The organism is Kitasatospora sp. NPDC056446 (genome assembly GCF_042796115.1).
Classification (GTDB): domain Bacteria; phylum Actinomycetota; class Actinomycetes; order Streptomycetales; family Streptomycetaceae; genus Kitasatospora.
This window is the reverse complement of record NZ_JBHTRF010000014.1, coordinates 1-57,671: the sequence shown is the minus strand read 5'-3', so window position 1 is coordinate 57,671 and position 57,671 is coordinate 1. Positions and strand designations below refer to the sequence as shown.

The following is a 57,671-nucleotide window of genomic DNA, read 5'->3' as shown; positions in this document are numbered from 1 at the left end:
CCCGGATGTCGCCGGTCAGGGCGTGCGCGCGGGCCAGGCTGACGCTTCCCATCGCGCCGGCCCAGTGCCGGTCGGGGGCGACCCGGTCGATCTCCCGGGCGTAGCCGAGCGCGGCCTCCGGGTCGCCGTCCAGCCGGGCCAGGATGCTCATGTCGCTGAGCGTGCCGACCTGGGTGGCCTGGTCCCCGGCGAGCCCGGCCCAGGTGAGGGCGCGGTCGTAGCAGGCCATCGCGGTGGCGTTGCGGCCGTCCTGCATGCGCAGGGCTCCGGCCGCGTGGGCGTGCTCGGCGGCCAGCCGGGCGAGCGGGCGGCGCTGGGCGGCGGGGGCGGCGGCGAGCCGGGCCAGCACGGCGTGCAGGGTGCGTTCGACGGCGGCGGCCAGGCCCGGCCGCCCGCCGGTCTCACCGGACCGCAGATAAGCGGCGAGCAGCCCGGTGAGGGCGTGGGCGGTGGCGGTGTCCAGCGGCGGCGCGGCGGCCGGGTCGGCGAGCGCCGAGGGGGCGCAGAACTCCGCGTGCAGGGCGGCGAGTTCGGCGGGTGGAGGAACGTCGCAGCCCGCGGCGCCGTGCAGCGGGCAGAGCAGGCCGTAATCGGGCAGCCGGGTCGGGGCGGAGGGGGTGAGGGCCGGGACGGCCGGGGCGGTGCCGGGCAGCGGCGGCCGCAGCAGTGCGGGCGAGAAGGAGTCGAGCGTGCACAGTTCGGCGCTCTCGGCGCGCAGGCAGGCGGCACTGAGCTCGCCTCCGGCGCCGAGGAGCCCGTCGATCCGGTCGGCGACCCTGGGGGTGACCCGCCGGGCCCCGTGCTCGATCTTGCTGACGGCGGTGTGGTCGTAGCCGATCCCGGCGCCGAGCTGCGCCTGGGTGAGCCCGGCCCGGCGCCGCCAGTGCCGCAGCCGGGCGCCGAACTCCCGCCACGCGCCCCGGCCCTGGCCGGTCGGCGGTGCCGGAACCGCCGCCGAAGGGGCCACACGGTTCCGCTCCACGGCTGCCTCCCGGGGTGCGCCGTCGGCCCCGGCAGGTGACGGGACCAGCCGACGATTCCAGTGGTTCCGACGACTCCGACGACGAGGACGGTACTCGATGGCCACCCACCCCGTACATGACGTGGTCTCAACCACTTGAAGAAAACCCCAGCTCGCCGCAAAGCCGGAGCGTGAGCTTGACGGAATTTGCCAACCCTATGCATCGCCCGCACCAGCCATTGACCCGAGCATGACGCCATGTGAGTGTTCGGGCACCCGAGCGCGGACGGCCCGCACGGCCGTCCCCCAGACACGGCCTGCGGTGTGCCACCAGCCACACCGTCCGCGGTCGAGGACCCCCACTCGCTAGGAGCCTCGATGCAACGCAGAGTTTCCACAGGCCGGTTGCTCACCACAGCGACCACCCTGGCCGTACTGGCCGGCCTGGTCGCCGCCACCGCGGGACCGGCCGCCGCCGCGCCCACCCCCTCCCCCGCACCGCCGAGCGCCCTGGCCGCCGCCGTCAACGCGGCCGACGCCGCGGCCGCGGCCGGTCTGGACGCCCTGGCCAAGGGCCCGGGCGAGACCTACGAGCGCCGGGCCGTCACCCCCTGGCTCGGCGGCCTCTACTCCGTCGCGTACGAGCGCAGTTACCGCGGCCTGCCGGTGGTCGGCGGTGACGCGGTGGTGCTCGCCGACGGGCAGGGCAAGGTCCGCGGCCTGCAGTCCGCCGCCCCCGGCCCGGTCGGCGGCTCGATCACCCCGCAGGTCAGCGCGGCGCACGCGGAGAAGACCGCCCGCACCCAGCTGCCCGACCTGACGAAGGTGGAGTCGAACCGGCTGGTCGTCCGGGTCAAGGACGGCAGCGGCGGCCGGCTCGCCTGGGAGACGGTGCTCACCGGCCACCGGGGCGCCGCCCCGAGCCGCCTGCACGTCTTCGTGGACGCGGCGAGCGGCGAGGTCATCGACAGCTACGACGACGTGCGCGCCGGCACCGTCAACAGCAAGTGGAACGGCCCGGCCCCGGTCACCATCAGCACCACCGGATCGGGCAGCTCGTACTCGCTGCGCGACCCGAACCGCCCCGGCCTCAACTGCTCCGACTACAGCACCGGGCAGGTCTTCTCCAAGTCCGGTGACTCCTGGGGCAACGGCAGCCCGACCAGCAAGGAGACCGGCTGCGGCGACGCGATGTTCGCGGCCCAGAAGGAATGGGACATGCTCCGCGACTGGCTCGGTCGCAACGGGCACGACGGCAACGGCGGCAGCTGGCCGGTCAAGGTGGGCCTGAACGACGTCAACGCCTACTGGGACGGCAGCACGATATCCATCGGCCACAGCCAGTCCAACGAGTGGATCGCCGCGATCGACGTGGTCGGCCACGAATTCGGCCACGGCATCGACCAGTTCACCCCGGGCGGGGCCAACAACGAGTCCGGGCTCGGCGAGTCCACCGGCGACATCATGGGCGCGCTCACCGAGGCGTACACCAACGAGCCCTCCCCGTACGACACCCCGGACTACACCGTCGGCGAGATGATCAACCTGGTCGGCCAGGGCCCGATCCGCAACATGTACAACCCCTCACTGGTGGGCAACAACCCCAACTGCTACTCCTCCTCCATCCCCAACACCGAGGAGCACGCGGCGGCCGGCCCGCTGAACCACTGGTTCTACCTGCTGGCCGAGGGCTCCAACCCGGGCGGCGGCAAGCCCACCAGCCCGACCTGCAACAACTCCTCGGTCACCGGCATCGGCATCAAGGACGCCGGCCGGGTGTTCTACGGCGGCATGCTGCTCAAGACCAGCGGCATGACCTACAAGCGCTACCGCACCGCCACCCTGACGGCGGCCAAGGGCCTGGACCCGTCCTGCAACTTCTTCAACCGGGCCAAGGCCGCCTGGGACGCGGTCAGCGTGCCCGCGCAGAGCGGTGACCCGACCTGCACGCCGTCCGGCAACAACGACTTCTCGCTGGCGCTCGGCCCGGCATCCGGATCCGTTCAGCCCGGCTCCTCGACCACGGCGACCGTGAACACCGCCGTCACCTCGGGCACCGCGCAGACCGTCGCCCTGACCGCCTCCGGCGCCCCGGCCGGGGTCACCGCGACGGTCAGCCCCTCGTCGGTGCAGGCCGGCTCCTCCGCCACGCTGACCCTGTCGGCGACCTCCGGAGCGCCTGCCGGGACGTACGTGATCACCGTGACCGGCACCGCCGGCGCGGCCACCCACACCGCCCAGTACACCCTGACCGTCGGCGGCGGGGGCAACCCCGGCGGGCCCGCGCCCGACATCGACGTCGCCAAGGTCCAGGCCCACCTGGCCCAGCTGAACAGCATCGCCAACCAGAACGGCGGCAACCGCCGGGCGGGCAGCGCCGGGCACAGCCAGTCGGTGGCCTACATCAAGGGCAAGCTCCAGGCGGCCGGCTACACCGTCAGCGAGCAGACCTGCACCTCCTGCTCCTACCAGTCCAACAACCTGATCGCCGACTGGCCGGGCGGCCCGTCCGACCAGGTCACCATGTTCGGCGCGCACCTGGACAGCGTCGGCGCCGGCCCCGGCATCAACGACAACGGCTCCGGCTCGGCCACCCTGCTGGAGAACGCGCTCGTGCTCGCCCAGCAGAACCCCTCGCTGACCCGGCACGTCCGGTTCGCCTGGTGGACCGGTGAGGAGCAGGGCCTCCAGGGCTCGCAGTACTACGTCGGCCAGCTGGGCTCCAGCCAGCGCTCCGCGATCAAGTCGTACTACAACTTCGACATGGTCGGCTCGCCCAACGCCGGCTACTTCATCAACAACATCTCCTCCTCGGCCTCCGCGCCGATGAAGGCCTACTGGGACTCGCTCAACCTCCAGCCGGAGGAGAACGTCGAGGGCCAGGGCCGCTCGGACGACTACTCCTTCCAGCAGGCCGGCATCCCGACCTCCGGCTACGCGGCCGGTGCCGACGCCGTCAAGACCTCGGGCCAGGCGGCCAAGTGGGGCGGCACGGCGGGCCGTTCGTACGACTCCTGCTACCACCAGTCCTGCGACACCACCGGCAACATCGACGCCACCGTGCTGAACCGCAGCGCCGACGGCGTGGCCTACACCATCTGGAAGACCTCGGTCGGCGGCACCACGCCCACCAACGACTTCTCCGTCTCGGTGAACCCGGCCACCGCCACCGTCAAGCCCGGTGAGACCGCCACGGCGACCGTCTCCACCTCGACCACCTCCGGCTCGGCCCAGACGGTCAACCTGACCGCCTCGGGCGCCCCGGCCGGCGTCACGGTCTCCTTCAGCCCGTCCTCGGTCCAGTCCGGCGGCTCCGCGACGGTCACCGTCGCGACCAGCGCCTCCACCGCGGCCGGCACCTACAGCATCACCCTCACCGGGACCGGCTCCGCCGCCCACAGCACCAGCTTCTCCCTGGTCGTGGGCAACGGGAACCCCAACCCCGGCGGCACCTGGAGCGCCGGCACCACGTACCAGGCCGGCGACCGGGTGACCTACAACGGGATCACCTACGTCTGCCTCCAGGGCCACACCGCCCAGGTCGGCTGGGAGCCGCCGATCGTCCCGGCCCTCTGGCAGCAGGTGTGACCGGAGCGGTCTGACACCGCACCAGAGCCGCTGCGCCGCGGACCGTCGAGGGGGACGGACCGCGGCGCAGCCGTGCGCCCGGAGCACGGGCACCGGGCAGGCACCGGGCGGTCAGCGGGCAATCAGCCGGGGTGGAAGGTGACCCGGACGTCGGAGTCCAGCGGGAGCACCACCACGTTCCCGGTGTCCCACGTCCAGTCGCGCGGGATCAGGAACATCCGGCTCCCGGACTGTGCCAGCAGCCGGAACCCGTGGTAGCGGTAGCGGAAGCGCTGCCCGTGCCCGGCGTCGGCCAGCTGGTCCTCGTGGACGGCGGGCCAGGCCAGGTAGAGGTGCTCCGTGGTGTCCACGACCATCGCCGGGCGCAGGTAGAGCTGCGTGCTCAACCGGCGGGCGTCCTCGGTGGCCTTCGCGTGGGCGTACTCGGTGGCCGCCCAGAACGAGCACAGGACGACGATCGCCACGATCACGCCGAAGGCGGCACGCTCACCGGTGAGCGGGTACGGGCTGCCGGTGCCGCGCACGAAGAGCATCCGGGCCAGGATCGCGAGCAGCAGGGAGCCGCCGATCAGCACCGGGGTGCCGGCCCGGCCGAAGTCGACCACCCGGAACCCGCCGAGGAAGCCCAGGACCAGCAGCGGGAGGACGGCCGCCGCGAGCACCAGGCAGACCGGGCGCACCCACCGGGAGACGCCCCGTCCGGTCGCGAGGTGGTAGGCGAGCACGACCAGCAGCATCCCGAACAATAGGCCGCCGATCGGGAGGTACAGCGCCGGGGAGCCGCGGAGCAGGACGTCCGACGTCGTGAAGCCGAGCGTGGCGGCGTCCAGGCCGAAGTAGTGGTAGAAGGAGTCGGCGTAGGCGTAGCCGATGAAGAACACCAGCGCCGTGACGAAGGTGGTCGGGCCGACGACGGAGGTCAGGAGGCCGATCCAGTTCACCCCGGACCCGGCCCGCGGGCCCGCGCCACCGGCCTCGCCCCCGGACGCGCCGCCGGCCTCGCCGCCGCTCTCCTCCTCCGCCTCAGGGCTCAGGGGGCACTCCCCGACGGGGTCCCGCCGCCGGACGGGGCCCCGCTGCTACCGGAAGGGCTCTGCGGACTCGGGTGCGACCACTGGGTCGTGATGGACTTCTTCTCGTAGCCGATGGTGACGGTGAAACAGATGAGCGGCGCGGACGGGTCGGCGCCCGGGATCGTGACGCTCGCCGGTTCGCTGGTCCCGCCGGCCACCGTGACCACGATGCTGCCGGACGGTAGGTCGGCCACGTGGTTCTGGCAGTCGCTGATGTCGCTGATGGTGGCCGTGAACGTCTTCGTCGACGTGCTGGACAGCGTGATCACGGCGTCGGGCGGTTGGCCGGTGGCGGACCCCGATACCTGACCCGCCTCGCTGAACCCCCCGTTGCCGTCGCTCTCCTTGGTCCGCACGTCATCGGTCTGCGGCGCGCTGCTGCTCCCGGCGGCCGAGGAGTTGCCACCCGAGCCGCCCCCGCCCTGCCCGGCCGGGCTGCCGCCGGCCGAGCCGGAGCCGCCACCGCCGCCGCAGGCCGCCAGGGCCGGTGCGAGCACGGCGGCCGCCAGCCAGCGGGCCGTTCGGCCGGTCCTGCCGCCTCCGATGTGCCGGGTCCCGGGCATGCGTTCTCCCATCCGCGCAGCGAGCAGGGCCGCTCGGCCCCGCCGCACGGTACCCGTTCGCATACGCCGCGCCGGGTCGGCGCGCGGGCCCGGCCCCGCCCGCCCCCCGTCCGGGCCAAGCCCGGCCGCCCCCGGATCTGGCATAGGCTCGAAACGGACGCACCGTCAGCCCCCAGGAAGGACAGACCCCGTGAGCACGGACACCCGCCCGGTCCCGGAGCCGGCCCCCGAGATCGTCGAGCAGTGGCGGGCCGAGGGGGTCGGACTCGTCGAGCTGCTGGCCCGGGCGCAGCGCAGCGTCGGCGGTCTCGCCGGGCTCCGGCTCGGCCCGACGCCGACCGTCCTGGTCACCGACCCGGCGGCGGTGCAGCACGTGCTGGGCCGCCACCCGGACCGCTACGTCAAGCGCTCGCACCGCGCCCGGATGCTCGTCGGCGACGGCGTGCTGTCCGCCACCGGGGACCCCTGGAAGCGCCAACGCAGGCTGCTCCAGTCGCAGTTCACCGGCACCGGGATGCGCAGGTACGAGCGGCGGATCGCCGCGGCGGCGCACCGGACGGCCGAGCGCTGGGAGGGGTACCTGCGGACCGGGGAGACCTTCGACGTCGCCGAGGAGATGCGGCGCTTCGCCCTGGACACCGTCTGGCGGGCCCTCACCGGGCTGCCGCTGGACGACCGGACGGACCACGAACTCCGGTCGGTGGAACGGGTGGTGGCCGCGATGCCGAAACTGCCGACCGACGCGGCGGACGCCCGGGACGCCGTCGCCGCGGACCTGGCCCGGATCGACGCGGTGGCCCGGGCGGCGATCGAGGCGGCGCGGGCGGCCGACCCGGCGGAGGAACCGGGCGTGCTCAGGGTGCTGATCGACGCGGGCGAGCAGTACCCCGAGTACACCGACACCCTGATCCGCGACGAGCTGGTCACCCTGCTGGTCGCCGGGCACGAGACCACGGCGACCACGCTCACCTGGCTGTTCCTGCTGCTCGACCGCCACCCCGAGGCCCGGACGGCCGATCCGCAGGCGCTGGTCAACGAGACCCTGCGGCTCTACCCCTCCGCCTGGCTGCTCCCCCGGCACGCCGTCGAGGACGACGTCATCGCCGGCCACCGCATCGCCGCCGGGACGGACGTGCTGGTCTGCCCGTACCTCACCCACCGCGACCCGGCCCTGTGGCCCGACCCCGAGCGCTTCGACCCCGGCCGCTTCGCCGCCGGCCCGGACCGCCCCGGCCGGCTGGGCGCCTACATCCCCTTCGGCCTCGGCGCCCGCGCCTGCCTGGGCACCCAGTTCGCCCTGCGGGAGACCACGGCGCTGCTGGAACTTTTGCTTCCGATGGGAGAGTTGGTGTTCCATTCCAAGCCGGAGGGTGCCGCCTACAGCATCACCGTACGGCCGGACGGGCCGACGCCCGCGATGCTGCGCCGACACCCCGAACGCCCTTGACCTCAACCGCGCTTGAGGCCCTGGCCCCGGTCGCATGATCTTCACCGAGAAGGAACGCGCCTACCCCGGCGCCCAGTTGCCGGCCCGGCTCGACGACGGGTGACGGCGGGCGGCACGGCTACGGCGTGTCCGGCCGGGGCGCGTCCGGCCGGGGTGGGAGGAAGCCGTCGGCGAGCCGCTCGCCGCTCAGCGCCGCGTCCACCCTGGCGGCGATGTGGGCCCGGGTGGTCGGGCAGTCCAGCGGGCGGTCCCGGGTGCAGTCGAGCATGTGGGTGAGCACCTCCGCCGCGTGCTCCAGCCGGCGCGCACGGGCCAGCATCTCGTCCCGCCGGGCTCGCAGCACCGCGGTGCGGTCGTCCACCCGCTCACTGGCGACCACGGCGGCGGTCCCGGCGATCGGGATCATCCCGTCCACGTGCCAGAGCTGGACGATGGCGAGGCGTTCTAGGGCGTCCCGGTCGTAGTAGCGGACCCGGCCGCGGCGGGTGGTGGAGGCGACCAGGCCGCACTCCTCGTAGTACCGCAGGGCGGGGACGGAGAGGCCGAAGGCCGACGCGACCTCGGTGATCGAGTGGAGTTCCGCCATCTGCTGCCTCCTGCGGCCGTCGGCCGGGACGTCGGGTCGCGCGGGTTCGGGGTCGCGCCGATTCGGGATCGCACGTCTTCGGGGTAGCACGCGTTCGGGATCGCACGCGTTCGGGGTTGCGCTCAAGCGCACTTGAGCGAGAACGCTTAGGCAAGCCTAACTTCTCCTCGTAGCGAAGGATCCACGCCGCCATGCCGCCGACCACCGCGACGGTCACCCCGCCGTCCGACCCGTCCCCTTCCCCCACCGGCTCCCCGGCTGCCGCGAGGCACACCGCGCCCGCCGCCGGGGCACTGCTCGTCCTCGGCTTCGTCCTGCTCAGCCTCAACTCCCGGGTAGCGTTCGGCCAGGTCGGGCCGCTCGCGCCGGTCGCCGGGTGGGGCCCGGGCACCGTCACCGTGCTCGCCCTGCTCCCCGCGCTCTGCATGGGCCTGTTCGCGCCGCTCGGCGGGCTCGCCCGGCGCCGGCTCGGCGAGGAGCGCGGCCTGTTCCACGCGAGCGTGCTCCTCGTCGTCGGCACGCTGCTGCGCCCGCTCGGCCTGCCCGGACTGTACGCGGGCACGGCGCTGGTCGCCGTCGCCGTGGCGGTGGTCAACGTGCTGATACCGGTGTGGGTCCGGGCCCGGTTCGCGCCCCGCCGGATCGGCACCATGATGGGCGTCTACGCGCTCTCCATGGGCGTCGGTTCGGCCGTCGTCGCCGCACTCGTCGCACCGGTCGCACAGGCCTGGTCCTGGCCGGCCGCGATCGCGCTGGCGATCCTCCCCGCCGTCCTCGCCGTGGCCGGAATGGCGCCGCAACTGCGGGTCGAGCGGCGGATGCCGGTCCCGACGGCGGCCACGGCAGGCCCGGCGGCCACCGCACGGCGGCCGGTCGGCCGGACCGCGCTCGCCTGGAGCCTCACCGCCTTCTTCGGCATCCAGACCCTGGTCTTCTACACCACCCTCGCCTGGCTGCCCACCCTCCTGGTCGACGCGGGCCTCAGCCGCACCGCCGCCGGCACCGACCAGGCCGTCCTCATCCTCGGCCTCGCCGTCGGCGGCTTCCTCGTCCCGGTCCTCGCCGCCGCCCGCTCCGACCAGCGGCCGCACATCCTGGCGGTCGCCGCCGTCTGCGCCCTCGGCCTGACCGGCCTCCTGCTCGCCCCCGCCGGCGGCGCACCCGTCTGGGCCGCCGTCCTCGGCATCGGCATGGGCGGCGGCCAGGCCCTCGCCGGCGTCCTCTACGCCCGTCGCGGCACCGACCAGGACCACGTCGCGGCCCTCTCCACCATGGCCCAGACCTGGGGCTACCTCCTCGCCGCCACCGGCCCCGCGCTCGCCTCCGCGCTCCACGCCGCCACCGGCTCCTGGACGGCTCCGCTGCTCGCCCTGATCGGCCTGCTGCTCGCCGGATCGGTGCTCAGCATGCGCGCGGGCCACGATGCCACGGCGCGGCGCCGCGATCCGTCGGCGCGGTGACGGCAGCGCCGGTCGCGCCCCGCCCGCGCAACCGCCGCGCCCCCGGGCCGTCCCCCATCGACCGATCGGCGCGCTCCGCATAGGCTGGTCCGCGCTCGAACCGCTCAGCGAATGTCCGTTCGAGCTCGGCGGGCCGGAATGCCGGAGGGGGCAGGTCCGCGACACACGGAGCACCCAGGGGGACGAGACCATGCGTGACGAGCACGAATACGGGCACGGGCACGGAAACGGGCACGACGACGGCACCGGGTACGCCGGGTACGCCGAACTCGACGACGAGTACGTCGAGTTCGAGGAACCGGAGGACGCGGCGGACGCCCCGAAGCGCTCGACCGCCAAGCGGGTCGTGCTGGTGGCGGCGGGCGGGGTGTTCGCCGCGCTGCTGGCGGTCGGCGGGTACGGCGTCTACAACATCGTGAACGCCGTGACCGACAAGGGCGGTTCGGGCACCGGCGGCGGCCATGCCACCCCTGCCGCGCAGGCCCCGCAGGAACCGGCGACCGCCGAGCAGGCCGAGGCGGCGGCGAAGGAGTTCCTGGCCGCCTGGGGCCGCGGGGACGTCGCGGCGGCCGCCGCTCTGACGGACCGTCCGGACGCCGCCCGCGCCGCGCTGACGGCGTTCCACGAGAACGTGCCGACGCGGGCGCTCACGCTGACGGGCGCCGGCCCCGCGCCGTCCGGCACGGCGGACGGGCCGGCCGTCGGCTTCCGGGTGAAGGCCGAGTTCGAGGGTGCGACGGACGCCTGGGAGTACGACAGCGCGCTGAGCGCCGTCCGGGCCCAGGGCGGCCGGGCCGTGGTGCACTGGGCGCCGACGGTGCTCCACCCGCACCTCACCCCGGGCCGGACGATCGCCGTGAAGGCGCTGCCCGACCCGGTGTCGAAGCCGACCGACCGCAACGGCAAGCCGCTCGAAGGGTTCCCGTCGCTCGTCGGGGTGCTGTCCAAGATCACACCCGCCGACGGCACCGCCGTCGTCACCGGGCGGGCCGTGGTGCTCTCGGGCGGCGCCGGCCAGGAGCCCGAGCAGCTGTTCGTCCTGACCCCGGCGAGCGCGCCGCAGGTCAAGCTGACCCTGGACGCCGACCTCCAGCAGGTCGCCGAGGAGGCGGTCAAGCAGCAGTCGGCGGGCGGCAAGCCGGCCTCGCTGGTGGCCGTCCAGCCGAGCACCGGCCACATCCTGGCAATGGCCTACGCCCCGACCGGCTTCAACCGCGCGGTCGCGGGCGGCCAGCCGCCCGGCTCCACCATGAAGGTGATCACCGCGGCCGCGCTGCTGGAGGCCGGGGTGACCCCGGACACGGCGGTCCCGTGCAAGGACACCACCTACTCCCCGCGCGCCTGGCACAACGACGACCGGGGCGACTTCCCCGCGTACACGCTCACCGACGACTTCACCCACTCCTGCAACACCGGCTTCATCGACAAGAGCCTGGAGAAGCTCCAGCCCGGCACGCTCGGCAAGGTGGCGCACGACCAGTTCGGCCTCGGCCTGGAGTGGCACACCGGCATCCCCAGCCGGGACGCCACCATCCCGGCCCCGGGGAACAAGGACGAGGCGGCGGCCCAGTACATCGGGCAGGGCCAGATCCAGGTCAACTCGCTGCTGATGGCCTCGGTCGCCGCCACCGTGCAGAACGGGACGTTCCGTCAGCCCGTCCTGCGGGAGGACGTCAAGCGCGCGACGGCGCCCGGGAAGCTCCCCGCCGACGTCGCCCGGGACCTGCGCGCGATGATGGCCAAGACCGCCACCCAGGGCACCGCCCGGGCCCCGATGTCCGGCCTGTCCGGCCAGATCGGCGCCAAGACCGGCACCGTCGAGGCCGGCGGCCAGGCCACCAACAGCTGGTTCATCGCCTACCGGGGCGACCTCGCCGTCGCCGCCGAGGTCGAGGGCGGCGGCCACGGCAACAGCGCGGCCGGGGTGGCGGCGGCCCAGGTCCTCAAGGCGGGCGGCAAGGGCTGACGGCGGCCCGCCGGCTGCGGCCACGCGGTCGGCGGGCCCGTCCGGGCTCCCAACTGCCGTGTCAGGAGTGCCGGTTCGGCGTCGCTTCGGTACCAGGCTCAGCGCCGCCGGCGAGGGGCCTCGTCGTCCGGGCTGTCCGGGCGGCGAAGTGGAACGGGACCGACAGCCGCTCGGCCGGCGCCCGGCCCGCGCGCTCGGCGGCCACGGCCGACGGGTGCCGGCCGCCCGTCGCGGCGTCCTCACCGAGGTAGCGCCGGGCCGCCGAGTGGGTGACGGTGGCCGGCGACCGCTCCCCCGCCGGGTCCCGCCGCTGCGGGGCTCCGCTCGGGAAAAGCACTTGCCAGGAACGGAATCGGGGTGCCAGCATCGGCGCCATGATCACGAGAATCGAGCCCTTCACCCGCCGGTGAACGCGGTGCCCGGGCGCCGGTCGCCCGACATCCGAACCGGCTTCTACGACCATGCCGTCCGCCTGCACCGGCAGGCTCCGGACAGGCCGCTCCCCCGCGAGGGGCGGCCGTACCCGGACGACGAGTCGCACGGCGGGCGCGCGAGCCCAAGCCCGAGCCCGCCCGAGGATCTGCGGCAGGCGGGCACCCCGGTCGCGCGCGTCCTGGACGAGCACTTCGCCGAGCCGTCGGCCGGGCCCCCGGCACTGGCCGACGCGCTGCGGGACGTCTACGTGCCGATCCATCCGAACGACGAGATCACGGCTGCCGCCCACCGGGCCGACCCCGAGCGGGCACGGCACACCGGGCGGTGGCTGGTCCGCCACGGCACCGACGAGTCCTCCGCCGTCACGGGGCTCGCCCTGCTCGCGGCCGTCGGCACGGCGGACGACTTCCCGCTGGTGCGGACGATCGGGCTGCTCTCCAACGACTTCGGGCCGCTCGCGGCGCACACCCTCGAACGGCTCGACGGCGGCACGGCCCAGTTGCTCTGGCTGGCCGACCGGGTGGCGGGCTGGGGCCGGGTGTACGTCGTCGAGGCGCTCTGCCGGCTCGACGACGCCTCCGCCCGCCCGTGGCTGCTGCGCAGGGCGGTCGACGGCGACTTCCTCAACGGCTACTTCGCGGGCAAGGCCGCCGTGGCCGGCCGACTGCACGAGGAACTACCGGAGTTGGGGCATGACCACGAACTGCTCGACCACACCGGGCGACTCCTGGCCATGCTGACGCACAGCTCCGGCATGGGGATGACTCTGCGTCACTATCCGCACAGCGCAGCCGTCCTGGCCGCCCACGTCCGCCACGCGGGCGGCCTTCCGCCGACCGCCGGGCGCTTCCGCCGCCTGGCCACCCTGGCGCTGCAGCTGGCCGCCGAACCGCCCGAGGAATCCGGCTGCACGGCCGAGCAGCGCGACGCGCTGCTCGCCGCCCATGTGGCGCTCCTCGACCGCGCGGACTGGTGCCGGACGGTCGGCCCGGCCCTGGCCGCGGGTGACGAGTGGCTACTGTGGTTCGCGGACTTCAGCCGGTCCCGGCTGCGCCTACGGGTGTTCGAGGACCGGCGGCCGGCCGCCGAGGGCACCGGGGAGGACGGCTGATGCCCGTCCGGATCGCCCCCGGGCACCGGCCCGTCCGTGGCCCGTCCGTGGCCCGGGGACGGTGGCACCGGGAGGGTGCCGCCGATGTCATCCGGTTCGTGCCGGAGGAGGGGAAGGTACGCGCGTGCCGCACGTACGCGTCGGCGGCGGAGATCCGCCCGTCGGCCGCCCGGGCACTGACGGAGCCGGGGCGGTGACCGCCAGAGGGGGCACCGCCGGGGCCGGAGCGCCGTCGGCCGGCGGGCACCGCACGGTGCCCGGGCTGGTCGAACCGACCGTCCGGCTGCGGGCGTCGTTCCTGGCCGCGGTGGCCGAGTTCCGCGCGGACCCGGACCGCTCCGTCCCGTGGTTCGTCACCGATGTCGACCCGCCGGCCCTGACCGGCGACCCCGCCGCCTTCGGCGCGTACGTCGCCCGGGTGCTCGCCGAGCGCACCGAGGCGGGGGCCCGCCGGGACGCGGCGGTGCCGATGACGACGCTCTGGTGGGCCGACGGCGACGAACTGCTGGGCCGGATCGCGATCCGCCACCGGCTCACGCCGGGCCTGGCCCGGGTCGGCGGGCACATCGGCTACGACGTGCGGCCGGGCGCCCGCCGCCGGGGCCACGCGACCGCGATGCTCACCGCCGCCCTGCCGGTCGCCGCCGGGCTCGGCATCACCGAGGCGCTGCTGACCTGCGACGAGTCGAACACCGCGTCCCGGCGCGTGATCGAGGCCAACGGGGGCCGCCTCGACGGCGCGGGGGGCGGCAAGCTCCGCTACCTGGTACCGACGGCCTGAGCCCTGCCCCCTTCGACCTGCCTCCCCTTCGCCCTACCCCCTTCGCCCTGCGACCTGCGACACCGCGCCGAGAGGCGGACGATCGTCGGGGCGGGCCTTCGTATGACCCGGGTTACTTATGACACGACACATATGTTGTGTAACATATTGGCTATGAGCAGTACATCGAAGAATCCGACCCTCGTCTTCATCCCCTGCTTCTCCGGCGCTCCGTGGAGCGCCGAGCAGCTGGCCCCGTACGGGGACCTGCCCCGGCGCACGCTGCGCCTGCCCGAAGGCGTGAACGACATCGAGCGTTACGCCGACTTCGTCGAGGACACGGTCGCGGACCTGGACGACTACGTCCTGGTGGGCGACTCCTTCGGCGCGAACATCGCGCTCGCGCTCGCCACCCGCCGCCCCCGGGGCCTGCGCGCCCTGGTCGTGTCCGGCGGATTCGCGGCCAACCCGGTCGACTCGAAGGCGTGGAAGGCCCTGGCGCAGGTGATGGGCAGGACCCGCGGCCCGCTCTACCGGCAGCTGACGCTGCGAGCCCACGCCCACCGCCTCGCCTCCCCGTTCGACGGCGAGGGCCAGGTGCCCTGGAGCGAGGCGCGCAGTCGCGAGCTGTTCCTCGCCAACACCCCGGCCGCCTCCTTCGGCGCGCGGGCGCAGGCCGCACTCACCGCGGACTACGTCGACGTGCTCGGCCGGATCCAGGTCCCGACCCTGATCCTGACCCCCTCGCACGACGTGCTGATCGGCGAGAACGCCTCCAAGATCATGCTCGCGGGCATCCCCGACGCCCGGGAGGTCGTACTGCCGCGCACCGGGCACATGTTCCGGTTCTCCCACCCGGCCGACTACGCCGCCGCGGTCAAGGACTTCCTCACCGACAGCGACAGCCTGCCGAGCGGTGGGCAGGCCGCCGGTGCGTAAGGCCGAACACCTGCGGTTCGCGATCCTGGCAGCCCAACGCGAAGGCAACCGGCTGCTGATCCAGGCACTCAAACCCCACGGCATCACCCCGTCGCAGGCCGAGGTGCTGCGCCTGCTCCAGCAGCACGGCACCCTGAGCCTCAACGGGCTCGGACAGCTGCTGGTCTGCGAGAGCGGCACCAACCCCAGCCGGCTGGTCGAACGCGTCGTCGCAGCGGGGCTGGTCGAGCGCCGCACCGACGCCGACGACCGCCGCTACCTCCAACTCAGCCTCACCCCCGAGGGCGAACGCCTGGCCACGGAGGTCGCCGGCATCGAGGAGTTCATCTACGCCTCGATCGACGCCGTCTCCGAGGGGCTGGACACCGACGCGGTCCTCGCGTTCCTCCACCGCTTCATCGACACCCTGCCGTCGGGCCAGGCCCTCAACAAGCGCCTCGACCTCGGCTGACCACGACCGACCACCGGCGCGCCCGACGGCGCGGGTCAGCCCGGCCCCGACGGCCGCAGCCGCCGCGCCCGTCCCTCCAGGTAGCGCTGCTCGGCGAGGCTCGCGGTGGCCCTGGCCGCCCGCCGGTAGTGGTCGTACGCCCCTGCCCGGTCACCGGTCCTCTCCAGCAGGTGCGCCCGGACCGACAGCAGCCGGTGGTGCCCGGCCAGCCGGGCGTCGGCGTCCAGGGCGGCGAGCAGGGCCAGGCCAGCCTGCGGGCCCTCGGCCTCCGCCAGGGCGATGGCCCGGTTGAGGGTGACCATCGGATTGGGCGCGATCCGCTCCAGGACCAGGTAGAGGCCGTGCACCTGCCGCCAGTCGGTGTCCTCGGCGGTGGCCGCGTCGGCGTGCGTGGCCGCGATGGCGGCCTGCACCCCGTACGGGCCGAGCCGCGGCCCGGCCAGCGCCTCCTTGACCAGCGCGGTGCCCTCGTCGATCAGCGCGCGGTCCCACGCCGCACGGTCCTGCTCGTCCAGCGGGACCAGGTCTCCGGACGGCGTCGTCCGGGCGCCCCGGCGGCTGTGGGTCAGCAGCATCAGCGCGAGCAGCCCGGCCGCCTCGCCGTCCTCGGGCAGCTGCGCGTGCACCGCGCGGGTCAGCCGGATCGCCTCCGTCGCGAGGTCGGGGCGGTCCAGCTCGCTGCCCGAGGACGCGGTGTAGCCCTCGTTGAAGATCAGGTAGAGCACCTGCAGGACGACCCGCAGCCGCTCCTCCCGCTCCGCTCCCCCGGCCGGCCCGGCGAAGGAGCTGCCGGCGGCCCGGATCCGCTGCTTGGCCCGGCTGATCCGGGCCGCCATGGTGGCCTCCGGCACCAGGAACGCGCGGGCGATCTCGGCCGTGGTCAGCCCGCCGACCGCCCGCAGTGTCAGGGCCGTCTGCGAGGCGGCGGTCAGCGCCGGGTGGCAGCACAGGAACAGCAGGAGGAGCGTGTCGTCGGTGTCCGGCACGTCCTGGGGCAGCACCTCGGCGGCGGCCGTCGCCGACTCCCGCTCGCGGCGCGCCCGGTCGCTGCGCACCTGGTCGACCAGCCGCCGGGAGGCGACCGTCACCAGCCACCCGCGCGGGTGGTCCGGCAGTCCCTCGGACGGCCACTGCACGGCGGCGGCGAGGGCCGCCTCCTGCACCGCGTCCTCACACCCCTCGAACCGGCCGTACCTGCGGACCAGCGTGCCGAGGACCTGCGGCGTGAGTGCACGCAGCAGGTCCTCGATGCGCGGTGCCGGCGGGCCGCCGGCGGGTACGGCAGGTGCGGCGGGTACGCCGGATGCTGCCGGCCGGGCGGCGGGGCCGGGTCCGTCGGGTGCTGTCATGCCTCCAAGTTTCCGTCGGAGAACATCACCTGCCGCACCTCGACACCCAGGCCCTCGATCCCGGCGTCCGGGATCCGGGCCGCCAGTTCGACCGCCCGCGCCCGGTCCTCGCAGTCGACCAGGTAGAAGCCGCCCAGGAACTCCTTCGCCTCCAGGAACGGCCCGTCCGTCACCACCGGCTGCCCGTTGCGGACGGTCACCACGGCGGCCTGCGACGGGTCGACCAGCGCCTGCGTGAGGATCAGCTCGCCGGACTCCTTCGCCTCCTCGATGAACCTGCCGTGCCCGGCGCCGAGCGCCGCCTTCTCCTCGTCGGTCAGCGCGTCCAGCACGGCCGGGTTGATGTGCAGGCTGATCAGGAACTTCATCTCGTGACTCCCTCGGTGCGCGGGCCCCGGCGGGGCCGCTCCGACCGGTAGTCGGAGCGGGCGCCGCCGTCTTGACGTCCTCCGCCGGAATTTCCGGCATGAATCCGGCACGAATCTGGCACGAATCCGGAACGGACTCCCCGATCCTCTCCGCCGCACCCGGCTCCCCACCCGGACGGGTCCGGGCCCCGGGCTCGGGCCCTACGATCGGATCCCGTGATCACGACCCGGGCCGACGGCCTCACCCTCGACACCGACCCCGCGCGCATCGACCTCGACCGTGTGCACCACTGGCTCTCCACCGACGCCTTCTGGGCCCTGGGCCGGAGCCGGGAGACCGTGGAACGCTCGATCGAGAACTCGCTCGCCTTCGGGGTCTACGCCCCGGACGCGGCCGGGCAACTCGCCTTCGCCCGGGTGGTCACGGACTACGCCACCTTCGGCTGGCTGTGCGATGTCTACGTCGCCCGCGAGGCACGCGGCCGGGGCATCGGCACCTGGCTGGCGGAGTCGGTCGTCGGGACGCTGGCGCCGCTCGGGCTGAAGCGGCTGATGCTGTCCACGCTGGACGCCCACGAGGTCTACGAGCGCGTCGGCTTCTCGGTCGTGCCCGAGCCCCGGAAGCTGATGGTGATCACGGCGCCGGGCGCTTAGGCCTCCGCCTCGGCCTGAGCCGCGGGGACGGCCGGCGGCCGTGGTCGGGCCGGTCACCGGGGCACGCTCCGGTACGGGTCGGTCCTGCGGGGTGGGCCTGCGGGGTGGGGAAGGTCGGCGGCCGGGTGCGGCCTAGTCCTCGAAGAAGTACGACCAGAAGTCGACGGTGACCCGTGCCTCGTCGGTATCGGTCCACCGGCCGGCGAACTCGTGGCCGAGGTAGTCCGCGAGGTCGTTCCCGTAGACGATCATGTCGGTCTGGTGGACGGACAGCACCGGGTGGTTCCAGGAGCCCGCGATCCCGGGCAGGTAGCGGTGGCCGTACACCGGGACGAGTTGCGGGACGGTCGCCAGCGCGGCCCGTGCGAGCCGCACGGCGGCCGGGACCTCGTCCGGCCTCGGGCCCCAGGCCGGGTGCCAGAACCCGTTGTGCCCGACGTCGAACAGCACGCCCTCGACCGGCGCGGAGAGCCCTACCCGCAGGACGTCCGCGTCACCGTACCGCCAGTTCGGCCAGCCCCGTTGCCCGAGCGGGAGCCCGGCGGACAGGAAGACCCGGTGGTCGGCGGCGAACCGGAAGCCGAACCGGGCCTCCACCGCGTCGAGTTCGCGCGCGTCGAGGCCGGGTGCGATCTCGGCGGGGAGCAGCCGTTGCAGGTCGCGGGCGGCTTCGACGGTCAGTCGCGAGGGCGCGGGCGGGGGCGAGGGGTTCGGCACCCGGGCAGCCTAACGGCCGCCCGTCGCGCGGGCCCGTGGTTTTCCCCGTCCGTCCCCGTATCCCTCCCCGTCCCCGTCCCCGTGTCCCGCTCCCCCGTCCGTGGTGGCGCTCCCTCAGTAGTCGGGCAGGTCGAAGACGGTGGCGGCACGGAACGCCGCCTCCATCTCCGGGCCGGGCCGGCCGAATCCCGCGCCGCCGTCGCCGCCGTCCGCGCCGTCCGCGTCCGCCGGTTCCCCGTCGAGCCCGTCGAGGCTGTTGTTCAGTTCGAGGAGGGCCTGGTTGGCCGCCACGTGGTCGCGCAGCCGCCGCTCGTAGGCGGGGTAGGCGGTCCGGTGGTCGCCGTCGGCGGCGTGCAGTTCCCCGGCCAGGACGTAGGCGGCGGTCAGGGCCACGCTGGTGCCCTGGCCGGTGTACGGGGAGCAGCAGTAGCCCGCGTCGCCGAGCAGGGCCACCCGGTCCTTGGACCAGCGGTCCATCCGGATCTGGGCGACGACGTCGTAGTGGAAGGCGTCGGTCTCCCACATCGACCGGAGGAAGCCCGGCATCTCCCAGCCGAGGTGGGCGCAGCGCTCGGCGATCAGCCGGCGCTGGTCGGCGCGGTCGCGGGGCAGCATGCGGTCGAGCGGTTCGTCGCTCCGGAAGCCGACGAAGACCCGCAGTTCGGTGTTGTCGCGGGCGGTCATCGCCAGGCAGGTCCAGTCCTGGACGCCGCCGGGCTGGTGGAGGACCTCCCAGCGGTCGAGGCCGAGGTGGTTGGGGACGCTCCAGCCGGCCACGTAGGTGTCGATGGAGTGCAGGTAGTCGGCCTCGGGGCCGAAGACGAGGCGTCGGGTGTTCGAGTGCAGGCCGTCGGCGCCGACCACGAGGTCGAAGGACCGTTCGGCGCCGCTGCGGAACCGGACCTGGACGCCGTCCTGGTGCTGGACCAGGGTGTCGATCGAGTCGTCGAACCGGTACTCGATGCCGGGCCCGGCCGCTCCCGCGATCAGCTCCGCGAGTTCGTCCCGGAGGATCTCCACGTCCGGGCCGTCGACGGGGCCGCCGGTGGCCGTCCACTCGGTGGTGCGGCTCAGTTCGCGGCCGTCCCCGTCGACCAGGGACATCCCGCGCAGTCCGGTCCGGCGGGCCCGCACCTCCTCCAGCAAGCCCATCCCCTCCACGACGCGGAGGGAGTTGCCCCGGATGTCCACGGCCTGGCCGCCGCCGCGCAGCGACGGGGCGCGCTCGACGACGGTGACGCGGAAGCCGTAGCGCTCCAGCCAGTAGGCGAGGCCGGTGCCCGCGATCCCGGCGCCGGAGACCAGGACCGAGGTGGTGCGCGTGCGCTGCCGCCGGCGGCTGTCGCGCAGGACGGTGGTGCTCGACGCGTCGGTGCTCGACGCGGTGGTGCTCGACGCGGTGGTGTGGTCGTCGGACACGGTGGTCCTCCTGTGGATCGGTGTTGCTGTCGTGGACGACTCTCGCCCGGTCCGCCCACAGCACGCGGACACCTCGCTCACACCGCCGGCATCCCGCCGTCGGCCCGCTGACAGGCCGTCGGCGCCACCCGTCCCGTCGCAGGTCACGGTCCTGATCCCGGTCCTGATCCCGGCACTGCTCCCGTGCGGATGAGCGGACGGGCGGATGAAAGGATCATGTCGACGGATCCGCACGGGAGGCACCATGGACAACGGCTCGCAGCACGACCACTCCGACTGGGAGGAGGTCGTCCACGCGGCCCGCGAGCGGGCCCGCGACCGGCAGGCGCTCATGGTCGAGCGCTTCGGGCTGTCGGGCGACGTCCGGTACGACTGGTCGCTGGACGACGCCCGGATCTCCTGGTCGCGCGACGGGGAGGTGTTCCTGACCGGCCGGATCACGCTGATCGGCAGTGTGAGCCTCGCCCGGCGGACCTGGCTGTGGGCCTGGGCGAACGACTCGCTGCCCCGGGCGGTGCTGGGTGACCTGGAGCGGGTCCGGCGGTTCGGCGAGGAGAACGGCTACCCCGTCCTGCCCTGGCCGGGCTTCGACCACCACCCGGAACTCGTCGCCGAGGCCCGGCTGGTCGCGGCGTCCGTGCTCGACGCCGAGGGCCTCTGGGCGGACGAGTCGGACGGCGTGCAACTCCACTTCCTCCTCCACGACCTGGCGTTCTCCGCTCCCGCGCGGTGACGGTCGCGGGTCCCGGCCGCGGCGTGTCGGGCACCCGCCGCCGCGCCGGGTACGACCCGCCCGTCGGAACGGCCGTGGGCGGTGCGATCATCCTCGGATGCGTGCGATCGAGGAATTGACCGCGGTGGACGATCCGGCCTGGCCCGAGCTGGCGACGGCGCTCGCGGCGAGCCCTGCGGCCGCCCGGGTACTGCCCGCCGACCACGACGAGGGCCGCCGCTGCCTGTTGCAGTTGCAGGTCACCGCCCGTTCCACGCTCGGTGCCCTGGTGCTGAACACCGGTGGACTGCTGCTGGACCACGGGTGGGTACGCGTCTTCGGCGGCGGTCTGCCCGGCGGCGGCCCCACCGGCGGTCCGGCCGCCGAGGGCCGTCTGCCGAGCCTGGGGCGGGTCAACCGCTTCCCCGCCGTGTTCGACCCCGCCTGGTTCCCGGCCTCCGGCCTGGTCGTCGGCCAGGACGTGGTGGGCGGGGTCTTCGCGCTCAACGGCCACGACCCGGCCGCCGCGGGCCGCCCGGGAGCGCCCGGGCAGATGACCTACTTCGCACCCGACACGCTGGAGTGGGAGGCCCTGGACATGGGCCACACCGCCTGGGTCGCCTGGCTGCTCTCGGGCCGCCTGCGGACCTTCTACGACGGCCTCCGCTGGCCCGGCTGGCGCGCCGAGGCCGAGGCGCTCGCGCTCTCCCAGGGCATCACGGTGTACCCGTTCCTGTGGTCGCCGGAGGCGCAGGCGGACCTGTCCGCCACCTCCCGCCGGGCGGTGCCGATGCGCGAAGTCCTCGGGGTGGCCGCCGAGTTCGCCGGGCAGCTCGGGTTCCCCGACCCCGGCTTCCTGGGCGCCGGGTAGCGCGGCCCGGCATCGGATGGCGTAGTACTTCTCGCGCGGCCCTTGGGTGTTGAGAAGACTGGCCAGCGTGTCCACCACCGTGAGCGCAGTGACCTCCCGCTACGAGCAGGTCCTTGTCGGCGCGTTGCGCGCGAGGGCCCGGCGCGGCGGGCTGACCGCCGAGGCCGTGGTCCTCGGCCAGGGCCGCCTCCAGGCCCCGTCCGGCTGGCCGGCCGGCCTGCCCCGCCGCTCCAACGACGGCGCCTGCTTCCCCAACGCGTGGCGCATCGCGCTGCGATCGGACCGGCTGGCGTACGTCGAGGGGTTCGTGATCGAGGCGGACGGCACGGTCGCCCGCCACGCCTGGTGCGCCGACGAGCACGGGCGCGCCCTCGACCCGACCTGGCAGGACGGCCGGGCCCTCGCCTACGCGGGCGTCGGCATGGCCACCGGCTGGGTCGCCGCCGTCCAGTGGCGCACCTGCACCCGGACCCGCTTCCCCGGGGTACTGGACCCCGCCGTCCAGCACGCCAGGGACGCCGACCGGGTGCTGACCTACGGCGTCCCGGTGGAGGCGCTCCTCCCGCTCGGCCGCAGGCTGCCGGACAGGGTACCGCACCGGCCGCCGAAGACCGCCTCGGCCGATCTGGTGGCCTGAGCCACCTGAGCCACCTGGCGGCTACCCCGCGTCCGCCCCGGCCGGGACCTCCCCTGCCGGGGCCTCCGGTGGCCCTGCGAGCAGCATCGGCCAGTCACCGTCCGGGCCGAGGACGTCGTCGAGCGGTGTGTCCGGCGACGCGGTGAAGACGGCAGTCCCCTCGGAGAGCCGGCCGTACCGGGCGGGGTCGACGGTCGGGTCGAGGGCCGTCGTGACGCTCAGCACGAGGACTGCCCCGGGGTCGACGGCGGAACGGAGGGGGAAGTCCCCCGGGTCCACCTCCGACCCCGCCAGCACGGCGGGGTAGACGGCTATACCGACCGTCAGCCGGCCGTCCTCGACCGACTGCTCGGCCCAGCCGTCGGTCCCGACGAGGCAGAAGACCCCGTCGCCCTCGTAGCAGGTGCCGCCGAGCCGTTCCAGGGCCCGCTCCCCGGGGGTGCCGTCGGGATCGACGACCACGACGGCCACCGGGGTGTCCGGCTCGTCGGGATCGAGGCCGTAACGGACGTAGAGACGGGCCATCGGGGCACCTCCGGGGCACACTCGGCGCGGGCTCGGGCCCAGCGGTCGGGCAGAGCGGTCAGGCACAGCGGTCGGGCCGGAGCCCGGGTCCGTCGTTCGGGCCCGGGGCTCGGGTCGGAGCACCACTACACACCACGCCTCTGACAACGAGGGGCCCGTCGCCGTCCGGGCTCAGCCGGCGAGGTCCACGAGGCGCGCCGCCACCTCGTCGGGGCCCGGCATCGCGGCGATCTCCGCGCTGACCTCGCGCGCCGCACGGGCCGGCGCGGTGTCGGTGAGGAGGCGCTCCAGCAGGGCCGGGCCGATCTCCTCCGCGCCGGCGCTGAGGCCCGCGCCCCGTTCGCGCACCGCGTCGGCGTTGATGAAGCGGTCGGAGCCGTCGGGCAGGGCGAGTTGGGGGATGCCCGCGTCCAGGGCGGCGAGGGCGGTGCCGCTGCCGCCGTGGTGGACGGCGGCGGCGCAGGTGTCCAGCAGGGCGCGCCACGGGACCCAGCCGTACGCGTGGACGTTGTCCGGCAGCGCGGCGAGGGTGGCGAGGTCCAGGTCACCGGTGGCGAGGACGAAGTCGGCGTCCAGCCCGGCGGCGGCGTCGATGACGCGCTCGATCCTGGTCAGGCCGTCGGTCCTGGGCGGGACGGTGCCGAGCGTCACCGCGACGCGCGGGCGGCGGGCCGGGGCGGCGAGCGGCTCGGGGAGGGCGCCCTCGCCGTTGTAGGCGACGGGCCTCAGCAAGCGGCCGTAGCGCTCCGTCCCGGCCATGCTCGGCGGCGCGATGTCGAGGGTGTCGGCGGGTTCGGGCAGCGGGTCGACGCCGTGCCGGGCGAAGGTCTCCGCCATCTCGTCGAGCATCAGCTTCCGCAGCCGGGGCGTGCGGACGAAGCCCAGGTCGTGCTGGACGGCGGGCACGCCGAGGGTGCTCGCGGCGAGCAGGGCCACCGGGAACTGGTAGTCGTACACGACCAGGTCCGGGCGCCAGCGGGCGGCGAGTTCGACGGCCGCGTCGGCGACCAGGCTGTTGACGTGGGCCGCCAGCGGGACGAAGGCCTCGCGGTCGGCCGCGTTGGTCTCGACGACCCGCCGCAGCAGGTCGGGCCGCTCGGTGCGGCCGGCCGCCCGGACCTCCGTGGACCAGTCCACGCCGGGCGCGAGCGGCAGGTAGGGCAGCCCGGCGGCGGCGACGGGCTCGCCGCCGTCCATCGACGCCACCGCGACCTCGTGGCCGAGTGCGCGGACGGCCCTGGCCAGCGGGACGAGCGGGAAGAGATGGCCGATGCCGGGGACGCCGGCGAACAGTACACGCATCAGGGAACCTCGGTGGTCGAACGGGAGGGGGTCAGCCGGCGGGGTTGAGGTCGGCCCGGTCGGGCTCGGCGCGGTCCGGCTCGGTCCGGTGGGGATCGGCCGGAGCGGCGTCCTGCCCGGCCGCGCGGTGCAGGGCGGCTTCCAGCCCGTTCAGCACCGCGTTGCAGTCGCGCCGCAGGGTGGCGGCGTCGGCGGCGGTCAGCAGGTAGACCCCGAGCCAGTTGCGCGACCCCGCGGAGGGGTCGAAGGCGGGCACCGGCTGTCCGGCCGGCATGGCGAAGGCGGGGACGGCCTCGATGGTGCTGCCCGGGGACAGCAGGCTCTGCCAGTCGACCGCCCGCGGGTCCCAGACCGGCCGGGTCCGCCAGGGGACGCCCGCCGCGTCGGCCGGGACGACGGCCACCGAGGCGGCGGCCCGGGCCCCGGTGGTGGGCATCGCCTCCGGGTACTCGACCCGCTCGCCCAGCAGCTGCCGGACCAGCATGCCGATCGGGTCCAGCCCGAACACCTCGTGGACCTGCCGGGTCGTCAGCAGGCCCCCGAACCGGGCCGCGGTCTCGATGACCACCAGCCCGCCGTCGGCCATCAGCTTGAGCTCGGTGTGGGTGCCGCAGTTCTCCAGGCCGAGCGCGTCGACGGCCTGCCGCGAGACCTCCTCGATCCGGCGCTGCAGCGGCACCGGCATGACGCAGGGCGAGGTGCTGGCCACCTCGACGAAGGACGGCACCGTCGGCAGCTTGGCGGTGATGGCCAGCGGACGGTAGACGCCGTCCGCGACGATGCCCTCCACGCTCACGTAGTCGCCGTAGCCGGGCTCCTCGTACCAGCCCTCGGTGGAGCCCTGGGCGATCTCCTCGACCAGCCGGTCCAGGTCGGTGTCCGGGGCGTACAACTCGTTCATGCCGACCCGGCTGCCGGCCCGGAGCCCGTCCTCGATCCCGGCCCACGCGGGGGCCGCGTCCTCGGGCGACTCCAGCACGATCTGGGCGACCGACCCGGCGCCCCAGGCGGGCTTGAGCAGCAGCGGGGGCGTGAAGGCGGCCAGCGCGGCGTCCAGGTCCGCGAGGCTGTCGACCCGGCGGAACCCGGGGACCGGCACCCCGGCGGCGGCCCACGCCTCCCGCATCAGCCGCTTGTCCCTGGCCCGGACGATCCCCGCACCGGGGCCGGCCAGGCCGAGCCGGCTCGCGGCGTGCGCGACGGCCAGCACCGCGAACTCGGAGAGCGTCAGCACCGCGTCGGCCCCGATGGCCTTCGCGTGGTCGACGATCAGCTCGACCAGCTCGTCGCCGCGCGGCGCGTCGGGGACCGTCTCGATGCCGGTGCAGGCGGGCCGCCACACCTCCTCGCCGATCGTGGGCAGCGGGGCCAGCGCGAGGACGTGCAGCTCCCCGCAGGCGGCGATGCGCGGGAAGGCGTAGTCGAGCGGGGCCCCGCCCTTGACGTAGACGTACAGGATCCTGTTCAACGTGCTTTCTCCTGAGGGAAGTTCGTTCGGACCGGGGACGTGCGCGCCCGGCCCGGGGCACGCCCGGCCCGCCCCGCGCCGGTTCGGCGCGGGGCGGGTGCGATGCTGGTGCGGTGCTGGTGCGGTGCGGTGCGGGGACGGGGCCCGGGCAGGGCAGGGCAGGGCAGGGCAGGGCCCGGACAGGACTCGGTCGGGGCCCGGGGCCGGTGCTACCCGGCGGTGCGGAAGGGGCGCAGTTGCAGCAGGCTGACCAGGTCGCCCTCGACCGCCCACTCGATGTCGACCGGGGCCGCGTAGCTCTCGTCCGGCGAGAAGTGCGCCTGCAGCAGGCGGCTGATCAGTGCCAGCCGGCCCACGGCGTCCTTGGTCCCGGCGTCCAGGTCGACGGTGGCGGTGCCCAGCGAGACGGTGCGGCTGGTGCCCTCCATGGTGTTGCACAGGTACTGGAGCGGGGCGCCCTCGCCGGTGACCACCTCGGCCACCGAGCGCGGCGAGATGTTGAGGTAGACGTCGCGGAAGTCCCGCGGGCTCAGCGGGTTGCAGGTGACCAGGACGCCGCCGACGGTGGCGCCGACCTGCTCCTGGACGACCACGCCCATCCGGCAGTGGTCCAGCGGGATGCCCGCCTGGTGGCGCAGTAGGACGGCGCGCGGCGAGAACAGCGAGGCCCAGACCTCGCGGACCGCGTCGAGGACCGCGTCCGTGCCGCTGACCCGCGCCACCGACTCGTACAGCCCGGCGGCGGAGAAGCCGGCCAGGTCCTCGGCGTTGGAGGAGCTGCGGACGACCAGGGCGGGTGCGCCGTACAGGTGCCGGTCGAGCGCCCGGTCGGTCTCGGCGCGGATCGGGTCGGGCAGCGGGACGGTACGGACCAGGTGCCGCACCCGGCCGCAGAGTTCGCCGATCCTCTCGGTGTCCGGGCGCTCGTCCCGGAGTGCGGAGTCGAGCCGGTCGAGGGCGTCCCGGAGTTCCGCCGAGGAGTCGTGGAAGCTCTGCTGGAGGGAGAACGGCAGCACGATGCCGCGCGGCACCTGGGCGTGCTCCTTCACCAACTTCCGGGCGGCTTCGTCCAGTTCGGTGTCGTCCACGCCTTCCGGCAGGCCGAGCTGCCGGGCGAGGTAGCGCAGCAGGTTGTCCCGGGGCGGGCGCGGGACGCGGTAGAAGCCGAGCCAGCGCGGTGAGCCGTGCTGGAGCAGGTGGGTGAGTTCGCCGAGGTTGGCGGCCTTGGTGCCGAAGCGGACGTGGTCGCCGGCGCGCAGTGCGGACAGCGGGGTGACCGGGGTCGGCGCGAGGTCGGGCCGGTCCACGGTGACGCGTTCGGCCGCGGTCGGCGAGGCGGGCCCAGGGTCCTCCTGCCGCGGCGGCGCGGGGTCCAGCCGGATGTCGGCGCTGTCGGTGTCGACCCGGTAGCGGGCCCATCCGCCGCTCAGCCCGGCCCGCTCGATCCGGTCGGCGGCGCCGATGCCGACGGCGTTCGGGATCCGCCACCCGGCGGCCATCACGTTGATGTGGGAGAGCGGGGTGGTGTGCTCGGTGTGGATGATGCCGGACACCCGGGGGATGTCCTCGGGCACCCGGGGCATCACCACGATGTCGTGCGGCCGCAGCGGCTCGGGGTCGGCCCGGTACTCCTCCTCCGAGCGGTAGACCCGCAGCCGCCCGTGGGCCTCGCCGGGGTTCAGCGGCACGAACGAGGCGGTGGAGTACAGCTCGTGGGAGAGGACGCGCGGGATCTCGCTCTCCGGGATCCGGGCGGCGTAGCCCTCCTGCCGGTGGTTGGCCGGCTTGAGGAGCAGCGGCAGTTCCGGGTCGATGTGTTCGCGCACCCGGTGGAAGAAGGACCGCAGCATGGCCTGGGACATGGTGTCGACGTCGACGGTCTCCAGGGACAGGAACGCGCCGGCCGCCGGTCCGTCCTCCGCGTCCGAAGCGGTACCGCCCCGGTGGTGCAGGGCGAGGGTGCCGAGAAAGAAACGGCGGTCGGGATTCCGGTAGACATCGTCATTGAACGAATCGAGCCCGCTGGCGAGTTCGTCGATCGACATGCCGAGTATCTCGCACGCGATGTAGCGGACGTGGAGCATGCCGTCCGCGCTGTCGATGAAGTGGAGCACCGACTCGGCGCGGTCCAGCACGATTTTCACATAGGGATAGCCCCCGACAGTGCCGGCGAGCTGGGAAAACTCCTGGATGGTGAGCTTCTCGCCTGTCGGGCGGGTCCGCATGGTCGCTTCGTTGCGACCCGAACGGGTCATGCGCACAGTTCAGCCATTCGTCATCGTGTACACGATCGGTGTGCACCAGGTCAGAAGGTGGTACGGCTGCACACACACTGCCATCAAATCCGAACTTCTGACGAATAATCAGCTGACATCAGGCCACTGTGGATTGTTTCGGCCAGGAAAACGTCCATCAACGAAACCTTGATGGCCGGTCAAGCTGTGGCAAAGGTCACAAGGTGAAGGCATCCGGTCGATCAGCGTCCGGAAATACCCCGGAAATGTTGATTCCTGTACGGCCCTGAGCCGGGGACCCGCCCGCACGACGGTGCGTGACGCGCATTACTACTTGACAGAGTGCGTAATACTGTAACGCGCGCGGGGTCCGGGACGGCGGTGGAACGGGCAGCGCCGCCTGCCCACCCGGCAGCTCGGATCCCAGTAGCTCGGAGCACCACATGCACGCCTTCCTCGACCATCCGGGACCGCTCGCCTTCGCCCACCGGGGCGGCGACCTCGGGCACCCCGAGAACTCGCTGACCGCCTTCGAGGCCGCCGTCGCGCTCGGGTACCGGTACCTGGAGACCGACGTGCACGCCACCGCCGACGGGGTGCTGGTGGCCTTCCACGACTCGCGACTCGACCGGGTCACCGACCGCGCCGGAGCGCTCGCCGAACTGCCCTGGGAGACCGTCCGGCAGGCCCGGATCGGGGGAAGCGAACCGGTGCCGCTGCTGGAGGACCTGCTCGGCGCCTTCCCCGACGCCCGGTTCAACATCGACGTCAAGGCCGCACCCGCCGTCGGCCCGCTGATCGAGGCGGTCCGCCGGACCGACGCCTGGGACCGGGTCTGCGTCGGCGGCTTCTCCGACAGCCGGCTGGCCGCCGTCCGGGCCGCCGCCGGACCACGGCTGGCCACCTCGCTCGGCCCGCGCGAGGTGGCCCGGCTGCGGCTGCGCTCGCTCGCCGGCCCCCTGCTCCGGGGAGGCGGGGCGCCGTTCGCCGGGGTGTGCGCGCAGGTGCCCGAGCGGCACCGGGGCGTACGGGTCGTCGACCGGGCCTTCGTCCGGGCCGCCCACCGCCTCGGCCTCCAGGTCCACGTCTGGACTGTGGACGATCCCACACGGATCAGGGCTCTCCTCGACCTCGGTGTGGATGGCATCATGGCCGATCGCATCGACGTCCTGCGGGACGTCTTCGGCGAGCGCGGCTGCTGGACGGACGGCAGTACCGGCTCCACAGCACGGTGATGGGGACCCCATGAGCACCACGAACTCCGCGACGCACCCGCCCGACGGCCCGCCGACCGCCCCGGTCGTCGAACCGGCCGCCGCCGCCGACGACGGCCGGGCCCTGCGCCGGATGCAGTTCGGCTGGTACATCAACGACTGGGCCAACGCCGCCTTCTCCGCCACCGTCCTGACGGTGTTCCTCGGGCCCTACCTCACCTCGGTGGCGAAGAGCGCCGCCGACGCGGCCGGCGACGTGCACCCGCTCGGCCTGTCGATCCGTGCCGGATCGTTCTTCCCGTACACGGTCTCCTTCTCCGTCCTGCTCTCGGTCGCGGTGATGCTGCTGACCGGGACCGTCGCCGACCGCACCGGGCGGCACAAGGAACTGATGTGCGGCTTCGCCTTCGTCGGCTCCGTCGCCACGATGGGGATGTTCTTCCTCGACGGTGACCGCTACCTGCTCGGCGGCGCACTGCTCGTGGTCGCCAACATCGCGTACGCGGTGTCGGTCGCGCTCTCCTACGCCTACCTCCCCGGCCTGGCCTCCGCCGACGAGCGCGACGCGGTCTCCTCCAAGGGCTGGGCGTACGGCTACGCGGGCGGCGGCCTGCTGCTGATCGCCAACCTGGCGCTGTTCGAGGGCCACGACGCGCTCGGCCTGGACTCCGGCACGGCCGTACGGATCTGCCTGGCCTCGGCCGGGCTCTGGTGGGCGCTGTTCACGATCGTCCCGCTGCTGCGACTGCCCTCCCGGGCCGGCCTCCCGGTCGACCGCGCCACGGCGCCGGGCGGCACGGCCACGGACGGCGATGCACCGAACGGCACTGCCGGCAAGGCCGACCAGCCCGCCGCCGGCAGCCTGCGCGAACTCGGCCGCACCCTGAAGGGCATGCGCAAGCACCCGCTGACGCTGCTCTACCTGGCCGCCTTCCTCTGCTACAACGACGGCATCCAGACCGTCGTCTCCCAGGCCTCGCTCTACGGCAGCGAGGAACTCGGCATGGAGCAGACCTCGCTGGTCACCGCCGTCCTCCTGGTCCAGGTCGTGGCGATCTGCGGCGCCCTGCTGCTCGGCCGGATCGCCCAGCGGTACGGCGCCAAGCGGACCATCCTCGGCTCGCTCGTCGGCTGGGTGGTCACCCTCGCCCTCGGGTACTTCATGCCCGCCCACCAGCCCGCCTGGTTCTACGCCCTGGCCTGCATGATCGGCCTGGTGCTCGGCGGCAGCCAGGCGCTCTCCCGCTCGCTGTTCTCCCACCTCATCCCGCCGGGCCGGGAGGCCGAGTACTTCAGCCTCTACAAGGTGAGCGACCGGGGCACCAGTTGGATGGGGCCGCTGGTCTTCGGCCTCGCCTACCAGGTCACCGGCAGCTACCGCTCGGCGATCATCTCGCTGCTGGTGTTCTTCGTCATCGGGTTCGCGGTGCTCCTGAAGGTCCCCGTCCGCCGCGCCATCGAGGCCGTCGGCAACCCGGTGCCCGAGCGGCTCTGACGGGTCGGGGCGCGCCGGACCGGACCGGGCGGGCGGGCCGGGGCCTGCCGGGCGGGCCGGACCGGTACCCGCCCGTCGGGCCCCGTCGGTCAGGACAGCAGCAGGGCCCGGTCCCAGTCGGGCGGCACGGGCGCCGTCGCGGCCAGCAGGACCAGCAGGACCCCGGCGGCACCGTCGAGCAGCCCGGGGGCCACGGCGGGCTGAGCCCCGTACCGGTCGGCCAGACGGTGGAGCAGGTCCCCCGCCGCCTGCCGGAACACCGGGTCGGCGGTGTCCCGGGCGAACCGGAGGGTGATCAGCAGCAGACCGGCCAGGCCGTGGCAGAGGCCCGGCTGCCGGTCGACCCGGCGCACCCCGGGCGGGCGGCGCAGTGCGGCCAGCAGGGACGCGCGGGCGAGCTCACGCAGGGGCGCGTCGTCGAGGGCGGTGCCGGCCAGCCAGAGCGCGCGGGCGATGCCGGGGGCGCCGTGGCACCAGGAGGCGGGCAGCGGCTGCCGGTCGGGGCCCGCCGCCGGGCCGTCCGGCGGGGCCGGGCCCAGGGCCGGGGCCAAGCCCGGGGTCGGGTCGGGGTCGGAGACGGGGTCGGAGCCCCGGTTCGGCTCCGGGGCCGGGCCGAGGACCCAGTCCGGGCCCCAGTCGTCGTCCCGGCGGTGCGTCAGGAGGCGGTCCACGCCCTGTCGGAGCGCGGCAACGTGACCCGGTACCTCGACGCCCGCCGACCGGGCCAGCGCGAGCAGGGCCAGCGGACCGGCCGGGCCGTGGGCCATCCCCGGCGACTCGCCGGGGAACGCCGCCGTCTGACCACCGAGCGCGGTGAGGACGGCCGCCAGCCGAGCGGCGGCGCCAGGGTCCCGCGCGTGGCGGTCGAGGAGGACGGCACCGCGTCCGGTCAGGCCGGAGCCCAGGTCAAGGGCGCGGCGCCGGTCGAGGGCGGGCCTGTCCGGGCCGGGCTCGGGGGCGTCCGGGCCGAAGGTGTCCGGCCCGAGAAGGTCCGGCCCGAGAAGGTCCGGCCCGAAGAGGTCAGGCCCGAAGAGGTCAGGCCCGAGGAGGTCCGGTCGTCCCAACCGGCCCGCGGCGAAGGCGAGGCCGCCGAGGCCGCCGAGCAGTCCCGGGCTGCGCAGCCGAGTCCGCTCCGCGCCCCGGACGGCCGCCTCCAGGTGGCCGACGGCCATCGCGCGCCAGCCTTCGCCGGGACGGCAGAGGTCGAGCTGGTGGTAGGCCAGGGCGAGGCCCGCGCCGCCGGCCCCGAGGTCGGGCCGGACCGCCGAGGGCACCGCGCGCGGCCGCCCGGCGATGGTGTCGACCAGGCGGCGGGCCGCTTCCGTCGCGGGGCCGTCGGGCAGGGCGGCCCAGGCCGTGCCGTCGGTGCCGCCGGCCATCGGCCCCCTTCACGGTTCGGATGCTGTGGGAACACGTCGGGGACAACCGTCGGGGACAACCCGTCGGGAAGACCCCTCGGCGGCTCCCACAGCACCGTGGTGGTCGACCGTCAGTCGACCGGGCTGAGACAGATCTCGGTCGGCAGGTAGCTGTGGTGGCCGGTGTCGCAGCACATCATCGGCTCCAGCGGCTGCTCCTCGGTCTCGGGCAGCTCCTGCAGCTCCAGCACGGTGCTCTCCATCGTCATCCCCCCTTTCCGGGGTTCGGTTGGTGGTGGTGCGGGTCCGCGGCCGGCCGGTCGACCAGCCACGATCGGGGGCCGCCGTGACGGCGGCGGAGCAGGAGGTCGAGCACGCCGCCGAAGCCCACGTTGTAGGCGGCGGTGACCTCGCGCAGGGTGTCGTCGGGGACGAGGTGGCGGCCGTCGCGCCGCGCCGCGCGCAGGGCGATGCCGTGGACCAGGTCGTCGGCCCGTGCCAGGTGGCGGCCGTCGCCGGTGGCGGAGGACAGGTCGAGGAGCAGCTCGGCGTTGCCCGCGAGCCCGTGGCAGCTGCCCGGGCCGAGGCGGTGGCGGTCCCGGTGGACGGCGAGTGCGGCGCCCTCGGTGTGGGCGAGGTGGCGCGGGTCGCCGGTCTCCTGCCACAGCCGCAGCAGGAAGGTGCCGATACCCGAGGAGCCGTGGCACCAGTAGTTCAGGCCCGGGCGGCCGGCGCGGCCGGGGCCCTTGGGCCAGTACGCGGCGCCGTCGCGCCAGTCGGTGAGCGCGCACAGGGCCTCGCCGCCGCCGAGCGCGATGTCGGTCAGCTCGGGCCGCCGCAGTTCGCGGCCGGCGGCCAGCAGGAAGGCCGCGTTGCCCGCGACGCCGTGGGCGAAGCCGTAGTGGCCGGAGCCGGCCAGGTCGGCGCGGAACTCCGGGCCGAGCGGCCAGTCCACCCCGTCCCGGGCGCCCAGCAGGCGCAGCAGCCCGTCGGCGCACTCCCGCGCCCGATCGGCGAAGCGCCGGTCGCCGGTGCGGCGCCGGAAGTGGAGCTGGGCGAGCCCGGCGCCGGCCAGGCCGTGGCAGACGTCGGCGCTGCGGGAGGCGAGCGGGATGCGCAGGGCGTAGCCGAGGGCCCGGTCGGCGAGCCGGCGGTCGTCCAGGGTGGTCGCCGCGTCGTGCAGGGCCCAGGCGCTGCCGGAGCGGCCGAAGTGGAGGCCGGGCAGGATCCGGCCGGGCTCGGTGAGCCGGTCGTCCAGCCAATCGGCGGCCGTGCGCAGCGCGGGCCGGGCGGTCTCGTGGCCGCAGCGGACGGCGCGGGCGAGCACGGCGAGCACTCCGGCCGCGCCGAGTTGGACGTTGCAGGGGTCGCCGTCCGGCAGGGAGCGCGGGGCGGGCCAGAGGTACTCGGCCGAGGGGTCCATGGTGGCGGCGAGGTGGGCGAGGCCGTCCTCGACGAGGCGTCGGGGGGTCGGCGGTGCCTGGGGTTCCGGGGGTTCCGGGGGTGCCGGGGGTGCCGGGGGTGCCGACAGGACGGGCGCGGTGGGGCGCGGGGCGGTGCCGGCGGCGAGGTAGCCGGCCGCGTCCGACAGCGTCCAGCGCTGCGGCGCCTCCGCCGAGAGCCCGGTGACCAGGGGTGCGAGGGCGCGCAGCGCGACCCGGTCCGCGGCCGCGGCGACCAGGGCGGCGAGCCGTTCGCCGGTCGGCCGGGCCGGTGCACCATCAGCGGCGAGGACGGGGCTGATGCCGCCCACCGCGTGCAGCAGGGTCGCACTGAGGCTGAAGCAGTCCGCCGCCGGGCCGGGCGCGGGCGCGGGGGCGGGCACGGTGTCAGGGTGACCGGGGTCGAGGTGACCGACGTCGAGCGGCCCGGGGTCGAGGCAGTCGGGGTCGGTGAAGCCGCGGGTGCCCGCCGGGTACGCGGTGGAGCCGGTCCGGACGGCGAGTTCCAGGTCGACCAGGACCGGCCGGTCCTCCGGGGTCATGATGACGTTCCCGGGCTTGAGGTCGCGCAGGACGAACCCGGCGGCGTGCACCTCGCCGAGCAGCCCGACGAGTGCGCGGGCGAGTCCGACGGCGGCCGGGAGCGGAACCTGCCCGTCACCCCGGTCCAGGTGCTCGGCGGTCCACTGCTGCAGGGTGCGCCCCGGTATCAGGTCCTCGACCAGGAACAGGTGGCCGCCGGCCTCGAACAGCTCGCGTACCCGGGGGGTGACGCCCAGCGGGGCGAGTCCCTCCAGGACCTCCGCCTCGTGGCGCAGCCGTGCCCTGGCGTCCCGGCCGTCCGGCTCGGCGCCGACGTGCGGCCGGGCCTCCTTGAGCAGGACGGTGTCGCCGGTGCGGGTGTCCTCGGCACGGTAGACCCCGCCTCGGTTGGAGTGCCGGATCGCCTCCTTGACCAGGTACCGCCCGGCCAGCAGGACCGGGCCGCCCCGGCGCCGGGGCGCGGCGGACGGGACGGGGGCGGAGGGCGCCGGCGCGAACGGGTCCTCGGCCCACGGGGGCGGCGAGAACCAGGGGTTGCGCTCGTCGGCGTGGAAGCTGCCGTCCGGCGCCACCAGCCGGCCCTCGTAGAAGCCCTCGTCGTTGAGCACCCGGGACCGGAGGAAGCAGCCGTAGCGGTAGTGCACCACGCTGTCCGGCCGGTAGCGGCGGTCGGACAGGATGGCGGGGCCGGACAGCCCGGCCGTCGCCTCGGACAACTCGGCTGCGAGGAGCCGGAGTTGTCCGTCGTCGGCCGGGTAGGCGGTGAGGAACTTGCCGGACTGCGCCCGGGGCGCCCGGGTCCCGGTCAGCTCGGCGGTGACCCTCGGCCCGGCCGCGCACTTGAAGGCGCAGCCGCGCGCGACGAGCACCCGGCCGGCCCGCGCCAGCACCTCCGGCGCCGAGGCCGGGGTCGCCGACAGATGGAGCTTCCAGCCCTGCCGGCGCGGGGCGTGGTGCGGCGGGCTCACCATCCACCACGGCGCGGCGTGCCGCACGCGCCAGCCGGCGGCGTGGTCGGACGGGGTCAGGATTTCCGCGAGAATGGACCGGTAGCGCGAGGTCACACGGCGAAGCTAGCAACGCCGAAATCGTCGACACAAGGTCCGTGCACGGGATTTGACGGCCAGTGGAGTCGGGTCGCGAACCCTCGGGCTCGCGGGCGGATGACGCTTCGTCAGCAACTGATGTAGCGCATCGTGACGCTGGTGAAGCGCGTCCCCGAGGGGGCGTAGAGGGTGATCGCCCGGGACTTTCCGTTGCCGCCCGCCCAGTCGCTGTCGACGTAGCCCCCGTTGGACAGGTTGCCGCGCACGAACGGACAGCGGCCGTCGGACCTGGTGTCGTGCACCGTCCCGACGACCTTGGTGTTCTCGTTGCACCACTTCCCGTTCGCGTAGCCCTCGGCGGAGCTGATGCTCCAGTTCTGGGCGCAGGAGTCGGCGGTCGGAGCCGCATGGGCGGCCCCGGCCGGGAGCAGCAGGCCGGCGAGGGTCAGGGAAGCGAGGCTCAGGGCGGCGACGGCGGACCCGAGGGCGGATCCGGGCAGGGCGGGGCGGCGCAGGGACATGGCGGTACCTCCGGGAAGGGGTGCGCGCTGGACGATCCCGGCCGGGGCGGCAACCTGGCGGCCCCGGCACGGCCGGCGCCCCCGTCCCCGGCGGTCCACCGAGCCTGACGTACCCGAACGACCGCCGTCAACGGCGTGGCCCGGCGCACGGTGGTGCGTACGTCCCCGGCGCATCGCGGCCGTCCGCGCGCCCCACGGGTCCGTTCCGTACCACGGGGACGACGTGCGCGAGTCGATCGTGCGGTCGAGTGCGGGCCGGGAGTTCGGTGACCGCCGGCCGCACGGGGACGGCCGGGGCCACCCGGGGCCGTGGCTACCCGGGGCCGTGGCCACCCGGGGGCCGTTGCTAGCCGGGGGTGGCCGACGGCCGGTCCGGGACGGTCGACGGGTCGTCCGGGGTGTCGGCGGTCGGTTCGGTGCCGGTCCAGCCCTGGTTGGCGTCGACGGTGACGAGGGGGGCCACGGAGGTGGGGCCGGCGGTGCCGAAGGCCGCGCAGACCGGGGTGGCGGTGTCGACCGTGACGAGGGGGTCGCGGAGGCTGGTGTCGAGCTTGGTGAAGAGGAGCAGGGTGCCGCCGGCGGTCTGGGCGGGCGCGCCCGGCTGGACGGTCACCGGGTGCTGCCAGCGCCAGGCGCCCCAGGTGAGGGTGGTGTCGGTGTCGGCGGGCGTGCCGTCGGGGCGGGCGAGGAGGGCGTAGACCTGGCCCTGGTAGGCGTGGTCGTACTGGTAGACCCAGTGGGTGCGGGCGTCGCAGCCGGAGCCGGCGGCCGGCCAGGGCAGCGGTACGGGCGGCGGGACGATGACGACGGTGGGCAGGGCCCGGGTCGGCGTCGGCTGCGGGCCGGCCTGCGGCGACGGGGCGTCGTGGGCGAGCCGGAGGCCCGTCAGCAGACCGGCGGTCAGGCTGACGGCGAGTGCGGCGGCCGCGACGGCGGTGCGCGAGGCCCACCAGCGCGGGGCCTGCGGCGCGGGGGCCTGGGCTTCGGGCGTCCGACCGACGGACGTGTGAGCAGCGGACATGTGACCAGCGGGCGTGTGAGCAGCGGCTGTCCGGGCTGCGGGAGCGGGCTGCGCGGCCCCCTGGAGTGGCGGCGCCGGCGCCGGATCGGCGGGCTCCGGAGCGGGCCCGGGCTCCTCCAGGGCGTCGCGGGCCCGCTCCCAGTGGTCGCGCCACGGCCCGGGGTCGGTCACGCCGCAGGCCTCCACGAAGGCCTCGACCGTCGCCCAGGTCGGCAGGTCCACCCCGCCGGCGGCCTCCGAGAGGACGGTCGTCGACCGGTGCACGCGCCGGCTCATCGTGGCGAAGGTCGGGTTGCCGGCCCGCTCGCGCAGGGCGCGCAGCCGCAGGGCGAAGTCCGCGACCGGCCCCGCGTCGGGGTCCAGGCTCCGTTGTCTGCGGCCCACCGCGCCCTCCCCCGTCCGACGATGCCGCACCGGCATCGCGCTGATTGATTGTCCGGACGAGATTGTCCGCACCGGTTCGGTCGGCGACCAGGGGTTGATCGTTTTCCGTGATTGTTTGTCCGAGTCCCGACGGTGTTGGCCGCGACCGACCGGCCCGCCAGTGTGGTGGGCGCACCGGGACCGCCGGACTCGCCGGTGCACCACCCGTCCCGTCCGGGACCGTCCGGGACCGCCCGGGACCAGCTGGGAACCGTCCGGGAACGTCCACCCCTCCGGGAGACCGCATGAAACCCCTCGCACACTGGCTCGGCCGCGTCGTCGCCACGCTGGCCGTCCTCGTCGGCGGCCTCGTGGCGTTCGCCGCTCCCGCCTCGGCCTCCACGATCTGCGGCAACTCGCCCGTCCCGCCCGGCCAGGTGATCACCTCCGAACGCACCAGCAACAGCTGCGGCGGCTACCTGGAGCTGACCGTCCAGGCGCCGTACAACGGCATCAACATCTGTATGGACTCCCCCATCCCGTCCAACTGGGTGGTGACCGCCGAATACCAGACCAACAGCTGCGGCGGCCACCTCGGCGGGAACATCACCGGCAGCCTCTACAACGGCATCAACATCTGCATGAGCTCCCCCATCCCGCCCAACTGGGTGATCACGGCCGAGTACCAGACCAACAGCTGCGGCGGATACCTCGGCGGGAACATCACCGCCAACCTCTACAACGGCATCAACATCTGCGCCGACTCGACCGTCCCGCCCGGCTGGGTGATCACCGCCGAGCAGACCACCAACGGCTGCGGCGGACACCTGGGCGAGAACATCACCAGCAGCCTCTACAACGGCATCAACATCTGCATGGACTCCCCCATCCCGTCCGGCTGGGTGGTCACCGCCGAGAACCAGACCAACAGCTGCGGCGGCCACCTCGGCGGGAACATCGCCGTGCCGTTCGCGGGCATCAACGTCTGCGGCGACTCGCCGATCCCGCCGGGCTACGTGGTCACCTCGGCCCAGCAGGCCAACGGCTGCGGCGGGCACCTGGTGGAGTCCATCACCAACAACCTCTTCAACGGGATCAACGTGTGCGCCAACTCGACCATCCCGGCCGGGTGGTGGGTCACCTCGATGCGCACCGGCAACGGTTGCGGTGGCTACATGATCGAGGTCCTGCAGCACTGACGCGACACCCCCGAGCTCCCGGCCCCGGTCGCCCGCACCCCCGCAGGGCGGCCGGGGCCGGGCCGTGTCCGGCGGTCCGTCAGTCGGCGGCCCGCTGGGCCCGGTGGGCGGCGACCCGGACCCGGGTGGCACAGCGCGGGGAGCAGTAGCGCTGGGGGGTGCGGCGGCCGGTGTCGACGAAGAAGCGCCCGCAGCCCGGGGCGGCGCACTGCCCCCAGGCGCAGCCGCCGCGCTCGCTGAGCCACAGGCCGAGGGCGAGGGCCGCGGTGGAGAGCAGCCAGTGAGTGAGGCCGGCGTCGGCGGGGGCCCGGGTGTGCAGGGACCAGGGGCGGCCAGGGAGGCGGACCAGCCGGGGGCGGGGCGGGTGGCGGTCGAGCAGGGTGTTGATCGCCTCGGCCGCCTCGTCGGGGTCGTCGGTACCGAGGACGGCGGTCACGTGGGCGGTGGCGGCGCGGAGTTCGCGGGCGTCGGCCCCGGTGAGGCGGAAGGGCGGGCCGCCGTGGCGCTCCAGGAGGGCCTGGAGTTCGGCGGGGCCGACCTCCGGGTCCTCGCGGACGGTGTTCGCGAGTTCGGCGAGGAAGTGGAGACCGCGGGGGTTGTCGTCGTCGGGGCCCTGGGGGGTGGACCTGTGCTGCGCCATGGGGCCGCCTTCGTCTCGGGTGTCGCCTCCCCACCATGGTAACGTCAAATGAACGCATTAGACGTTACGGAGGGGTGGAATGGAATTCCCGGCAACGACGTCCGTCCTCATCGCCGGCGGCGGCCCGGTCGGCCTCACCCTGTCGGTCCTGCTGTCCGGGTACGGCGTGCCGCACCTGCTGGTCGAGGCCCACCCCGGCACCGCACGGCACCCCAAGGCGCGCGGGGTGTCGGCACGCTCGATGGAGATCCTCCGGCGGTGCGGCCTGGAGGAGGAGGTCCGGCAGGCCGGACTCCCGGCCTCACAGGTGTACTTCTACCGGGGACGCGACCTCGTCGACCCGGACTTCGTCCGCACCGGGGTGGCCGGCGGGGACACGGACGGCACCGGGCGCACCCCCTCCCCCGGCCTGATCTGCTCCCAGGACGCCCTGGAACCCGTCCTGCTCCGCCGGGCCCGCGAACTCGCCCCGGACGCCGTCCGGTTCGGCACCCGGCTGCTCTCGTTCACCGAGGTCCCGTCCGCCGAGGCCTCATCGGTCCGGGCCTCGTTCACCCAGGCCTCGTTCACCCAGCACGACGACGGCCAAGGCTCGGGCGTACAGGCGCAGTTGGAGGACCGGATCACCGGCGAGCGGCACACCGTCCGCGCCGACTGGCTGGTCGGTTGCGACGGCGCGGCGAGCACCGTCCGCGAGACGGCCGGGATCGCCATGGAGGGGCCGACCGGCCTCGGGCACTTCCTCAGCGTCCGCTTCGAGGCACCGCTGGGCGAGGTCGTGGCCGACCGCGCCAGCGCCGCCTACTTCCTCACCGCGCCGGGCCGCGGCGGCTTCCTCGCCGTCGACAACGACCGGCACTGGATCTACCAGCACCCGTACGACCCCGACGACCCCGGCTCGGCCGGGCGCGAGGACGCCGCGACGCTCCGCACCGACCACCGGCGGCTGGCCGCCCTCGTCCGCGACGCCGCCGGACTGCCCGACCTGCCGGTCACCGTCCGCGACACCATGACCTGGCGGATGGACGCCCGGCTCGCCACGGCCTACCGCCGCTCCCGGGTGCTGCTCGCGGGCGACGCGGCCCACGCGGTGCCCCCGACCGGCGGGCACGGCATGAACACCGGCATCGGCGACGCCGACAACCTGGCCTGGAAGCTCGCCGCGGTCGTCTCCGGGACGGCCGGCGAGGCCCTGCTGGACACCTACGAGGCCGAGCGGCGCCCGGTGGCCCGGCAGGTCATCGACATCTCCCTCGCCAACTCCCGTGCCCGGGCGGGCTACCGGATCGACGACGAGCTGCTGCTCACGGCGGCCTACCGCTCCACCGCCGTCCTCACCGACCCGGCGAGCCCCGTCCGGCCCCCGCTGGACCCGGAGCACGAACACCCCGGCGGCGCGCCCGGCACCCGGCTCCCCCACCTCCCGCTCACCGGGACGCCCGGCGCCTCGTCCACCCTGGACCTGGTCGGCCCCGGCTTCGCCCTGCTGGCACCAGCCGAGGCGTCCGCCTGGCAGCACCAGGCCGACACCGCCACGGCAGCCGGCCTGCCCGTCACCGTCCGCCCGCTGCCGCCCGTGCCTGCCCCGCAGAGCACGGCACTCCTCGTCCGCCCCGACGGCCACATCGCCTGGCGCGCCCCGCACCCGCCCGCCGACGACGACACGTACCTGCTCGCCGCCCTCCGGCGGATCCTCTCGGTGCCGGCACCCGACCCGTCGGCCTGACGGACCGCGACGGCACGGACCGGCCATGCCCTAAGCTCCGCGCATGGCTGGTCCGACCCTGGTGATCGATCTCGCGGAGCCCGTAGCCCCCGCCGTGCTGCGGGAGTTCCGCGCCCTGGTGGTGGGGCTCTCCTGCCTCTTCCACGAGGAGCGCCCGGGCGCGTTCCACGTCAACGTGCCGGTGGAGCGGCTGGGCATCGCCGACACCGGCGGCGAGCGGTCCACGGACGAGGGGCTCACGGCCCCGGCGGGGGCCACCCCACGGCGCGAGGACTCCCAACGGTCGTTCTCGCTCTACCTGATAGGGGCCGGCGCCGGTGACGAGTCCACCTTCGAGGCCGAGCACGAGGACCAGTCGGAGGTCGAGGCCGTCCTCGGGTTCCGGCCGGTCCAAGCCGTCAACGTCAGCGCCGGCCGCAACCGGCAGGTCGACCACGTCGCGACGGCCCTGCTGACTGCCGCCGTCCTGGACGTCGTCGGCGGCGTCTGCAGGGCCGAACTGGCGGACGGGCAGCGGGCGGTGGTCTCCGGACTCCCGGGCCTGCTCGGGCTCGCGGACGACGCGTGGGACACCGCGCTGATCACGGCCGAGTTCCTGCGCGCCTGGGCCGAACGGCCGGGCTTCCGCCTGGTCAAGTAGCCCACCGAACGCGACCGGACGCCCGAACGGCGCCGGCCCGCCGCATCCGGGTGGACGCGGCGGGCCGGGGGTGGACTGCCTCAGTGGCGGTGGTGGTTGTCGGGTTGGGCGGGGTCGCCGGGGTGTTCCAGTCCTTCGACCAGGGTGAGGCGTCGGGCGCGTTCGCCGTCGAGCCAGCGGACGAACGCCGCGCGGCGGGCGGCGTCGCGCAGGGCGGGGGCGGGGTCCGGGTCGCGGGGGACGGTCAGGGTGGCGAGGAGGGTCGCCGTCCAGGAACCGACGGTGACCCACGCGCCGGGCGGGGCTTCGCGGAGGGCTTCGGCGAGGGCGGTCGGGAGCGTGTCGGGGTCGGCCTCGAAGCCGCCGTCGGGGAGGGCGATGTGCCAGCGGGTGGCCGGCGGGCGGGCGGTCAGGGTGCGGTAGTGGGCGATGTCGGCCGGGGAGGGTTCGGTGTCGGCGGTGACGGCCCGGTAGACGGCCCGGACGGCGGCGCTGCCCTCGTAGGCGGCTGCCGTGATGGAGCCGAGTTCGACGGCGGCCTGCTGGTCGAGGCGGGCGGGGCCGGCCCCGCCGACGGGAAGGTCGCGTTCGGCGGCGACCGTCGCGCAGAGCGCCTCGGTGAGGAGCACCTGGGCGACCCACCGGGTGAGCTGGCGGTCCTCCGAACTGCCGGGCTGCGGGAGGGCCGTGGAGCGCGGGCCGGTGCGGAGGGCGGCGAGCCTGCGGTCGAGGGCGGTGCGTGGGACGGGGTGTCCGTCGAGCAGGCCGAGGGTCATGCCTCCACCACCAGGGCGACGGTCGGGGCGTACTGGCAGCGGCCGAACCACATCACCTTGGCGAGGGCCCAGTACGCGCCCGGGTCGGTCGCCTCGGGGACGGCGACGGCGAAGTCCACGGTGGCGACGGAGTCGGCCGGGACGGTGAAGCCGCGCACCGGGTCGGCGACGGCGCCCCAGGTGCCCCACGGCGAGACCAGTTGCAGTTCGCCGCGGATCTCGCCGCGGGTGCGGTTGGTGAGGGTGAGGCCCAGGGTGGCGCGACCGCCGGGGGCGACCCGCAGGGTCTCGTGCGAGACCTCGACGGACAGGCCGGTGTCGCGCCCCGTGGTGGCCTTGCTGCCCTGGGCGGCCGTCCAGTCCTCGGGGGTGTCCCCGGGGACGGGCAGCAGCTCGGGGAGGTCGCCGACGGCGATGGTCACCACGTCCTCGATCCGCTGGCCGTCGTGTTCGATCCGGACGGCGGCGAAGTGCAGGCCGGGCCGGACGTCGGCCGGCGGGGTGAGGGTGACCGGGAAGCGGAGGTGACCGTCGGGTGCGAGCCGGTACGGGCGGCTGCCGAGGCTGCTCGCCCAGCCCTCGGGCGGCAGGACCACCGCCGTGCCCTCGACCGCCGCGTCCCGCAGTTGGGAGGAGAGGGCGACGGACAGCGTCACCGGCTCACCCGCCGTGCGCAGCAGCCCGGGCGAGGCGCCGATGGACACCGGCAGGTAGCCGAGCGGCGCCGGGCCGCGGTTGTGCAGCCAGTAGCGGGCGTGGACGGGCTGGGCGGGTTCGGCGACCGGGCCGAGGACGGGTCCGTCCGCCGGGGCGGTGACGCCGGGGGTGGCCAGCAGGGTGGCGATCCGGGAGCCGGGGAGGTCCAGGGCCTCGGCAGCGGCACCGAGCGGGCGTTCCAGCAGGTCGGCCGGTCGGACCTCGTCGAGGAAGAGCGCGCCGCCGAACCGCGCCGTCCGGCCGAGCCCGGTGGCCTCGACCAGCCGGACCGTGAGGTCGCCTCCGGCACCGGTCCCGGCCCCGGCACCGCTCTGGGCACCGCCCCGGGCCGCCGAGCCGTGCGCGATCGGGTTGCCGGCCGGCTTGAGCGCGCCGAGCAGCACCTCGCGCTGCGGCTCGACCCGCAGCCAGGACAGGGTGGCCGGCAGCGGGCCCTCCTGCGCCGGGGCGATCCGGGCGTACAGCGGGTGGTTGAACTCCTGGCCTTGCGCGGGCAGTGTCCGGTCCCGCCAGTCGCCGTCCCCGCCGACCAGCGCGTAGCCGAACTCGTGTGTCCAGTGCTGGAGTTGGAAGGAGGATCCGTCGGGCAGGGTCCGCCGGGGCGGGTCGATCCAGACGCCGGAGGGCCAGCCGGTGCAGGAGCGCATGAGCGACAGGTGCAGGGCACCGGTGGCGTCGACGGCGAAGCCGGGCAGGCCGAAGCTGAGCAGTGCCACGGTGCGGTCGGCGAGCCGGTCGGCGAGGTGTTCGGCACCGGCGGAGGGGCAGACGGCGGCGATCCGGGCGTCGGCGAGGTCGTCGACCAGCGCGGAGGGGTCCGCCACGATCAGCGCGGGCAGCGCCCGCAGGTCGCGCAGGTCGGCGTCCGGCTGCCAGACCTCGGCGAGCGGGGTCAGCGCCGGCACCCACACCGCGCCGTGCGCCTTCAGGACGGTCGCGTACTCCTCGCCGGCGCGCTCGATCAACTCCCGTGCCGCGTCGTTGACGTCCGGGCCTCCGACGACGATGCGGAAGTCCGGCAGGTTGGAGTCCACGTCCAGCCAGCCGTACCGCGCCCAGTCGGCGCCCGAGGTCGTGGCCGTGACGCCGACCCGCGCCAGCGCGACCACCAGCGGCCGGGCGTCGGCGGCATCGTCCAGTGTCGGGACGACGACCTCCGCCACGCCGAGGGCGCGCGAGCCGACGGCTGTCCCCGCCTGGTCGGTGAGGTCGACGCGCGCCGTGGCGCCGAGCCCGAACCAGGTGTTCGCCGGGTTGTCCAGGGTCCACGGCGCCTCCGCCGAGTCGACGTCCGGCATGGCGAAGCCGCGTCCGACCACCGCGCCGGCGACCTCGCTGACCGGCAGTCCACCGGGGACGTCCACCGGGAAGCGCAGCCGCAGCAGCCGGTCGGCGCCGGAGTAGTCCAGGACCCGGGTCCGGCAGTCCACCCGGTCGAGCCCGCGCCACAGGGTCACGGTCTGCTGGTACCGGACGGAGTCGACCGTGCCCTCGACGACCAGGCGCTCGCCGAGCGGCCCGGTCTCCCGGCGGACGGCGGCGGCGGACTCCCCGGAGCCGGCCACCGGGCCGCTCGGGACCAGGTGCCAGGGGCCCTCGCCGAAGTCGGGGTGCTGCGGGTACTCCTGGTAGACGCGCAGTTCGTTGCCGATCCGTCCGTCCTGGATCAACTCCCGCTCGTGGAGCAGGTCGTGGACCGAGGAGAGCCCGCCGCCGCGCGCCGGGTCGGCGGTGACGCGGTACCGCCCGTTGGAGATGACCGCGCCTTCCGCCTCCGTCCACGGCTGCGGGGCTGCGCCCTCCACCATCCGCCAGGTCCGCCAGCCGAGCGCGGGGACGTCGGTGGCCAGGAACCGCAGGGTGCCCCGGTCGACGGCGCTCGGCACGGCCTCGCCACGGTCGTCCAGCACCCGCACCGACCGTACGCCGTCCGGGAGTTCGACGGCGACCAGGTCGGTCCGGTCGAAGGACAGCGTGTTGGTCACGACCACGGCCGAGCCCCGGCCCGCCGTGGCGATCCGGGCCGTGAGCGCGTCCAGCGCGGTGTCCCGGACGGCGGCGGCCAGGTCGTGGGCCTCGCGCCAGCCGCCGAGCAGGTCCAGGTACACCTGGTCGGATTCGGAGCCGGTGATCGCGTCGTGGTGCGCCCCGTAGGCGAGTTGGCGCCAGGCCTTGTCGAGCGCGGCGGCCGGGTAGCGGCCGAGTCCGTGCACGGCGGCCAGCGTGGCCAGCTTCTCCGCGTCCACCGCCGCGACCTCGCCCGCCCGTTGGGCCTGCTTGGTGTCGATGTAGGAGACGTCCTTGCCGGTGTACACCGGGTTCATGTCGCGGGTCTGCGGGCTGGGCCGCCGTCCGGTGGCGGCGAGTTCGGCGCGGACGGCGTCGAGGAAGTCGCGCGGGGTGGCGCAGACGAAGCGCGGCCAGAGGTACTTGTCGGCCCACGAGCGGTGGATCTCGGTGACCCACTTGTTCGGCGGGGTGTAGTCCGTCCCGACCGGCAGCAGCAGGTTCTTCGTCGCGCCGACCGGCTTGAGCTTCCGGTACAGCTCGTAGACGGCCTGTTCGGCGGTGGCGAGGTCGGGCGAGGAGTCCATCCACCAGCCGGCCGAGTAGTGGTGCGGCATGTAGTGGGTGAGCACGCCCTCGCCGCCGGGGGCGATCCACTCGAACTCGCTCGGGAACTGCATGACCCGGGCGTCGTCCTTGGCTTCGCGGAAGTTCTTCTGGATCGGGCCCCACTGGTGGAAGGGGCCGCGCGCCCAGGCGCTGCCGGTGAGGCCGGCCGCGGCGAGGTGGCCGGGGAACTGCGGGTCGTGGCCGAACACGTCGAGCTGCCAGGCGGTCCGCGGGTCGCCGCCGAGGATGTCGCGCTGGTAGCCGATGCCGTAGACGATGTTGCGGATGGTGGTCTCGGCGCCGGTGAGGTTGGTGTTGGGCTCGTTGTACGTCCCGCCGACCAGCTCGACCTGGCCGCGCTCCAGCAGCTGCCGCAGGGTCTCGCGGCGCTCCGGGTGCTGGTCGAAGTACGGCTTCAGGTAGTCGACTTCGGCGAGGACGAACTTGTACACCGGGTCGCGCAGGGCGAGGTCCATATGGGCGTCGACGAGGGCGAAGCCGTTGCGTTCCCAGAGCGGCCGGGTGGTGGCGTCGGCGGAGAGCAGTTCCCACGGGGAGGTGTAGGCGGCCTGGGTGTTCCACCAGACCGGGTCGTAGTGGAAGTGCGAGACCAGGAACATCGTCCACCCGGGTTCGGCGACCTCCACGACTCCTTCCACGACTCCTTCCGCGGCTCCGTCCGTGGCCCCGTCCGTGGCGGCCCCGCCCTGGGCGTCGCCCTCCGCCCGGACGGTGACCGGGATCCGGTCGCCCGGCCGGGCCTCGGGGCCGATCTCCAGCGGGACTTCGACCAGCCCCGTGCCGGTCGCCTCGCCGCGGACGCCCGGGCCGCTGACGGTGATCCGGGCGGCCGGGCCCTCGGTCGTGACCCGCAGGATCTGGCGCGGGGCGTCCTCGGGGCCGACGAACAGGTCGGTGCTCTCGACGGCGGTGATGGTGACCGGCACGGGGGTGGTTCCTTTCCGGAGGGGAGGTCCGAAGAAGCGGGCGGGCGAGGCTAGGCGCCCCAGGCCTCGAACTCGTAGATGCGGGCGGCCGGATCGGTGTTCTGGGTGGGCTTGGTGACGACCAGCCGCACGTAGCGGGCGGTGGTGTTCACCGGGTGGGTGGTGGTGCCGGCGGTGTTGCCGGTGACATCGGCGACCGTCGTCCAGGGGTCGGTGGCGGCGGACCGGACCTGGAGGGAGAAGTCCCGGGTGTTGTACGAGGCGCTCTCGCCGCCCGCCGACGCGTGCTTGACCACGAGCTTGGACAGCTGCTTCACCGAACCGAGGTCCACCTCCAGCCACTTGGCGGAGTCGAGGGTGCACCACTTGTCGCCGGTGCCGCCGCTGACGCTGCCGTTGACGGCCTTGGCCGGGCCCTCGTTGGCGTTGCACTGGCCGGAGGCGGTGGCCGGGCGGTTCAGTGCCAGATTGGTCGAGGTCGGCGGCGTGCTGTTCCAACCCACGGTCGTGCTCGCGGCGTTGGAGCGCCCATAGGTGGTGGACACCGCCTCGACGTCCAGCGTGGTGGCGGCCTCGGTACCGGCCCGGTCGAGGCGTCCGACGAAGTAGGCGTCGTTGGGGGTGGCACCGAGGAAGGTCCGGCTGCCGTCGGCGTTGCGCCGGTACACCTCGTAGTGGTGCACGTTGCCGCCGGGCGCGGCCGTCCAGGACAGTCGCAGGGACTGGCTGGAGCCGGGCGTCACGTCGCTGGCGCCGAGCACGGTGAGACCGCCCGGCGCCGCCGGGGTCTCCACCGTACCGTCGTAGACGGCGACTTGGCCGACCCGGAGGTCGTAGGAGGGGTCGGAGCCGTCGACCTGGAGCGCGATCTGGGCGATGGTGCGGCCCGCGTACGGGGAGAGGTCGAGGGTGTGCCGCTCCCAGCCGGTGCCCGTCTCGGCGCCGACGTCGATGGTCGTGAAGCTCTTCGGGGAGTCGGTGAAGGCGACGGCGGCCTTGAGCCTGGTGGGTCCGGCGGCCGGGGTCTTGACCACCAGGTCCAGCTTGGTCGTCGCCGCGACCGGCAGCCTGGTCTCGTACAGCCGCACGGTGTTGGCGGCGTCCAGGGTGCCGGTCAGGCGCAGCGAGGAGCCGCCCTGGTAGGCGTCGGTGAAGTCGACGGTCGGGGTCAGCTTGCTGCCCGCGGAGTCGACCATCCAGCGGTAGGTGGGCGGGACGTCCTGGAGCGAGAGGTTGTTCCAGCCGCCGGTGGCGACCCGGGTGCCGCCCGCGTTGTAGAAGTCGCCCTGCCCGGTGTTGAAGCTGGTGACGAAGGGCTTGGCGGTGATCGGCGAGGACTCGGCGACGTACCCGGCCAGGCCGGGCCAGCTCGACGAGAGGTCGGTCCGGGACGGGTCGTTGGCGGCGCCGACCCAGTAGCGGGCGTCCTTGGCGTAGAAGTCGGCGCGGTCGGTGGCGGACTTCCAGGTCCACTCCGGGCGGTAGAGGCCCAGCGAGGTGGTGTGCGGCTTGCCGGACGGGAAGAGGCTGTTCCAGTCCACCGAGGAGTTGTAGCCGTTGGCCTCGGTGTCGATGCCGGAGTAGAGGTCGTACTCGCTGCGGCCGAGTTGGCGGGCGAGCGCCCGGGAGGAGTTCAGGCCGCTCGCCGACCAGTCGAAGTTCAGGAACATCGAGTCCGAGGTCTTCTTCGAACCGTCTTGCAGGAACGGCGAGTTGGCGGAGGTGAGGGCGTTCTGCCAGTTCACCGCGCCGGAGGTGGTCATCGCGTCGTACCACATGAACTCGGTGCCGCTCTGCGCCTTGGTGTACTGCATGAGGTTGCGCACCTCGCCGGCGAGGGCCGAATCGCCGCCGCCGGTCTCCTGGTTGATGAACCAGCCGTCGAAGCCGTAGTACTGCGCGGCCTGGACGAGCTTGTCGGCAACGGGGTACCGGCTGCCGGACTTCTGGACGAAGTCGCGCACCCACTGGATCTGGCCGCCGTACGCGCCGGGCGGGAAGAACACCGTGCCGTAGACCTTGACGCCGTTGCGGTGGGCGGCGTCGATGACGGTCGGGTTGGGAGCGAGGATCAGGCCCTCGCCGGCCGAACCGCCCCAGAACACCAGCTTGTCGACGTACTGCCAGTAGCCGAAGGCGTAGTAGTTGGGGTCGGCGGAGCCCTGCGAGGGGTTGTTGGAGGTGGGGCCGAAGGACACCAGCGAGGCGATCCGGCCTTCGCCGGTACGGGCGTTGGGGTTCGCCTTGAGCGCCGGGTCGCTGGTGCGCGGCTGGAGGGGGACGCGCGAGCGGTTGAACCGGGCGTCCGGGTCGGTGGCCGGGTCCCAGCCGAGGATGCCGCTGGGGTACCAGTACGAGGCGTAGGGCTGGCTGCCCTGACCGGCCGTGGCGGCGGGCGCCGGGGCGGGTGCCGGGGCGGCCGAAGCCGAGGCCGAGGGGACGGCGGTCAGCGCGGCCGTCGCGAGGGCGGCGCTGAGCAGCAGGGGGAGGCGTCGTGACATGCGCTGGCTCCGATCGAGCGGAGGAGGGTGGGGGCGGGCCCGCCGTCGGGTACGGGGGCCGGGTGCATGCGGGCGTGCCGGTGCCGGATCAGATGGGACGGTGCGGAAGCGGTGCGAGTGGGGGCCGTCACCGCTGCGGCGGTTCCTCGACGTACGGGCGCGGCGGAAGCCGGACGGAGTACGGCGGTACACGCCGAGCAGTGCGCGCCGAGCGGTGCAGCGGCCCGCGCCGAGCTGGACCCGCTTGGCGCTGCGAGGCTAAACCGGTTCAGAACCGCTGTCAACGACTCGCGCAGCAACCACTCCGGGGAGTGAGCCGACGGCCGCCCCGGGAGCACCGGAGGAGGCCGAGCCCGCCGGGACGGGCCCGCCGGGCGGCGAGGTGGACTCCCGCACGGTCAGCCGCGGCGTGGGCATCTGGAGGTCGCGCCCGGGCCCGGCCTCGTCCAGGGCCTCCAGCAGGCTGCGGGCGACCTGCTCGCCGAGCGCGAAGGTGTCCCGGCTGAGCGCGGTCAGCGGCGGGTGGACGATCCGGGCGAGCACCGAGTCGTCGAAGGAGACGATGGACAGCTCGCCGGGGACGGCGACGCCCATCTCCCCCGCCACGCCGAGCCCGGCGACGGCCATCACGTCGCTGTCGTACACGATCGCGGTGGGCCGCCCGGCCCGGGAGAGCAGGGTGCGGGTGGCGGCCGCGCCCTCCGCGTCGCTGAAGTCGGTCGGCACCGACACGGCCTCCTCCAGGCCGAGCCGGCGCGAGGCGTCGCGCAGCGCCCGGATCCGCCGCTGGGTGTGCTGGAAGTGCGGCAGCCCGGCCAGGTGGGCGATCCGGCGGTGCCCGATCGCGGCCAGGTAGTCGACGATCGAGAGCATCGCCTCCCGGTCGTCGGCCCAGATCCGCAGCTGGTTGCCGCCCTTGCCGGGGCCGCCCAGGACGACCGCGGGCAGTCCGAGGCCGTCCAGTACCGGCAGTCTCGGGTCCTTGACCTGGAGGTCGACCACGATGAAGCCGTCGACCCGGTGCTCGGAGGCCCAGCGGCGGTAGACCCCGATCTCGGCGGCGGTGTCCTCGACCACCATCAGGTGCAGCGCGACGGAGCTGGCCGAGAGCACCGCCTGGAGCCCGGAGAGCAGTTGGCTGAAGAACGGCTCGACCCCGATGGTGCGGGCCGGGCGGGCGATCACCAGGCCGACGGCGTCGGCCCGGGCGCCGCCGAGGGCGCGTGCGGCGCTGTGCGGGCGCCAGTTCATCTCCTCCGCGACCCGCAGGATCCGGGTCCTGGTGGCCTCGCTCACGCCAGGGCGGCCGTTGAGCGCGAAGGACACCGCGCCCTTGGAGACACCGGCCTGGCGGGCGATGTCGGCGATCGTCGGTCTGCCCACGGAACCCGGCTCCTCTCTTGACATCCAAGTTTAGGCCGGAGCATAGTCCCTGCCATAGCTAGACCGGTTTAGTTAGCCAGGTTCCGGAATCCGGCACAACCCCCGAGCTCAGCACGATCCCCCACCCACCCCCAGGACCGGGAGACCCTCATGCGAAGAATCTGGGCGGCACTGACGACAACGGCCTTCACCGCGGCAGCACTCACCGGCTGCGGACTCGGCTCAGGCGACACCAAGAACAGCGACAGCGTGGCGAGTGCGGCCGCCACCGGTGAGGTCAAGGGCAAGGTCTCGTTGCAGACCTGGGCGCTCAAGCCCAAGTTCACCGACTACATGCAGGGCGTCATCGACGGCTTCAAGAAGAAGTACCCCGGCGTCGAGGTCGAGTGGCTCGACCAGCCCGGCGAGGGCTACTCCGACAAGGTGCTCAGCCAGGCCGCCGCCGGCACCCTGCCCGACGTGGTCAACCTCCCGCCCGACTTCGCCCTCCCGCTGGCCCGGAAGGACCTCCTGCTGGACGTCGCCAAGGCCGACCCCAAGCTCTCCGACGAGTACGTCGCCGGCGGCGTCGACGCCTACCGCTTCGCCGGCCGGGACGGCACCTTCGGCTACCCCTGGTACCTCAACACCGATGTGAACTACTGGAGTTCGGAACTCCTCAGCAAGAACGGCCTGGACCCGAACAAGCCCCCGGCCAGCCTGGACGAACTGATCGCCCAGGCCCGGGTGATGAAGGAGAAGTCCGGCGGCCAGACCTATCTGATGAGCCGCAAGCCGGGCCTGGGCGACCTCTACAACGCCGGTGTGAAGCTCATGTCCGACGACGGGAAGACCTTCACCTTCAACACCCCCGAGGCCGCCGCACTGCTCGACAAGTACCGCGACGCCTTCAAGGAGGGCCTGCTGCCCAAGGACGTGCTGACCAACACCTACGCGGGCAACTCCAAGCTGTTCAACGCCGGCACCGCCGCCTGGACCACCGCGGGCGCCAACTACATCACCAGCCTCGCCACCGACAACCCGACGCTGGCGCCGAAGGTCGTCTCCTCCCCCGCGCTGGCCACCCCGCCGCTGTACGTCCAGGGCGTCTCCATCCCCAAGAGCACCAAGAACCCGGCCGCCGCGGTCGCCCTCGCCCGCTGGGTCACCAGCGCCGAGAACCAGGCCGCCTTCGCCCACCTGACCAGCATCTTCCCGTCCACCAAGGCCTCGTCCGACGACCCGTTCTTCAGCAAGAGCGACGGCACCAACGCGGGCGACGCCCGGGTGACCGCCTTCAAGTCGCTGGCCAAGGCCAAGCTGATCCAGCCCGTCCAGGTCGACGACGCGATGAGCACCATCGTCAACCAGCAGATCGCCCTGGCCATCAGCGGCGACGCGAGCTCCAAGCAGGCGCTGGACAGCGCCGTGGAGCAGTGCAACCGACTGCTCAAGGGCTGACCCCGCCACGCCCCACCCGGTACTGGCGACGCGGCGGGTCCCCCACACCCGCCGCTCCCCGGGAATGACCCGCACCACCCCAGGCTCCAGGAAGGCAACCGCATGACCCACCGGCGTTGGTTCACCCCCTGGCTGCTCGCCGGGCCCGCGATCGTCTGGCTGGCCGTCTTCAACCTCTGGCCGGCCGTCAACACGGTGATCCTGTCGTTCACCAACGCCAAGCCGCTGGGCGGCGGGCAGTTCACCGGCCTGGAGAACTACGGCCGCCTGCTGGACGACGAGCAGCTCGCCGACGCCCTGCTCAACAGCATCGTCTTCATGGTGGTCTGCGTACCCCTGCTGACCGTCCTGCCGCTGCTGCTGGCCCTGCTCGTCCAGCGGAAGATCCCCGGCATCACCTTCTTCCGCACCGCCTTCTACACCCCCGTGATCGCCTCCGCCGTCGTGGTGGCGCTGATCTGGGGCTGGGTGCTGGACGACCGCGGGCTGGTCAACGGCGTGCTCCAGCAGACCGGGCTGAGCGACTCCCCGGTCTCCTTCCTGACCGACCGCTGGCTCCTGCTGTTCAGCGCCATCGCCCTGACCGTCTGGAAGGGCCTCGGCTACTACATGGTCATCTACCTGTCCGCCCTCGCCAACGTCCCGCGCGAGCTGCACGAGGCGGCGGCCGTGGACGGCGCCGGCTCGCTGCGCCGCTTCCGGCACGTCACCCTGCCCGGGGTGCGGCCGACCATGATCCTCATCTCCGCGCTGATCTCGGTGAGCTCGCTGCGCGTCTTCTCCGAGCTGTACGTGCTCTCCCACGGCCAGGGCGGCCCCGGCGGGCGGGACATGTCGGTGGTCATGCTGATCCAGATGTACAGCCGCGGCTTCAACGGCCACCTCGGCTACGCCTCGGCGCTCAGCCTGCTGCTGTTCGTCGTCACCCTCGGCCCGATGCTGCTCCTGATGCGCCTGAACCGGAAGGCGGCCTGACCCGTGACCACCCGCCACCAGCCGACCGAGGCCGTCGAAAGCTCGCGCGACCCACGCGACTCCCAGCGCTCCCGCGGCTCCCAGCCCTCCCGTGGCTCCCGGGGCTCCCGGGGCTTCAACACCCCCTCCCGCGCCGGGACCGCCACCCGCTACCTGCTCCTGCTGCTCGTCCTCCTGCTGGTGATCGGCCCCTTCCTGTGGCAGCTGTCCACCTCCCTCAAGGGCCCCGCCGAGGACGTCTTCACCCGCACCCCGGTCTTCCTGCCCGAGCAGCCCACCGTCGGCAACTACGGCAAGGTCGCCGACACCATCCCGGTGTGGACCTACGCGCTCAACTCGGTGATCGTCGCCGCCGTCTGCATCACCGGGAACGTGGTCGGCTGCACCCTGGCCGGCTACGCCCTCGCCCGGCTGCGCTTCCGCGGCGCCAAGCTCGTCCTCGGCCTCTTCCTCGCCACCCTGATCCTCCCCGGCGAGGTCACCATCGTCTCCCAGTACGTGCTGGTGCGCGGCCTCGGCCTGGCCGACAGCCTGGCCGGCGTGGCGCTCCCGGGCTCCATCGCGATGCTCAACGTGCTGCTGATGCGCACCGCCTTCGCCGCCGTCCCGGTCGAACTCGACCAGGCCGCGCTGGTGGACGGCGCCACCGTCTGGCAGCGGCTGTGGCACATCGGCCTGCCGAACGTGCGCGGCATGATCAGCGTGATCGTCATCTTCACCTTCATCGGTGCCTGGGACGACTTCCTGTGGCCGCTGATCGTGCTCAACGACCCGCAGAAGTACACCCTGACCGTCGGACTGCAGTACCTCAACGGCACCTTCTCCGCCAATCCCCGGCTGATCGCGGCCGGCACCATGATCGCCTTCCTGCCGATCGTCGTGGTGTTCGGCGTCTGCCAGCGCTTCTTCTTCAAGGGCGTCGAGGAGGGAGCCGTCAAGGGATAGCGCCACCGCCCGCCCGTACGCCCCACCCAGTCGAGGAAGCTCTCCGATGACCACCGCCCCCCGCTTCGGCGTCAACTACACCCCCAGCGTCGGCTGGTTCCACCACTGGCTCGACTTCGACCTCGACGCCGTGCGCGCCGACTTCGACTCCATCGCCGGACTCGGCCTGGACCACGTCCGGGTCTTCCCGCTCTGGCCGCTGTTCCAGCCCAACCGCACGCTGATCCGCCCGCGCGCCGTCGAGCAGTTGGCGGCCGTGGTGGACGCGGCCGGCGAGCGCGGACTGGACGTCGCGGTGGACGGCCTCCAGGGCCACCTGTCGAGCTTCGACTTCCTGCCCGCCTGGACCCGGACCTGGCACCGGCGCAACCTCTTCACCGACCCCGAGGTCATCGACGGCCAGGCCGCCTACCTGCGCACCCTCGCCGAGGCGCTGCGCGAGCGGCCCAACTTCCTCGGGATGACGCTCGGCAACGAGATCAACCAGTTCTCCGGCTACCCGCACCCCGACCCCGACCGGGCCACCCCCGACGAGGCCGAGGCGTGGCTGCGCCGGATGCTCGACGCCTGCGAGCAGGGCGCCCCCGGCCGGCTGCACCTGCACGCCTCGTACGACGCCGCCTGGTACCTGGACGAGCACCCGTTCACCCCCTGGCACTCGGCCCGGATCGGCTCCGCCACCGCCGTGCACTCCTGGGTGTTCAACGGCACCGCCCAGCGCTACGGCGCCCACTCCACCGCCACCGCGCAGCATGCCGCCTACCTGGTCGAGCTGTCCAAGGCCTGGGCGGACGACCCGGCCCGCCCGGTCTGGCTCCAGGAGGTCGGCGCGCCCGCCCCGCACATCACCGCCGAGGACGCGGCCCGCTTCACCGGGGCCACCGTGGCGGCCGCGCTGGACTGCCCGGACCTGTGGGGCGTCACCTGGTGGTGCTCGCACGACGTGGACCGCTCACTCGCCGACTTCCCCGAACTCGAATACAGCCTCGGCCTGTTGACCACCGACCGGAAGGTCAAGCCGGCCGGCGCCCGGCTCGCCGAGGCCGCCGCCGAGGCCCGCCGCTCCTGGCGGCCGCCCGCACCGCGCAGCACCGCCGTGGTGGTCGCCACCGGCGACGAGGTCACCTCCCCGAAGCGTTCGGTCTGCGGGCCCGGCGGCCCGGTGTACGAGGCGTTCATGCGCCTCGCCGAGGCCGGCGCCCGCCCGACCACCGTCCTCGCCGAACGCGCCGAGGACCGGGCGCACCTGGCCGCGCGCGGCATCACCGAGGTGGTCCACCCCGACGGCGTACGTTCTCTCTAGGTCCTCCCCCGGCCAGGCGCCCCCAGCCGCGCGCCCCTCAGCCCCGAACCCCTCAGCCACGCAACGGAGCCCGCTGACATGCACGATGACCGCACCCTCGTCGAGTCCCGCCTCAAGCGCGTCCTGGACGAGCGCATCCGCCCGGCCGTGTACCCCGAGTCCGTCCCGCTGGAGGTCGGCATCTGGACGGCCCCCGGCGAGCCCGTCCCGGTCGCCGAGGGCCTGGCCGCGCCGCGCGCCCCGATCGCTGTCGGCGACGCCTGGGGCGCGCCCTGGGGCACCAGCTGGATCACCGTGACCGGCACCGTCCCCGAGGCCTGGGCCGGCCGCACCGTCGAGGCGCTGATCGACCTCGGCTTCGACGCCAACATGCCCGGCTTCCAGTGCGAGGGCCTGGTCTACCGCCCGGACGGCACCCCGGTGAAGGGCCTCAACCCGCAGAACCAGTGGGTGCGGATCGCCGCTCCGGCGGCCGGCGGGGAGCAGGTGCTGCTGCACGTCGAGGCGGCCGCCAACCCGGTCATCCTCGACTACCACCCCTTCCTGCCCACCGAGTTGGGCGACAAGGAGACCGCCGGGGACCGCCCGCAGTACAAGCTGGCCCGGATGGACCTGGCCGTCTTCGACGAGACGGTCTGGCAGCTGGTGCTGGACCTGGAGGTGCTCGGCGAGCTGATGGCCGAGCTGCCGGTGGAGGGCGCCCGCCGCTGGCAGCTGCTGCGCGCGATCGAGCGGGCGCTCGACGCGATCGACCTCCAGGACGTCAACGGCACCGCCGCACAGGCCCGTTCGGAGCTGGCCGGGGTGCTGGCCGCGCCCGCCGTGCCGTCCGCGCACCGGATCAGCGCGATCGGCCACGCGCACATCGACTCGGCCTGGCTGTGGCCGCTGCGCGAGACCGTCCGCAAGGTGGCCCGCACCACCGCCAACATGACCGCGCTGCTGGAGGACGAGCCGGACTTCCTCTACACCATGTCCCAGGCGCAGCAGTTCGCCTGGATCAAGGAGCACCGCCCCGAGGTGTACGCCCGGGTCCGCAAGGCCGTCGCCGAGGGCCGGTTCGTCCCGGCCGGCGGCATGTGGGTCGAGTCCGACACCAACATGCCGAGTTCGGAGGCGATGGCCCGCCAGTTCGTGCACGGCAAGCGCTTCTTCCTGGACGAGTTCGGGGTGGAGAACCAGGAGGCCTGGCTGCCGGACACCTTCGGCTTCACCGGCGGCCTGCCGCAGATCATCCGCAACGCGGGCTCCAAGTGGCTGCTGACGCAGAAGATCTCGTGGAGCCAGGTGAACAGGTTCCCGCACCACACCTTCCTGTGGGAGGGCATCGACGGGACCCGGATCTTCACCCACTTCCCGCCGGTGGACACCTACAACTGCTCCATGAAGGGCAGCGAGATCGCCCACGCGGCGCGGAACTTCAAGGACAAGGGGGTCGCCCGGCACTCGCTCGCCCCGACCGGCTGGGGCGACGGCGGCGGCGGCACGACGCGCGAGATGGTCGGCAAGGCCGCCCGGATGAACGACCTGGAGGGCTCCGCCACCGTCCGCTGGGAGAAGCCCGCCGAGTTCTTCGCCAAGGCCGAGGCCGAGTACCCGAACCCGCCGGTCTGGGTCGGCGAGCTCTACCTGGAGCTGCACCGCGCCACCCTGACCAGCCAGGCGAAGACCAAGCAGGGCAACCGGCGCAGCGAGAACCTGCTGCGCGAGGCCGAACTCTGGTGCTCCACCGCCACGTTGCGCAACGGTGCGGCCTACCCGTACGAGCAGCTCGACCGGATCTGGAAGACCGTCCTGCTGCACCAGTTCCACGACATCCTGCCCGGCTCGTCCATCGCCTGGGTGCACCGCGAGGCCGAGGCCACGTACGCGGCGCTGGCCGGGGAGCTGGAGGAGCTGATCGGCGCGGCCCAGCAGGCGCTGGCCGGGGAGGCCTCGGGCGGACGCGAGCTGGTGTTCAACGCCGCGCCGCACCCGCGCTCCTCGGTGCCGGCGGGCGGGGCCGCGTCCGTCGCCGTCGCCGGCCCGGTCTGCGAGGCGGTCGAGCGGCCCGAGGGCGGCTTCACGCTGCGCAACGGCCTGCTGGAGGTCGTGGTGGACGCCGAGGGCCTGATCGCCTCGGTGGTCGAGGTCGCGAGCGGCCGGGAGACCGTCGCCCCCGGCAGCCGCGCCAACCTGCTGCAGCTGCACCCCGACTTCCCCAACATGTGGGACGCCTGGGACGTGGACCAGTTCTACCGCAACACCGTCACCGACCTGACCGGCGTGGACGCGATCACCGCCGACCGCGCCGCCGACCGGGCCTCGGTGCGGATCGCCCGCTCCTTCGGCTCCTCCACGGTGGTGCAGACGCTCACCCTGCGGGCCGGCGAGCAGCGGGTGGACATCGACACCGAGGTCGACTGGCACGAGACCGAGAAGTTCCTCAAGGCCGCCTTCCCGCTCGACGTGCACACCGAGCGCTACGCCGCCGAGACCCAGTTCGGCCACCTCTACCGGCCCACCCACACCAACACCAGCTGGGACGCGGCCAAGTTCGAGGCCTGCAACCACCGCTTCGTGCACCTGGACGAGCCCGGCTGGGGCGTCGCCCTGGTCACCGCCTCGACCTACGGCCACGACGTCACCCGCACCGTGCGCGACCACGACGGCGGCACCACCACCACGGTCCGCTTCTCGCTGCTGCGCGCCCCGCGCTTCCCCGACCCGAAGACCGACCAGGGCCTGCACCGCTTCCGGCACGCCCTCGTCCCGGGCGCGGCGATCGGCGACGCCGTCCGCGAGGGCTACCGGATCGGCCTGCCGGAGCGGCGGGTCACCGGCACCGCCGAGCGGGTCGCGCCGCTGGTGGCGGTGGACGACGACGCGCTCGTGGTGAGCGCGGTCAAGCTCGCCGACGACCGCAGCGGGGACCTGATCGTCCGCGTCTACGAGGCGGGCGGCGGGCGCGCCACCGGCCGGCTCACCACCTCCTTCCCGCTGGCCGGCGCCGTCCCCTGCGACCTGCTGGAGCGGCCCTGGGACGGCACCCGGGGCGAGGTGACGGTGGCGGACGGCGCGGTGCGGCTGGCGCTGCGCCCGTTCGAGCTGGTCACGCTGCGGCTCAGCGCGACTGTCTAGGGACCGTCCGGGCCGCCGTCCAGGGTCCGTCCGGGCCCGCCGACCGCCCGCCTGTTCTACGCTGTGCGGCGCCCCGGCCCCCACCCGCCGGGGCGCCGCCCCCCACCCGCCGGGTGGCCCCCGGGGCGTGCACCCCCCAGTTAG

At 74.1% G+C, this 57,671-nt stretch carries 44 protein-coding genes (1 of these 44 running past the window's edge); 22 read left to right on the top strand and 22 right to left on the bottom strand.

Annotated features, from left to right (window positions below; all coding sequences use genetic code 11):
• Positions 1–982 carry the 5' portion of a helix-turn-helix domain-containing protein gene (locus ACFQ6N_RS11615; protein ID WP_380648595.1) on the bottom strand. 446 nt of this gene lie to the left of the window's left edge, so 982 of the gene's 1,428 nt are visible here — the first part of the coding sequence; its start codon is at positions 980–982; its stop codon lies beyond the left edge, outside the window.
• Between the two features lie 357 nt (positions 983–1,339).
• Here ACFQ6N_RS11615 and ACFQ6N_RS11610 point away from each other — a divergent pair, with 357 nt between their 5' ends.
• On the top strand, positions 1,340–4,549 hold the full coding sequence (locus ACFQ6N_RS11610; RefSeq protein WP_380648594.1) for a M28 family peptidase: 3,210 nt from the start codon (positions 1,340–1,342) through the stop codon (positions 4,547–4,549).
• A gap of 122 nt (positions 4,550–4,671) precedes the next feature.
• Here the strand turns inward: ACFQ6N_RS11610 and ACFQ6N_RS11605 are convergent, their stop codons facing one another.
• Both ACFQ6N_RS11605 and ACFQ6N_RS11600 read right to left on the bottom strand, forming a co-directional pair.
• Positions 4,672–5,490 carry a hypothetical protein gene (locus tag ACFQ6N_RS11605; protein ID WP_380648593.1) on the bottom strand — a complete coding sequence of 273 codons (819 nt, stop codon included), beginning with the start codon at positions 5,488–5,490 and terminating at the stop codon, positions 4,672–4,674.
• A gap of 89 nt (positions 5,491–5,579) precedes the next feature.
• Positions 5,580–6,185: a hypothetical protein gene (locus ACFQ6N_RS11600; protein ID WP_380648592.1), complete on the bottom strand. Its 606-nt coding sequence runs from the start codon at positions 6,183–6,185 to the stop codon at positions 5,580–5,582.
• A gap of 190 nt (positions 6,186–6,375) precedes the next feature.
• Between ACFQ6N_RS11600 and ACFQ6N_RS11595 the strand changes: the two genes are divergently transcribed.
• On the top strand, positions 6,376–7,632 hold the full coding sequence (locus ACFQ6N_RS11595; protein WP_380648591.1) for a cytochrome P450: 1,257 nt from the start codon (positions 6,376–6,378) through the stop codon (positions 7,630–7,632).
• 118 nt (positions 7,633–7,750) lie between these two features.
• Here ACFQ6N_RS11595 and ACFQ6N_RS11590 read toward each other — a convergent pair whose 3' ends face one another.
• Positions 7,751–8,218 carry a MerR family transcriptional regulator gene (locus ACFQ6N_RS11590; protein WP_380648590.1) on the bottom strand — a complete coding sequence of 156 codons (468 nt, stop codon included), beginning with the start codon at positions 8,216–8,218 and terminating at the stop codon, positions 7,751–7,753.
• 191 nt (positions 8,219–8,409) lie between these two features.
• Here ACFQ6N_RS11590 and ACFQ6N_RS11585 point away from each other — a divergent pair, with 191 nt between their 5' ends.
• The 6 genes from ACFQ6N_RS11585 to ACFQ6N_RS11560 all read left to right on the top strand — a co-directional run bounded on the left by ACFQ6N_RS11585 (position 8,410) and on the right by ACFQ6N_RS11560 (position 15,340).
• Positions 8,410–9,678, top strand: coding sequence for an MFS transporter (locus ACFQ6N_RS11585; protein WP_380648589.1), 1,269 nt, complete (start codon positions 8,410–8,412; stop codon positions 9,676–9,678).
• 190 nt (positions 9,679–9,868) lie between these two features.
• Positions 9,869–11,644 (top strand): penicillin-binding transpeptidase domain-containing protein, encoded by a 1,776-nt coding sequence (locus ACFQ6N_RS11580; protein WP_380648588.1) that lies wholly within the window; start codon positions 9,869–9,871, stop codon positions 11,642–11,644.
• 406 nt (positions 11,645–12,050) lie between these two features.
• Positions 12,051–13,190, top strand: a complete 1,140-nt coding sequence (locus ACFQ6N_RS11575) for a hypothetical protein (protein WP_380648587.1) — start codon at positions 12,051–12,053, stop codon at positions 13,188–13,190.
• Positions 13,191–13,383: 193 nt separating this feature from the next.
• The gene (locus ACFQ6N_RS11570; protein ID WP_380648586.1) at positions 13,384–13,971 is read left to right on the top strand and encodes a GNAT family N-acetyltransferase; all 588 of its coding nucleotides are present in this window, start codon (positions 13,384–13,386) and stop codon (positions 13,969–13,971) included.
• A 153-nt stretch (positions 13,972–14,124) separates the two neighbouring features.
• Entirely contained in the window at positions 14,125–14,889 is a 765-nt protein-coding gene (locus ACFQ6N_RS11565; protein WP_380648585.1) for an alpha/beta fold hydrolase, read from the top strand.
• Positions 14,882–15,340 carry a MarR family winged helix-turn-helix transcriptional regulator gene (locus ACFQ6N_RS11560; protein WP_380648584.1) on the top strand — a complete coding sequence of 153 codons (459 nt, stop codon included), beginning with the start codon at positions 14,882–14,884 and terminating at the stop codon, positions 15,338–15,340. The genes ACFQ6N_RS11565 and ACFQ6N_RS11560 overlap by 8 nt, the downstream gene beginning before the upstream one ends.
• 35 nt (positions 15,341–15,375) lie before the next feature.
• On the opposite strand, the gene ACFQ6N_RS11555 is transcribed toward ACFQ6N_RS11560, so the two are convergent.
• Both ACFQ6N_RS11555 and ACFQ6N_RS11550 read right to left on the bottom strand, forming a co-directional pair.
• Positions 15,376–16,689, bottom strand: coding sequence for an RNA polymerase sigma factor (locus tag ACFQ6N_RS11555; protein ID WP_380648583.1), 1,314 nt, complete (start codon positions 16,687–16,689; stop codon positions 15,376–15,378).
• A complete protein-coding gene (locus ACFQ6N_RS11550; RefSeq protein ID WP_380648582.1) occupies positions 16,686–17,057 on the bottom strand; it encodes a YciI family protein in 372 nt (123 codons plus the stop codon). The genes ACFQ6N_RS11555 and ACFQ6N_RS11550 overlap by 4 nt, the downstream gene beginning before the upstream one ends.
• Before the next feature lie 216 nt (positions 17,058–17,273).
• On the opposite strand from ACFQ6N_RS11550, the gene ACFQ6N_RS11545 reads away from it, so the two are divergent.
• Entirely contained in the window at positions 17,274–17,711 is a 438-nt protein-coding gene (locus ACFQ6N_RS11545) for a GNAT family N-acetyltransferase (RefSeq protein ID WP_380648581.1), read from the top strand.
• A gap of 132 nt (positions 17,712–17,843) precedes the next feature.
• On the opposite strand, the gene ACFQ6N_RS11540 is transcribed toward ACFQ6N_RS11545, so the two are convergent.
• Together ACFQ6N_RS11540 and ACFQ6N_RS11535 are read right to left on the bottom strand one after the other, a co-directional pair.
• Positions 17,844–18,428 carry a hypothetical protein gene (locus ACFQ6N_RS11540; protein ID WP_380648580.1) on the bottom strand — a complete coding sequence of 195 codons (585 nt, stop codon included), beginning with the start codon at positions 18,426–18,428 and terminating at the stop codon, positions 17,844–17,846.
• Positions 18,429–18,542: 114 nt separating this feature from the next.
• On the bottom strand, positions 18,543–19,847 hold the full coding sequence (locus ACFQ6N_RS11535; protein ID WP_380648578.1) for an FAD-dependent monooxygenase: 1,305 nt from the start codon (positions 19,845–19,847) through the stop codon (positions 18,543–18,545).
• A 244-nt stretch (positions 19,848–20,091) separates the two neighbouring features.
• On the opposite strand from ACFQ6N_RS11535, the gene ACFQ6N_RS11530 reads away from it, so the two are divergent.
• The 3 genes from ACFQ6N_RS11530 (at position 20,092) to ACFQ6N_RS11520 (ending at position 22,067) form a co-directional block, all read left to right on the top strand.
• Entirely contained in the window at positions 20,092–20,580 is a 489-nt protein-coding gene (locus tag ACFQ6N_RS11530) for a DUF6882 domain-containing protein (RefSeq protein ID WP_380648577.1), read from the top strand.
• Between the two features lie 97 nt (positions 20,581–20,677).
• Entirely contained in the window at positions 20,678–21,430 is a 753-nt protein-coding gene (locus tag ACFQ6N_RS11525) for a DUF2625 family protein (RefSeq protein ID WP_380648576.1), read from the top strand.
• A 67-nt stretch (positions 21,431–21,497) separates the two neighbouring features.
• Positions 21,498–22,067, top strand: a complete 570-nt coding sequence (locus ACFQ6N_RS11520) for a hypothetical protein (protein WP_380648575.1) — start codon at positions 21,498–21,500, stop codon at positions 22,065–22,067.
• 21 nt (positions 22,068–22,088) lie between these two features.
• Here the strand turns inward: ACFQ6N_RS11520 and ACFQ6N_RS11515 are convergent, their stop codons facing one another.
• From ACFQ6N_RS11515 to ACFQ6N_RS11500, 4 genes are all read right to left on the bottom strand, one after another.
• On the bottom strand, positions 22,089–22,592 hold the full coding sequence (locus ACFQ6N_RS11515) for a hypothetical protein (RefSeq protein ID WP_380648573.1): 504 nt from the start codon (positions 22,590–22,592) through the stop codon (positions 22,089–22,091).
• 171 nt (positions 22,593–22,763) lie between these two features.
• Positions 22,764–23,894, bottom strand: a complete 1,131-nt coding sequence (locus ACFQ6N_RS11510; protein ID WP_380648572.1) for a nucleotide disphospho-sugar-binding domain-containing protein — start codon at positions 23,892–23,894, stop codon at positions 22,764–22,766.
• Between the two features lie 31 nt (positions 23,895–23,925).
• A complete protein-coding gene (locus ACFQ6N_RS11505) occupies positions 23,926–25,362 on the bottom strand; it encodes an acetyl-CoA carboxylase biotin carboxylase subunit family protein (protein ID WP_380648571.1) in 1,437 nt (478 codons plus the stop codon).
• A 209-nt stretch (positions 25,363–25,571) separates the two neighbouring features.
• On the bottom strand, positions 25,572–27,617 hold the full coding sequence (locus ACFQ6N_RS11500; RefSeq protein WP_380648570.1) for a PEP/pyruvate-binding domain-containing protein: 2,046 nt from the start codon (positions 27,615–27,617) through the stop codon (positions 25,572–25,574).
• Positions 27,618–28,039: 422 nt separating this feature from the next.
• Between ACFQ6N_RS11500 and ACFQ6N_RS11495 the strand changes: the two genes are divergently transcribed.
• Both ACFQ6N_RS11495 and ACFQ6N_RS11490 read left to right on the top strand, forming a co-directional pair.
• On the top strand, positions 28,040–28,831 hold the full coding sequence (locus tag ACFQ6N_RS11495; RefSeq protein WP_380648569.1) for a glycerophosphodiester phosphodiesterase: 792 nt from the start codon (positions 28,040–28,042) through the stop codon (positions 28,829–28,831).
• Between the two features lie 10 nt (positions 28,832–28,841).
• Positions 28,842–30,305: an MFS transporter gene (locus tag ACFQ6N_RS11490; protein ID WP_380648568.1), complete on the top strand. Its 1,464-nt coding sequence runs from the start codon at positions 28,842–28,844 to the stop codon at positions 30,303–30,305.
• 89 nt (positions 30,306–30,394) lie between these two features.
• Here the strand turns inward: ACFQ6N_RS11490 and ACFQ6N_RS11485 are convergent, their stop codons facing one another.
• The 5 genes from ACFQ6N_RS11485 to ACFQ6N_RS11465 all read right to left on the bottom strand — a co-directional run bounded on the left by ACFQ6N_RS11485 (position 30,395) and on the right by ACFQ6N_RS11465 (position 36,620).
• Complete coding sequence (locus tag ACFQ6N_RS11485; RefSeq protein ID WP_380648567.1) at positions 30,395–31,684, bottom strand: lanthionine synthetase LanC family protein; 1,290 nt, start codon at positions 31,682–31,684, stop codon at positions 30,395–30,397.
• 110 nt (positions 31,685–31,794) lie between these two features.
• A complete protein-coding gene (locus tag ACFQ6N_RS11480) occupies positions 31,795–31,926 on the bottom strand; it encodes a hypothetical protein (protein ID WP_380648566.1) in 132 nt (43 codons plus the stop codon).
• A gap of 2 nt (positions 31,927–31,928) precedes the next feature.
• Entirely contained in the window at positions 31,929–34,712 is a 2,784-nt protein-coding gene (lanL, locus tag ACFQ6N_RS11475; RefSeq protein ID WP_380648565.1) for a class IV lanthionine synthetase LanL, read from the bottom strand.
• Positions 34,713–34,822: 110 nt separating this feature from the next.
• On the bottom strand, positions 34,823–35,215 hold the full coding sequence (locus ACFQ6N_RS11470; protein WP_380648564.1) for a hypothetical protein: 393 nt from the start codon (positions 35,213–35,215) through the stop codon (positions 34,823–34,825).
• A 346-nt stretch (positions 35,216–35,561) separates the two neighbouring features.
• Positions 35,562–36,620, bottom strand: a complete 1,059-nt coding sequence (locus ACFQ6N_RS11465; protein ID WP_380648563.1) for a helix-turn-helix domain-containing protein — start codon at positions 36,618–36,620, stop codon at positions 35,562–35,564.
• Between the two features lie 284 nt (positions 36,621–36,904).
• Between ACFQ6N_RS11465 and ACFQ6N_RS11460 the strand changes: the two genes are divergently transcribed.
• Entirely contained in the window at positions 36,905–37,798 is an 894-nt protein-coding gene (locus tag ACFQ6N_RS11460) for a hypothetical protein (protein WP_380648562.1), read from the top strand.
• A 79-nt stretch (positions 37,799–37,877) separates the two neighbouring features.
• On the opposite strand, the gene ACFQ6N_RS11455 is transcribed toward ACFQ6N_RS11460, so the two are convergent.
• Positions 37,878–38,438, bottom strand: a complete 561-nt coding sequence (locus ACFQ6N_RS11455; protein ID WP_380648561.1) for a CGNR zinc finger domain-containing protein — start codon at positions 38,436–38,438, stop codon at positions 37,878–37,880.
• Between the two features lie 79 nt (positions 38,439–38,517).
• Between ACFQ6N_RS11455 and ACFQ6N_RS11450 the strand changes: the two genes are divergently transcribed.
• Together ACFQ6N_RS11450 and ACFQ6N_RS11445 are read left to right on the top strand one after the other, a co-directional pair.
• Positions 38,518–40,164 carry an FAD-dependent monooxygenase gene (locus ACFQ6N_RS11450; RefSeq protein ID WP_380648560.1) on the top strand — a complete coding sequence of 549 codons (1,647 nt, stop codon included), beginning with the start codon at positions 38,518–38,520 and terminating at the stop codon, positions 40,162–40,164.
• 43 nt (positions 40,165–40,207) lie between these two features.
• The gene (locus ACFQ6N_RS11445; RefSeq protein ID WP_380648559.1) at positions 40,208–40,804 is read left to right on the top strand and encodes a DUF6368 family protein; all 597 of its coding nucleotides are present in this window, start codon (positions 40,208–40,210) and stop codon (positions 40,802–40,804) included.
• Positions 40,805–40,884: 80 nt separating this feature from the next.
• On the opposite strand, the gene ACFQ6N_RS11440 is transcribed toward ACFQ6N_RS11445, so the two are convergent.
• The 4 genes from ACFQ6N_RS11440 to ACFQ6N_RS11425 all read right to left on the bottom strand — a co-directional run bounded on the left by ACFQ6N_RS11440 (position 40,885) and on the right by ACFQ6N_RS11425 (position 49,744).
• Positions 40,885–41,580, bottom strand: a complete 696-nt coding sequence (locus tag ACFQ6N_RS11440; protein ID WP_380648558.1) for a hypothetical protein — start codon at positions 41,578–41,580, stop codon at positions 40,885–40,887.
• Positions 41,577–45,860: an NEW3 domain-containing protein gene (locus ACFQ6N_RS11435; RefSeq protein WP_380648557.1), complete on the bottom strand. Its 4,284-nt coding sequence runs from the start codon at positions 45,858–45,860 to the stop codon at positions 41,577–41,579. The genes ACFQ6N_RS11440 and ACFQ6N_RS11435 overlap by 4 nt, the downstream gene beginning before the upstream one ends.
• Before the next feature lie 50 nt (positions 45,861–45,910).
• Positions 45,911–48,361: a discoidin domain-containing protein gene (locus ACFQ6N_RS11430; RefSeq protein ID WP_380648556.1), complete on the bottom strand. Its 2,451-nt coding sequence runs from the start codon at positions 48,359–48,361 to the stop codon at positions 45,911–45,913.
• 258 nt (positions 48,362–48,619) lie between these two features.
• Positions 48,620–49,744, bottom strand: coding sequence for a LacI family DNA-binding transcriptional regulator (locus tag ACFQ6N_RS11425; protein WP_380648555.1), 1,125 nt, complete (start codon positions 49,742–49,744; stop codon positions 48,620–48,622).
• 150 nt (positions 49,745–49,894) lie between these two features.
• Between ACFQ6N_RS11425 and ACFQ6N_RS11420 the strand changes: the two genes are divergently transcribed.
• The 5 genes from ACFQ6N_RS11420 to ACFQ6N_RS11400 all read left to right on the top strand — a co-directional run bounded on the left by ACFQ6N_RS11420 (position 49,895) and on the right by ACFQ6N_RS11400 (position 57,527).
• Positions 49,895–51,184, top strand: a complete 1,290-nt coding sequence (locus ACFQ6N_RS11420; protein ID WP_380648554.1) for an ABC transporter substrate-binding protein — start codon at positions 49,895–49,897, stop codon at positions 51,182–51,184.
• Positions 51,185–51,286: 102 nt separating this feature from the next.
• On the top strand, positions 51,287–52,159 hold the full coding sequence (locus ACFQ6N_RS11415; protein ID WP_380648553.1) for a carbohydrate ABC transporter permease: 873 nt from the start codon (positions 51,287–51,289) through the stop codon (positions 52,157–52,159).
• Positions 52,160–52,162: 3 nt separating this feature from the next.
• Positions 52,163–53,104, top strand: coding sequence for a carbohydrate ABC transporter permease (locus tag ACFQ6N_RS11410; RefSeq protein WP_380648552.1), 942 nt, complete (start codon positions 52,163–52,165; stop codon positions 53,102–53,104).
• Positions 53,105–53,150: 46 nt separating this feature from the next.
• On the top strand, positions 53,151–54,407 hold the full coding sequence (locus ACFQ6N_RS11405; RefSeq protein WP_380648551.1) for a glycosyl hydrolase: 1,257 nt from the start codon (positions 53,151–53,153) through the stop codon (positions 54,405–54,407).
• A gap of 78 nt (positions 54,408–54,485) precedes the next feature.
• On the top strand, positions 54,486–57,527 hold the full coding sequence (locus ACFQ6N_RS11400) for an alpha-mannosidase (RefSeq protein ID WP_380648550.1): 3,042 nt from the start codon (positions 54,486–54,488) through the stop codon (positions 57,525–57,527).
• Positions 57,528–57,671 lie beyond the last annotated feature (144 nt).

What these genes read in the sequence shown, in the direction of transcription:
- ACFQ6N_RS11610 (WP_380648594.1), top strand. Translation starts at nt 1,340, where the DNA reads ATGCAACGCAGAGTTTCCACAGGCCGGTTGCTCACCACAGCGACCACC.
- ACFQ6N_RS11600 (WP_380648592.1), bottom strand. Translation starts at nt 6,185, where the DNA reads ATGCCCGGGACCCGGCACATCGGAGGCGGCAGGACCGGCCGAACGGCC.
- ACFQ6N_RS11590 (WP_380648590.1), bottom strand. Translation starts at nt 8,218, where the DNA reads ATGGCGGAACTCCACTCGATCACCGAGGTCGCGTCGGCCTTCGGCCTC.
- ACFQ6N_RS11585 (WP_380648589.1), top strand. Translation starts at nt 8,410, where the DNA reads ATGCCGCCGACCACCGCGACGGTCACCCCGCCGTCCGACCCGTCCCCT.
- ACFQ6N_RS11580 (WP_380648588.1), top strand. Translation starts at nt 9,869, where the DNA reads ATGCGTGACGAGCACGAATACGGGCACGGGCACGGAAACGGGCACGAC.
- ACFQ6N_RS11565 (WP_380648585.1), top strand. Translation starts at nt 14,125, where the DNA reads ATGAGCAGTACATCGAAGAATCCGACCCTCGTCTTCATCCCCTGCTTC.
- ACFQ6N_RS11555 (WP_380648583.1), bottom strand. Translation starts at nt 16,689, where the DNA reads ATGACAGCACCCGACGGACCCGGCCCCGCCGCCCGGCCGGCAGCATCC.
- ACFQ6N_RS11550 (WP_380648582.1), bottom strand. Translation starts at nt 17,057, where the DNA reads ATGAAGTTCCTGATCAGCCTGCACATCAACCCGGCCGTGCTGGACGCG.
- ACFQ6N_RS11530 (WP_380648577.1), top strand. Translation starts at nt 20,092, where the DNA reads ATGGACAACGGCTCGCAGCACGACCACTCCGACTGGGAGGAGGTCGTC.
- ACFQ6N_RS11525 (WP_380648576.1), top strand. Translation starts at nt 20,678, where the DNA reads ATGCGTGCGATCGAGGAATTGACCGCGGTGGACGATCCGGCCTGGCCC.
- ACFQ6N_RS11515 (WP_380648573.1), bottom strand. Translation starts at nt 22,592, where the DNA reads ATGGCCCGTCTCTACGTCCGTTACGGCCTCGATCCCGACGAGCCGGAC.
- ACFQ6N_RS11510 (WP_380648572.1), bottom strand. Translation starts at nt 23,894, where the DNA reads ATGCGTGTACTGTTCGCCGGCGTCCCCGGCATCGGCCATCTCTTCCCG.
- ACFQ6N_RS11500 (WP_380648570.1), bottom strand. Translation starts at nt 27,617, where the DNA reads ATGACCCGTTCGGGTCGCAACGAAGCGACCATGCGGACCCGCCCGACA.
- ACFQ6N_RS11495 (WP_380648569.1), top strand. Translation starts at nt 28,040, where the DNA reads ATGCACGCCTTCCTCGACCATCCGGGACCGCTCGCCTTCGCCCACCGG.
- ACFQ6N_RS11490 (WP_380648568.1), top strand. Translation starts at nt 28,842, where the DNA reads ATGAGCACCACGAACTCCGCGACGCACCCGCCCGACGGCCCGCCGACC.
- ACFQ6N_RS11485 (WP_380648567.1), bottom strand. Translation starts at nt 31,684, where the DNA reads ATGGCCGGCGGCACCGACGGCACGGCCTGGGCCGCCCTGCCCGACGGC.
- ACFQ6N_RS11480 (WP_380648566.1), bottom strand. Translation starts at nt 31,926, where the DNA reads ATGGAGAGCACCGTGCTGGAGCTGCAGGAGCTGCCCGAGACCGAGGAG.
- ACFQ6N_RS11470 (WP_380648564.1), bottom strand. Translation starts at nt 35,215, where the DNA reads ATGTCCCTGCGCCGCCCCGCCCTGCCCGGATCCGCCCTCGGGTCCGCC.
- ACFQ6N_RS11460 (WP_380648562.1), top strand. Translation starts at nt 36,905, where the DNA reads ATGAAACCCCTCGCACACTGGCTCGGCCGCGTCGTCGCCACGCTGGCC.
- ACFQ6N_RS11455 (WP_380648561.1), bottom strand. Translation starts at nt 38,438, where the DNA reads ATGGCGCAGCACAGGTCCACCCCCCAGGGCCCCGACGACGACAACCCC.
- ACFQ6N_RS11450 (WP_380648560.1), top strand. Translation starts at nt 38,518, where the DNA reads ATGGAATTCCCGGCAACGACGTCCGTCCTCATCGCCGGCGGCGGCCCG.
- ACFQ6N_RS11445 (WP_380648559.1), top strand. Translation starts at nt 40,208, where the DNA reads ATGGCTGGTCCGACCCTGGTGATCGATCTCGCGGAGCCCGTAGCCCCC.
- ACFQ6N_RS11440 (WP_380648558.1), bottom strand. Translation starts at nt 41,580, where the DNA reads ATGACCCTCGGCCTGCTCGACGGACACCCCGTCCCACGCACCGCCCTC.
- ACFQ6N_RS11430 (WP_380648556.1), bottom strand. Translation starts at nt 48,361, where the DNA reads ATGTCACGACGCCTCCCCCTGCTGCTCAGCGCCGCCCTCGCGACGGCC.
- ACFQ6N_RS11420 (WP_380648554.1), top strand. Translation starts at nt 49,895, where the DNA reads ATGCGAAGAATCTGGGCGGCACTGACGACAACGGCCTTCACCGCGGCA.
- ACFQ6N_RS11415 (WP_380648553.1), top strand. Translation starts at nt 51,287, where the DNA reads ATGACCCACCGGCGTTGGTTCACCCCCTGGCTGCTCGCCGGGCCCGCG.
- ACFQ6N_RS11405 (WP_380648551.1), top strand. Translation starts at nt 53,151, where the DNA reads ATGACCACCGCCCCCCGCTTCGGCGTCAACTACACCCCCAGCGTCGGC.
- ACFQ6N_RS11400 (WP_380648550.1), top strand. Translation starts at nt 54,486, where the DNA reads ATGCACGATGACCGCACCCTCGTCGAGTCCCGCCTCAAGCGCGTCCTG.